The 57671-nt window shown below is 46.4% G+C and carries 43 protein-coding genes (1 of these 43 running past the window's edge); 13 read left to right on the forward strand and 30 right to left on the reverse strand.

Annotated features, from left to right (window positions below; translation table 11 throughout):
• Window positions 1-210 precede the first annotated feature (210 nt).
• The gene (locus QUB30_RS22925; protein WP_333337957.1) at window positions 211-447 is read right to left on the reverse strand and encodes a hypothetical protein; all 237 of its coding nucleotides are present in this window, start codon (window positions 445-447) and stop codon (window positions 211-213) included.
• 679 nt (window positions 448-1126) lie between these two features.
• On the opposite strand from QUB30_RS22925, the gene QUB30_RS22930 reads away from it, so the two are divergent.
• Complete coding sequence (locus QUB30_RS22930; protein WP_333337960.1) at window positions 1127-1963, forward strand: metallophosphoesterase; 837 nt, start codon at window positions 1127-1129, stop codon at window positions 1961-1963.
• An 82-nt stretch (window positions 1964-2045) separates the two neighbouring features.
• Here QUB30_RS22930 and rppA read toward each other — a convergent pair whose 3' ends face one another.
• The 3 genes from rppA to QUB30_RS22945 all read right to left on the reverse strand — a co-directional run bounded on the left by rppA (window position 2046) and on the right by QUB30_RS22945 (window position 3861).
• Window positions 2046-2732: a two-component system response regulator RppA gene (gene rppA, locus QUB30_RS22935; protein WP_333337963.1), complete on the reverse strand. Its 687-nt coding sequence runs from the start codon at window positions 2730-2732 to the stop codon at window positions 2046-2048.
• 52 nt (window positions 2733-2784) lie between these two features.
• A complete protein-coding gene (locus tag QUB30_RS22940) occupies window positions 2785-3435 on the reverse strand; it encodes a glutathione S-transferase family protein (RefSeq protein ID WP_333337966.1) in 651 nt (216 codons plus the stop codon).
• A 156-nt stretch (window positions 3436-3591) separates the two neighbouring features.
• The gene (locus QUB30_RS22945) at window positions 3592-3861 is read right to left on the reverse strand and encodes a hypothetical protein (RefSeq protein WP_333337968.1); all 270 of its coding nucleotides are present in this window, start codon (window positions 3859-3861) and stop codon (window positions 3592-3594) included.
• A gap of 198 nt (window positions 3862-4059) precedes the next feature.
• Here QUB30_RS22945 and hisG point away from each other — a divergent pair, with 198 nt between their 5' ends.
• The gene (hisG, locus tag QUB30_RS22950) at window positions 4060-4704 is read left to right on the forward strand and encodes an ATP phosphoribosyltransferase (RefSeq protein WP_333076539.1); all 645 of its coding nucleotides are present in this window, start codon (window positions 4060-4062) and stop codon (window positions 4702-4704) included.
• Between the two features lie 283 nt (window positions 4705-4987).
• On the opposite strand, the gene QUB30_RS22955 is transcribed toward hisG, so the two are convergent.
• The 3 genes from QUB30_RS22955 to QUB30_RS22965 form a co-directional block, all read right to left on the reverse strand.
• On the reverse strand, window positions 4988-6460 hold the full coding sequence (locus tag QUB30_RS22955) for a response regulator (protein ID WP_333337971.1): 1473 nt from the start codon (window positions 6458-6460) through the stop codon (window positions 4988-4990).
• A 220-nt stretch (window positions 6461-6680) separates the two neighbouring features.
• The gene (locus QUB30_RS22960) at window positions 6681-8894 is read right to left on the reverse strand and encodes an ATP-binding protein (RefSeq protein WP_333337974.1); all 2214 of its coding nucleotides are present in this window, start codon (window positions 8892-8894) and stop codon (window positions 6681-6683) included.
• A 674-nt stretch (window positions 8895-9568) separates the two neighbouring features.
• Window positions 9569-10282 (reverse strand): DUF1997 domain-containing protein, encoded by a 714-nt coding sequence (locus QUB30_RS22965; protein WP_333337976.1) that lies wholly within the window; start codon window positions 10280-10282, stop codon window positions 9569-9571.
• 118 nt (window positions 10283-10400) lie between these two features.
• Here QUB30_RS22965 and QUB30_RS22970 point away from each other — a divergent pair, with 118 nt between their 5' ends.
• Entirely contained in the window at window positions 10401-11060 is a 660-nt protein-coding gene (locus QUB30_RS22970; RefSeq protein ID WP_333053110.1) for an NAD(P)H-binding protein, read from the forward strand.
• Between the two features lie 325 nt (window positions 11061-11385).
• Window positions 11386-12672: a glycoside hydrolase family protein gene (locus tag QUB30_RS22975; protein WP_333337979.1), complete on the forward strand. Its 1287-nt coding sequence runs from the start codon at window positions 11386-11388 to the stop codon at window positions 12670-12672.
• A 101-nt stretch (window positions 12673-12773) separates the two neighbouring features.
• On the opposite strand, the gene QUB30_RS22980 is transcribed toward QUB30_RS22975, so the two are convergent.
• Window positions 12774-13238: a hypothetical protein gene (locus tag QUB30_RS22980; protein ID WP_333337982.1), complete on the reverse strand. Its 465-nt coding sequence runs from the start codon at window positions 13236-13238 to the stop codon at window positions 12774-12776.
• Window positions 13239-13382: 144 nt separating this feature from the next.
• On the opposite strand from QUB30_RS22980, the gene QUB30_RS22985 reads away from it, so the two are divergent.
• The gene (locus QUB30_RS22985; RefSeq protein WP_333337984.1) at window positions 13383-14597 is read left to right on the forward strand and encodes a hypothetical protein; all 1215 of its coding nucleotides are present in this window, start codon (window positions 13383-13385) and stop codon (window positions 14595-14597) included.
• 599 nt (window positions 14598-15196) lie between these two features.
• On the opposite strand, the gene QUB30_RS22990 is transcribed toward QUB30_RS22985, so the two are convergent.
• Window positions 15197-15445, reverse strand: coding sequence for a hypothetical protein (locus QUB30_RS22990; RefSeq protein WP_333337987.1), 249 nt, complete (start codon window positions 15443-15445; stop codon window positions 15197-15199).
• Between the two features lie 161 nt (window positions 15446-15606).
• Window positions 15607-15951 carry a Dethiobiotin synthetase gene (locus QUB30_RS22995; RefSeq protein WP_333277670.1) on the reverse strand — a complete coding sequence of 115 codons (345 nt, stop codon included), beginning with the start codon at window positions 15949-15951 and terminating at the stop codon, window positions 15607-15609.
• A gap of 353 nt (window positions 15952-16304) precedes the next feature.
• Here QUB30_RS22995 and QUB30_RS23000 point away from each other — a divergent pair, with 353 nt between their 5' ends.
• On the forward strand, window positions 16305-17816 hold the full coding sequence (locus tag QUB30_RS23000) for an SGNH/GDSL hydrolase family protein (RefSeq protein ID WP_333337988.1): 1512 nt from the start codon (window positions 16305-16307) through the stop codon (window positions 17814-17816).
• Window positions 17817-17978: 162 nt separating this feature from the next.
• Here the strand turns inward: QUB30_RS23000 and QUB30_RS23005 are convergent, their stop codons facing one another.
• The 5 genes from QUB30_RS23005 to QUB30_RS23025 form a co-directional block, all read right to left on the reverse strand.
• Window positions 17979-18788 (reverse strand): MlaE family lipid ABC transporter permease subunit, encoded by an 810-nt coding sequence (locus QUB30_RS23005; RefSeq protein ID WP_333337991.1) that lies wholly within the window; start codon window positions 18786-18788, stop codon window positions 17979-17981.
• Window positions 18789-19013: 225 nt separating this feature from the next.
• Complete coding sequence (locus QUB30_RS23010; protein ID WP_333337993.1) at window positions 19014-20048, reverse strand: patatin-like phospholipase family protein; 1035 nt, start codon at window positions 20046-20048, stop codon at window positions 19014-19016.
• A 72-nt stretch (window positions 20049-20120) separates the two neighbouring features.
• Window positions 20121-20762: a methylthioribulose 1-phosphate dehydratase gene (gene mtnB / locus QUB30_RS23015; RefSeq protein WP_333337996.1), complete on the reverse strand. Its 642-nt coding sequence runs from the start codon at window positions 20760-20762 to the stop codon at window positions 20121-20123.
• A gap of 248 nt (window positions 20763-21010) precedes the next feature.
• Window positions 21011-21679 (reverse strand): HAD-IB family phosphatase, encoded by a 669-nt coding sequence (locus QUB30_RS23020; RefSeq protein ID WP_333338086.1) that lies wholly within the window; start codon window positions 21677-21679, stop codon window positions 21011-21013.
• A gap of 124 nt (window positions 21680-21803) precedes the next feature.
• On the reverse strand, window positions 21804-22637 hold the full coding sequence (locus QUB30_RS23025) for a Crp/Fnr family transcriptional regulator (protein ID WP_445300534.1): 834 nt from the start codon (window positions 22635-22637) through the stop codon (window positions 21804-21806).
• Window positions 22638-22994: 357 nt separating this feature from the next.
• Here QUB30_RS23025 and QUB30_RS23030 point away from each other — a divergent pair, with 357 nt between their 5' ends.
• Window positions 22995-23975, forward strand: a complete 981-nt coding sequence (locus tag QUB30_RS23030; RefSeq protein WP_333337999.1) for a DALR anticodon-binding domain-containing protein — start codon at window positions 22995-22997, stop codon at window positions 23973-23975.
• Window positions 23976-24087: 112 nt separating this feature from the next.
• Here QUB30_RS23030 and QUB30_RS23035 read toward each other — a convergent pair whose 3' ends face one another.
• The 6 genes from QUB30_RS23035 to QUB30_RS23060 all read right to left on the reverse strand — a co-directional run bounded on the left by QUB30_RS23035 (window position 24088) and on the right by QUB30_RS23060 (window position 28101).
• The gene (locus tag QUB30_RS23035; protein WP_333338002.1) at window positions 24088-24294 is read right to left on the reverse strand and encodes a DUF4079 family protein; all 207 of its coding nucleotides are present in this window, start codon (window positions 24292-24294) and stop codon (window positions 24088-24090) included.
• Window positions 24249-24452, reverse strand: coding sequence for a hypothetical protein (locus QUB30_RS23040; protein ID WP_333338004.1), 204 nt, complete (start codon window positions 24450-24452; stop codon window positions 24249-24251). The genes QUB30_RS23035 and QUB30_RS23040 overlap by 46 nt, the downstream gene beginning before the upstream one ends.
• Before the next feature lie 81 nt (window positions 24453-24533).
• Complete coding sequence (locus QUB30_RS23045) at window positions 24534-24719, reverse strand: DUF4079 domain-containing protein (RefSeq protein ID WP_333338007.1); 186 nt, start codon at window positions 24717-24719, stop codon at window positions 24534-24536.
• A gap of 51 nt (window positions 24720-24770) precedes the next feature.
• Entirely contained in the window at window positions 24771-25931 is a 1161-nt protein-coding gene (locus QUB30_RS23050; RefSeq protein WP_333338009.1) for an ATP-binding protein, read from the reverse strand.
• On the reverse strand, window positions 25928-26299 hold the full coding sequence (locus QUB30_RS23055; protein WP_333338011.1) for a response regulator: 372 nt from the start codon (window positions 26297-26299) through the stop codon (window positions 25928-25930). Before QUB30_RS23055 ends, QUB30_RS23050 begins: the two co-directional genes overlap by 4 nt.
• A 341-nt stretch (window positions 26300-26640) precedes the next feature.
• A complete protein-coding gene (locus QUB30_RS23060; protein ID WP_333338014.1) occupies window positions 26641-28101 on the reverse strand; it encodes an ATPase domain-containing protein in 1461 nt (486 codons plus the stop codon).
• Window positions 28102-28198: 97 nt separating this feature from the next.
• Between QUB30_RS23060 and QUB30_RS23065 the strand changes: the two genes are divergently transcribed.
• From QUB30_RS23065 to QUB30_RS23075, 3 genes are all read left to right on the forward strand, one after another.
• Window positions 28199-29587: an FAD-binding oxidoreductase gene (locus QUB30_RS23065; RefSeq protein ID WP_333338017.1), complete on the forward strand. Its 1389-nt coding sequence runs from the start codon at window positions 28199-28201 to the stop codon at window positions 29585-29587.
• A gap of 279 nt (window positions 29588-29866) precedes the next feature.
• Window positions 29867-31276 carry a (Fe-S)-binding protein gene (locus QUB30_RS23070; protein ID WP_333338020.1) on the forward strand — a complete coding sequence of 470 codons (1410 nt, stop codon included), beginning with the start codon at window positions 29867-29869 and terminating at the stop codon, window positions 31274-31276.
• A gap of 240 nt (window positions 31277-31516) precedes the next feature.
• Entirely contained in the window at window positions 31517-32212 is a 696-nt protein-coding gene (locus tag QUB30_RS23075; RefSeq protein ID WP_333338024.1) for a Uma2 family endonuclease, read from the forward strand.
• Between the two features lie 138 nt (window positions 32213-32350).
• On the opposite strand, the gene QUB30_RS23080 is transcribed toward QUB30_RS23075, so the two are convergent.
• Window positions 32351-34585 (reverse strand): hypothetical protein, encoded by a 2235-nt coding sequence (locus QUB30_RS23080; RefSeq protein ID WP_333338026.1) that lies wholly within the window; start codon window positions 34583-34585, stop codon window positions 32351-32353.
• A 705-nt stretch (window positions 34586-35290) separates the two neighbouring features.
• Between QUB30_RS23080 and QUB30_RS23085 the strand changes: the two genes are divergently transcribed.
• On the forward strand, window positions 35291-35809 hold the full coding sequence (locus QUB30_RS23085; RefSeq protein ID WP_333338028.1) for a phycobiliprotein lyase: 519 nt from the start codon (window positions 35291-35293) through the stop codon (window positions 35807-35809).
• Between the two features lie 25 nt (window positions 35810-35834).
• Here the strand turns inward: QUB30_RS23085 and QUB30_RS23090 are convergent, their stop codons facing one another.
• From QUB30_RS23090 to QUB30_RS23115, 6 genes are all read right to left on the reverse strand, one after another.
• Window positions 35835-36503: a hypothetical protein gene (locus tag QUB30_RS23090; RefSeq protein ID WP_333338030.1), complete on the reverse strand. Its 669-nt coding sequence runs from the start codon at window positions 36501-36503 to the stop codon at window positions 35835-35837.
• Window positions 36500-36754 (reverse strand): hypothetical protein, encoded by a 255-nt coding sequence (locus QUB30_RS23095; RefSeq protein ID WP_333238475.1) that lies wholly within the window; start codon window positions 36752-36754, stop codon window positions 36500-36502. The genes QUB30_RS23090 and QUB30_RS23095 overlap by 4 nt, the downstream gene beginning before the upstream one ends.
• Complete coding sequence (gene iscB, locus QUB30_RS23100) at window positions 36738-38021, reverse strand: RNA-guided endonuclease IscB (RefSeq protein WP_333338033.1); 1284 nt, start codon at window positions 38019-38021, stop codon at window positions 36738-36740. Before iscB ends, QUB30_RS23095 begins: the two co-directional genes overlap by 17 nt.
• A 249-nt stretch (window positions 38022-38270) precedes the next feature.
• Window positions 38271-40799 carry a DUF3769 domain-containing protein gene (locus QUB30_RS23105; protein ID WP_333338035.1) on the reverse strand — a complete coding sequence of 843 codons (2529 nt, stop codon included), beginning with the start codon at window positions 40797-40799 and terminating at the stop codon, window positions 38271-38273.
• A gap of 445 nt (window positions 40800-41244) precedes the next feature.
• Complete coding sequence (locus QUB30_RS23110; protein WP_039887172.1) at window positions 41245-41361, reverse strand: photosystem II reaction center protein I; 117 nt, start codon at window positions 41359-41361, stop codon at window positions 41245-41247.
• Window positions 41362-41439: 78 nt separating this feature from the next.
• On the reverse strand, window positions 41440-43401 hold the full coding sequence (locus tag QUB30_RS23115) for a hypothetical protein (protein ID WP_333338038.1): 1962 nt from the start codon (window positions 43399-43401) through the stop codon (window positions 41440-41442).
• A gap of 182 nt (window positions 43402-43583) precedes the next feature.
• Here QUB30_RS23115 and QUB30_RS23120 point away from each other — a divergent pair, with 182 nt between their 5' ends.
• On the forward strand, window positions 43584-47528 hold the full coding sequence (locus QUB30_RS23120; protein WP_333338040.1) for an alpha-mannosidase: 3945 nt from the start codon (window positions 43584-43586) through the stop codon (window positions 47526-47528).
• 62 nt (window positions 47529-47590) lie between these two features.
• On the opposite strand, the gene QUB30_RS23125 is transcribed toward QUB30_RS23120, so the two are convergent.
• The gene (locus QUB30_RS23125; RefSeq protein ID WP_333338043.1) at window positions 47591-48802 is read right to left on the reverse strand and encodes an anion transporter; all 1212 of its coding nucleotides are present in this window, start codon (window positions 48800-48802) and stop codon (window positions 47591-47593) included.
• Between the two features lie 296 nt (window positions 48803-49098).
• Here QUB30_RS23125 and QUB30_RS23130 point away from each other — a divergent pair, with 296 nt between their 5' ends.
• Window positions 49099-53049, forward strand: a complete 3951-nt coding sequence (locus QUB30_RS23130) for a PAS domain S-box protein (RefSeq protein WP_333338046.1) — start codon at window positions 49099-49101, stop codon at window positions 53047-53049.
• A gap of 393 nt (window positions 53050-53442) precedes the next feature.
• Here the strand turns inward: QUB30_RS23130 and QUB30_RS23135 are convergent, their stop codons facing one another.
• Window positions 53443-57671 carry the 3' portion of a tetratricopeptide repeat protein gene (locus QUB30_RS23135; protein ID WP_333338048.1) on the reverse strand. Its footprint extends 214 nt past the window's final position, so only the last 4229 of its 4443 coding nucleotides appear in the window; the start codon falls outside the window, past its right edge — the gene reads right to left on this strand; its stop codon occupies window positions 53443-53445.

Below are 57671 nucleotides of genomic sequence, written 5' to 3' on the forward strand. Positions count from 1 at the left end.
TATTAACTGTGTTGTTAAGGTTTGTAAAGGGGTGTAGCGACAGTTAAACTGATGACTGCGATTAGGAAAGCTGATGACAGGGGAGAGATGGCGATCGCCGGCGTGAATTGATGGTTTGAAGATGAACTCTGATATTGCACTTGTCGCAACAGTCTTAATCCGGGCGGGCCTCTAACCCGCGCCACAAGAGTTTATTTCTTGTGGCGCGGGTTAGAGGCCTTTGCTGACATTCGTGCAAGATGCGAGATTAACGCAGTAAAGACAATCCCTCGAAGTTGCCGCTATATACTGTTTGGTAGCGGCCATCTTCCCGTGGTAGCCCGATTCTCTGGGGATGTGGCGCAAGTCTGAGCTTTGAACAATTGCCAAAAGAATATAGATGCGGGGCGGGGAATGCCAGTCTGAAGAGGAGCGATCGCGTTTTAAACCGATTGTTACGCAAGTCATAATATTATAAAAATGCTGTAGTAGTTGGGCGCGTAATGTCAAAACAATACGGGTGGCATTCGATCGACAATTTAGCTAGCTAGTGCGATCGTAACTTTAGCGCACTCAACGTTAGTTAGTAGTTATCAAACCATCGGAGAAAATCCGGTCTAAATTCTATTGAATAGAGGATTAAAGTCAGTTAAATAATCATCATAAGAGACAACTATCGCTACTTAATAAACTCACCCAAAGATTGTTTATTAAGTAGTTTTTCCTAAAAATAGATCGAGCTAATTTATTGGGCCTTTAAATTACGCTCCACGTTACAAGTATTTGTAATTATTTATATATTTAATATTTTTAAAAAAATCAAAATAATATGCAATAAATCGTCTCAGTTTTAAATTGAGTTAAACAGTCGCTTAGCAATCTATTTTTTTGTTGAATGCCCTAGTAATTAAATAAAATTCTAGTCCGAAGCTCTATTTGGCGAGGAAGCCTAAATGAAGATTGGGCATTTCTGTTGCAATTTTTTTGAGTTAATCCCACTTTTTGCGTCCAAGGCTGTAGTTATTAGTCTGCCGTCAACACTCATTAGTCCTATGGCAGAAGAAAGAGGGGAAAATAGCTAGTTTTGCAGTCTTGCCTGTTTATTTGCTAAGCTAGAGGTTTCGCTCTGTCAATAAACCTTAGATTTATGCACAGGTTATTAACTGGGAAATTGCGGGTAGAGAATTTAACAATACCGATCGCCAATCTTGCAGTAAATCTATCCGATACTAAAATTGTACAGCTTACTGACTTTCACTATGATGGGGTGCGGCTGTCGGAATGGTTGCTAGAAGAGGCGATTGCAGCAGCTAATGAAGCAGAACCCGACCTGATTTTTTTAACGGGTGACTTTATTACCTACGATCCGGCACCTATTTACGGCTTAGTGCAGCGATTGAAAAACTTGCAAAGTCGGGTGGGAATTTACGCGGTTTTGGGCAATCACGACCACTATTGGCCGGGGGCAAAAATAGAGGTTGCTAATGCTTTAAATAGCGTCGGGATTCGGGTTTTGTACAACGAAGCAATCTATCCTTTGGGGTCAGAATTGGCTTTAGTTGGGTTGGCAGATTTTTGGTCGGGAGATTTTGCGCCTGAACCTGTAATGGCATCAATAAATTCCGCGATTCCTCGGATTGTATTGTCTCACAATCCTGATACTGCTGAAAAGCTGCAAAATTGGCGGATTGATTTGCAGTTGTCTGGACACACTCACGGCGGTCAAATCGTTATTCCCGGTATCGGCCCTTTGTACGCTTGGGTCAGAAAAATTGGCTATTGGATTCCTCAACCAGTGCGAAAGTGGATTCCTTATCTGTCGGTTTGGGATCGAGTAGTTACTCACTGGGAATGGGCTAGCGGTTTGCATCAGGTTGGGAATAATTTGCTGTACGTGAATCGCGGTTTGGGAACTTATGCGCCCGGGAGGCTATTTTGTCCGCCGGAGGTGACAGTAATTACTTTGGTTTGTCAACATCGGTAAGGGCGGGTTTAGGGTGCACACTTTCCCGATCGCAGATAATATAGCAGAAGGAAAAAGGAATTTTGTACGATTTCTATTATTTTTAATTTGCTTCTCCAAAGCGATAGCCTCTGCCGTAGACTGTGTGAATTAGTACAGATTCGCCCGGGGCTTCTATTTTGCGCCGCAGCAGGCGAATTTGAGCTGCTAATACATTGCTGCTGGGTTTTTCTGCTTCACTCCACAAATACTGGTGGATTTGTTCGTGTGTTAGCAATTGACCGGGATGGCGCATTAAGTATTCTAACAACTGACATTCTTTTTCTGATAAATCAATTGTGCGATCGCCCCGATAAGCTAATTGATTGTCGTAGTCTAGCTGTAAATCTGCAACTTGCAGCCGCCCGACAGCAACCTCGGCATCAAAAGTAGGAGGCCGCCGCAGCAATGCGCGGACTCTGGCTAGCAGTTCTCGCAGTTCAAAAGGTTTGACTAAATAGTCGTCTGCACCGGCGTCGAGTCCTTGTACGCGATCGTCTACGGTATCTTTGGCGGTGAGAAATAGCACTGGCGTATTCCGTCCTTGCGATCGCAACTTCTGGCAAATTGCCAGTCCAGTTTGTCTCGGCAGCATCCAATCCAAAATTAGCAAATCGTAATTGCCCTGCATTGCTAAATTGCTGCCACTTGCTCCGTCAAATGCCACATCAACTGTATAACCTTCGCGCGTTAAGACTCGACTCAAAGGGTCAGTTAACTCAACTTCATCATCAACTAAAAGAATCCGCATCCTGATTTCAAATTTGAGATTTGAGATTTTAGGTTAAGTAAACTGATTTGTACTAGATTTTAATGTGTGGAATACTTTCCGTTTCGCTGCAAGCTGCTGCTACCCATTCCTGGATGGCAGGCAATGCCAAAATCGCATCCGCATAGGCTTTTGTTACTGAATCTAATTTGACTCCGTAGGTGACAAAACGCATGACAACGGGGGCAAACATCGCGTCAACAATTGTGAATTTTCCGAATAGCATATTACCGCCTGTCCCGAATTCTTGGCGGCATTCGCGCCAAATGGAACAGATGCGATCGATCTCTGCTTCGACACCGGCAGTCATCCCTTCTCCCGGATAGCGGTTGCGGCAGTCCATCGGCATATTTTCGCGCAAGTTTTGGAACCCCGCGTGCATTTCGGCGCAGATGGAACGGGCGATCGCCCGTTCCGCTACATCGGCCGGCCACAAATCATTTGCAAAGCGATCGGCAACGTATTCGCAAATTGCTAAAGATTCCCACACTTTCAAGTCGCCGTCGATTAAAACTGGTACTTTTCCCGAGGGAGAATAGCGCCGAATTTCTTCAGGCGTTGTAGGCCAGTCTAAAGGGATTCTGACCTCGGCAAATTCCAGTCCAGCTTGTTTCATCCCCAGCCAAGCGCGCAGCGACCAAGAGGAATAATTTTTATTACCAATAACAAGTGTCAATTCGGTCATAGTTTAGCTGTCAGCTATTGGCGATCGTCGCCGATTAAATTTTAAGTTTTAGAGTTGAATACACAAAGGTGCAACACACAATGGCGATCCTCTTCGAGGGCTTCGCTAACGGGCGATCGTCCCGTTTTATGCACCAGCCTCTGCAAGCATTTTACATTAACAGCTTCCCAGCGTTCCGCGTTTTTCTGCAAACTGCGATCGGGGGGCGCGATCGAACACGCTTGATTTCACATAAGATGAGAAGCCTGTGACCCTGGGGATGCTGGCGTGGTTAGCGGTAGGTACGGCTACTGTATAATCCATTTCCTCGGCCTCTATACCGCCGCCTGAGAGGATTTCATCTACTGTAATTTTCAGGGAATCCGGGTCTAGACTGTGAAATTCTCCGTCAATTTCTTGACTGTCAAACTCTCGATCGTTTTCCATACTGACCGCCATTTAAAAAAGTGAGTCTCTAAAAAGTTACTAAATATAATATATACCCAAACAAAGGAGCGAGCAATACCCGAAATTTATATTTAGCTGTGAACTCTATGTGTTATTCTGAGTTTGGTAAAAGCTGTTTCTGCTTGTACCGCGATCGCCCCCTTCCCAAATTGAGCAATTTACACTCTAAAAATTGACATGATTACTGTTGCACTTCCCAAAGGCGGACTGTTAGGAGATAGCATTCGGCTGTTTAAATCGGTTGGATTAGACTTCAGTGCTTTTCTCGATTCCTCTAACCGACAACTTCAAATTTATGACCCGACCGGCACAGCAAAAGCTTTGCTAGTAAGGACTCACGACGTGCCAGTTTATGTGGAATACGGTCAAGCGGATTTGGGGATTGCTGGCTATGATGTTTTGCGGGAAAAAAAGCCGAAAGTTGCCAATTTAATTGATTTAAAATTTGGCAAATGTCGGCTGTCTGTGGCGGTGAAGGAATCCAGTTCTTACCGGCGAACGGTGGATTTACCTCCTCACGGTAGAGTTGCTTCTAAGTTCGTACACTGTGCGAGGGAATATTTTCACAATTTGAATTTGCCGGTGGAAATTGTGCCGCTTTACGGTTCTGTGGAGTTGGGGCCGATAACGGGTATGTCGGAAGCAATTGTAGATTTGGTTTCGACTGGCAAAACTTTGCGAGAAAATGGTTTGGTGGAAATTGATGTTTTGTTTGAAAGTTCGGCTTATTTAATCGGTCATCCTTTGAGTTATCGTTTGAATGCAGGGGGGGTTAATGAGTTAATTGGAAAGTTGAGAGAGCAAGTTTTGACGACTGTTTGATGCGAACTCCAATTAGAGTAGACTTATTTCATAAATCTTTCATATTGTTTCCCCATGCACGAGCGACATGATATAGAGGACACGGCAGTGCTCTTGGACTACCGCGATTAATTGTAGTCCAAGAGCACTGCCGTCTCGAAAGCGGTGGTTAATCTTAATTCCGATGCTACCGCATTTGATATCATTGATAGGGAAATCACAGACGCAACGCAGAGGCAAAGCAGGATAATTAGCGACTTTTGCAATAGGTCTAAACTATTGTGGGGTGGGCTTCTAGCCCGCCCTAAAAGTTAAATCTTTCTGAACTGCTAGTTGCAGGTATCAAACCTAGTTTTTCCTGGCACCGATTTATATAAAAACTGACGACTGTATCAGCAGGGTTTTGTTCGATTAGTTGTTGAAAATATCCCAAGGCGGCGACAAATCTTTCGGATTGCCATCCTTGAATTCCTTTGTCAAATAAAACTTGGGTAAGCCGCTTTGCCTCCGAGTCGGGACTGGATGCGATCCAAATTTCGTAGATTTCAATAGCTTGCTGCTTGCCGCGCGGGGTTACTCGATCGATCCAGCGATAATAATAATTGTTGCTTGGCAAATCGCTGTCTGTAGCAGTCGCCCCAGAAGTAGAAATAATACTCTCCTGTGTTTCCACTTCCAAGTCGCACTTCAATAATAGACTTTCTTTTGATTTTGAGTTGGGACTTATGCGATTTAGAAATTCTCTCGCATGAACGATCGCATTTTCGCTAACAATAATTTGGCAGCCGTATATTTTAGTTAAATTTTCTAACCGAGAAGCTGTATTTACTACATCGCCGATGACTGTAGAGTCCATGCGGCGATCGGAACCCAAAGTGCCGATCATGCCGATACCTGTATGAATTCCGGTACCGATATTGACTGGAGATTCTAAATTGTATTTGTCGCGGCTGGCATTAAATTCCTGCAATCTTTCTTGCATTGCTACTGCGGCTTCGATCGCATCCATAGCGTGAGAGTTCGGCTTGTCAAATACTGCCATGATTGCATCGCCTAGGTATTTGTCAATAAACCCGCCGTGGGACGTTATGCAATCGTTCATTTGAGTAAAAAAAGCGTTCAACCATTCAAAAGTCTCGCGAGCTTCTTGAGATTCTGCGATCGCAGTAAACCCGCGAATGTCGCAAAATAAAATAGTCAGCTCTTCTTCTGTGACATTGCCCAACTGAATAGATTCTATTCCTTGCGGCGCAATTCGTCCGAGAAGCTGCTCCGGCACAAATAGCTGAAATTTTTCAGAAAGATATTCGTTTGCCTCCCAAGCTGCGGCGATTTGGCGCTTGCTTTGCTCTTTCACTTGCTGGTTGAATTGGGAAGATACAGCTTGCGATCGCATTTGACTCAACTGCAAAACATTTTCCACTTTTGCCAGCAACAAACGACTGTTAAAAGGCTTTGTCAAATAATCGTCTGCCATCATTTCTAACCCTCGGAGGCGAGAGGTATCGTCGTCGAGAGCCGTCAAAAAAATCACCGGTACAGTTTGCAATGCCGTATCCTTCCGCAGGCGATCGCACACATCAAAACCGTCCATCTCCGGCATCATAATATCCAGTAAAATTAAATCGGGTCGAGATGCGCGGGCGAGGGAGAGCGCTTCATCGCCAGATAGTGCTGATACTGTGGCGTATCCTTTCAGATGCAATAACTCTTCCAGTAAAGTCAGATTAGCTGGCTCGTCATCAACCAACATGATGCAGGGCGACTTGTTTGACATGGAATATATATATTGAATTTAGCTCGGGACTTGCGTGTGGGGAAGCTCGAAAACTGGTTGATTCGTATATTTATCGTTACTACACTCGATATTTTTCGTAGGAACCGGGTTTTTGAGGCAAGTGTGCGCAAGTCCTATAGATATTTATCTACTATTGAGTTTAACCTTTCTGGTTATCAATTATTATAAATGGCAGTGCTGGAACTGCAAATAATTATTGTTAGCTGAGAAAAGAACGGACAGTCGCGATCGTCAAATTCAGATCCAGCGGCTTGCTCAAATAACCAGAAGCGCCAGCTTCCAAACACCGATCGCGGTCACCAGGCATCGCCATCGCCGTCACAGCAATCATCGGTACCGACTCCCAGACAGGATCTGCTTTAACTCGACGCATCAACTCAAAGCCGTCAACATCCGGCAACTGAATGTCCATCAAAATCAAATCCGGCAGCAACTGCGGGGCTTTAGAAGCAGCGAGAATACGATCGACCATTGCCTTCCCGTTCGTGAGTATCTCTACCCCGTACCCTTCCAATTCCATCACCTCAGAAATTAACATTTGGTTAAAAGGCTGGTCTTCGACAACCAAAATCCGTTTGCTGCCAATTGGTAAAGCAATCGCAGAAGCAGGGACTAACTTGGAATTCAAAGCACAAGAAGCAAAGTTTCCCAACTGTTGACGCATCTCCGTCAAAGGCAGCCAAACACGGAAGAGACTTCCCCGATCGCAAACCGATTGAAAAGAAACAGTTCCCCCGTGCAATTCTGCCAGACGTTTAGTCAAAGCCAAACCCAAACCTGTACCTTCGTGCCGCCTAGTCAGGGAAGAATCGACCTGTTGAAAAGGTCGAAATAGCAAGTGCCAGCGGTCTTGAGGAATGCCGATGCCGGAGTCTTTCACCTCAAAACAAAAATAAGGAGTGCTGGCATTTACAGGAGAACAATCCGGCCGGTAGTCGCCCTTTATTTCACTGCCGTAGACCAGACGCCCGCTGAGTTTAACTTGTCCTTGTTCTGGGGTAAATTTGATGGCATTGGAAAGTAAATTAATCACAATTTGTCGCACTCGCCGTTCGTCGAGCAAAACTTTAGTAATGCGGTAGTCGAGTTCTAAAGACAAACCGATTCGCTTTTTGTCGGCCCGCGGCTGCATCATTTTTAGACAGTCTGTCGCGAGTTCGTGAACGCGAACCGGTTGTAAATTGAGTTCTACTTTCCCCGCTTCAATTTTAGAAAGGTCGAGAATATCGTTAATTAGCTGCAACAAGTGCTGGCCGCTTTTTTCGATCAGTTCTAAATAGTTGATTTGTCGATCGCTCAACTGTCCGGCCGTTTGCCGCAGCAGCAAGTCAGAAAAGCCGAGAATGCTGTTGAGAGGCGTCCGCAATTCGTGGGACATCGAGGCTAAAAACTCGGATTTCAACTGAGAAGAATACTCTAATTCTTCGTTAACTTGGCGCAGGTTCTCTTGTGTCTGAGCCCGCTCGATCGCCGCCCCCAGAGTCCGGCAAGCAGCTTCCAGTACGTCTTGGTGGACGGCGGCTTGCAGTTTTTTGATGTTGCGGGACTCCAGCGTCAGCACTCCGATGATTGTGCCGTTGGTAGCTGCGATCGGAAAAATACCCAGTTGTCCGATTCCCGGATGCCGAAATTCCGGCACGGCATTGGGATGTTGGGCATAATCCTCGACAAACACAGGTTTACCAGTTTTCACTACTTCCCACAGCAAACCGATGCCGTAGGGAATGCCTTGGTCTAGCAATTCTTGCATTCCTGCGACTACGGGTTCCCCGTAAGTAGCCAAAAATTGACTAGAAACTTGGTTGCAAATCCCCGACGCTTGCCGGTCATTTCCCTTGCCGCTAATCACCTTGACATCTCCGAAAGCTGCATTCATTGCCCCTACCAGATAGGTGAGGGCAAACTGACCTATTTCTTGCAAACTGTGAGAGTTTTGCAGGCGTTCGGTTAAACCTAAAAGAAAGCTCAGCCGCCTGACTTCTGCGTTCAAGCTAGCTTGGGAGTTTTGGTATACCGTAACATCTCTAAAGGTAAACAGCCGTCCGCCGCTGTTGGTAATCGTGGCGCAAACCTCCAAACAAACCGCATTAGATTGCTCGAAATAATATGATAAACTTCCATCCTGAGATTTTTCGAGTGCTTGCTGAAAGTCTTGCCACTGCTCAACAGACAAGTAACCCCGATCGACAATTTCTGCAAACAGCAAGTGGCACTTCGGCTTTGTTGCCAGCCATTCTGGGGACAGTCCCCAGATTCCTGCCAATTTTTTGTTAAACAAAACTAAGCAGTCAGACGAGTCGAACAGAGCGATCGCATTGTCTACTTGATCGAGAATTAGTTCTTGGTTTGCCCTCAACTGCTGCCAGTCTATCTCCATTTTTTTTGTGTCTGTAGCTCTTAGTTTTGTTGTCATAACTTTCTACGGATATGGCAAAAGCGATCGATCCCCTTTACTTAATTTGACATAATTTTAGGTTTTTTGGCAGTGAGGGCGATCGATCGCTTTTGTGATCTGAGACACTTGCTGCTTTGGGAGGGCGATCGGAGCCAGCTTTGAACTGCATCGGCTACACTGCTTAATCATGAGGGAATAAGGAGGGAAAGCATGATGACAGAAGAAGAATCTTTTAATAACAATGCTCCCAAGTTGATGACCTCTGACTTCAAACTATGGTGTCCAACCCTGTGCTAAATTTACCCATAATAAAAACTAATTATGGTGATAATAAAAGAGGATATGTCAAAAGACAATCACGACCTTACCCTTAAATTGTATTAACAATAATTTGGTTATTGGGATTAACTGGTAAAGCAAGTGTTCCGTGCAATAAAGTAGGGGTAAGGTACGCCCTAAGCACGCGAAGGAAGTGATATCAGTTTCAAATGATATCACTTTCAAAAAAGCAACTGTAGACCCGCGCTCCCAAGCCATACAGAAGCAATTATTCCCAATTGTTTAATCTAAAATCGTTCCATAGAGCGCTCACGCCAAAGTCTCAAATAAAAAATGATATGAGTTATTGCGATCGCACTTAAGGGTAAGGTGCGCCATTAGCGCCCTACAAATGTGATTAAGTGCGATCGCACTTAATGCTTCTTAGGATTTTTCGGAAAAGGAATGCCCAAACTTTCGTGAAAAACAAGCTGAGTTTTATAAGTCAAGCGCCGGTTAACTTGTTTGATAATTTTTTCCAAAAGCGCATCGCCGGTTTTTTCTATCAAAGGCTGAGACATCGATCGAATAAACTTGGGAAAGGAAACTCCCACAGCCAAATCCAGCTTCCACGCAGCACTGGTAATCGCAGGCGGCAGCTTAGCACGTTCCGAACTCGGCCAATCGGCGGCAAACTCCTGAGACGGTATTTCCACTAACTTCATCGCCGATCGAAAATCCACTTCATACCCAGGCGAGGTATAATTCGGAACCGGAATAGTCTTAATCAAATAGCAGCCTTCAGCGTCAGGCGGCAGCAACTCTAAACCAATTCTCGCTTCAACGCGGTAGCCGAAAGCCCCAAAACGCCCGATTAATAAATCGTAGCCGTTATCGCCGATCGCTTGGGCCTTCATCGGCCAAGCGCACTGGCAAAACCAACTCTTGTGGTTGTTCAAATGCTTCGCCACCGTCTCAGCATCCGCGTACATCTCCATGCTGTCTTCAAAATGTGCGTGAAACCAAATCGGCTCAACTTCCTCTGCTGCATCCGCACTTGCACTTTCGGGCTGTCGGAAACTCACATCTGGGTAGTAATTTTCGTCAGAAGCTTCAAAAGTTTGATATTCAGCGGAATCCTGCTTCATCGTATACTCTCCTGTAATACGCACCGGTCGGGTTGGGGATGTGTTCAGGAAGTTTTCTCCCTACAATTGAGAAATTGATAGTAACAAAACTTACCCCTAGTTCAGCATAACTCGACTTATGAAAGCATTTGTAGCAGGAGCCACAGGTCAGACTGGCCGCCGCATCGTCGCAGAATTAGTCAAGCGAGGTATTCCCGTGCGCGCTTTAGTCCGAAATCTAGACACAGCTAGACAAATTTTACCGCCGGAGGCTGAGTTAGTGACCGGGGATGTATTAAATGCGACTTCCCTGGGCGATGCCATCGGCGATAGTACGGTATTGCTGTGCGCGACAGGGGCGGCCCCTGGTTTTGACCCGACAGCGCCTTACAAGGTGGATTTTGAAGGTACTAAAAATTTGGTGGATGCAGCTAAGGCTAAGGGCATTGAGCATTTTGTGCTTGTGACTTCTCTGTGCGTCTCTCAGTTTTTTCACCCGCTAAATTTGTTTTGGCTGATTCTGGTTTGGAAGAAGCAAGCCGAGGAGTATTTGCAAAAAAGCGGCTTGACTTATACGATCGTCCGTCCGGGCGGTCTCAAAAATGAGGATAATTCAGATGCGATCGTCATGACTGGTGCGGACAAAATGTTTGAGAGCAGCATTCCCCGCACCAAGGTAGCCCAAGTGTGCGTGGAGGCGCTGTTTCAGCCGACTTCTCGCAACAAGGTTGTGGAAATTGTGGCGAAGTCGGAGGCTCCGCAAAAAAGTTTTGAGGAGTTGTTTGCCAGTGTGATTTGATTGAATTAGCCTCGCTTGGGTTCGGTGCGTCAGACAAAAAACACTTGGATTTGAGTCAAAGATTGGGGCTGACGCACCCTAAGCTGTTGGGCATCTAAATTGTATTTTTGGGCGGGCGGGACGCCCACCCCACGGCCCACCCCACAAGAATTCCGGGTTCTCCCGCCCGCAGAGAGCCTGTAAGTCTTGTGGAACAGGCATCTTGCCTGTTACTGACATTGGTGTCTGATGTAAGCTCGATCGCACTTGCAAAATTTTCCGATCGCCAAATCTGGCAAAATCTTAATAGTTTTACGATTCGCCGTTGAAATTTCCTTCTCTCAGCATGAAAACTCTCAAGTGGCCAGCTTGGTTCCCCTATCCGATTTCGTGGTTAAGGGCATTTGCTCTCGCTCAGAGTTTTAGTTTTGTCCTTCGCAGGGGCATTCCTTTTGTCAGCGACGATATCGGCTTTCTGACTCTACTGCTGGCGGCTTGGCTGATTCAGTTGCCTTTGTTTTTTGTTTTTCATTTGTTAGCCGTCAAAATCTTAAATCCCTTACTAATTATGCTGCCGGGGCGCTTTCGCGTTGCGCGCAAGTTCAAGCGCAGGCACACTGGTATTCGATCGCACTTGCGAGAAGGGTTGAATGCGGTTGTAGTGATTTTTTTTGCCTTTAATCTGTCGCTGTTGGTGCAGCTTGCGATTTTTTATTGGCCAGCGCGATCGATCGATCCGGCTCAATTACTAACAGGAATATCTACTCTGACAAATGTTGCGGTAGCCAGTGAATTCGATTTCTGGCTGAGCAAATTGGCGGGGGCTTTATCGAGTTTAACGCTGTTAGCCGCGCCGCTATATCAATACGATTTTCGGGTGCGACAGATGCGGGTGGCTCGAAAATTAGCCGAAATTGCGGAAATGGAAATGACTTTGCTCGAAGCTGAGAAATTGAGCCGTCGAAAAAGGGGTTTGCTGAGGCGATCGGAAATTCAAATCCTCGGATTTATACTTTTAATCGGCGCTGTGATTGGCGGCGGTGTTTTTGTGGTTGACAGTTTGCGGGGAAATCAGCAGTTGTCGCAGTCGGCAAGCGGGGTGGGAAAATTGCCGCCGCTGGCTATGAAAACCGGCGATCCTTACATTCGGGCGCTGATGCGAACTATTTCTGCTAGCGAGTCGAATGTTGCTCGACCTTATCACGTTGTTTACGGTGGCAAATATATATTAGATTTGAGCCGGCATCCTGACTGGTGCGTGAAGATTGTTAATGGCCCGAATCGAGGCAAGTGTACTACCGCTGCGGGCAGGTATCAATTTCTGACTACGACTTGGAAGGAGAAGGCTAAGCGCTATCAGGCGCGTCGTGCTAATTTTTTATTCTGGGAAGATTACAGTTTTGAACCAGAAGATCAGGATGCTGTGGTTTATGCTTGGTTGAGCGATCGCAAGTTTTGGAAAGCTGATATTCCTGAGATGTTGCGGCAGGAAAGATTAACTGACGTATTGCGGATGCTTTCGGGAACTTGGACGAGTTTGGGATATGGAATTGAGAACAATTCTATGAGTTCTAGTTTGCCGAAAGTCTACCGGGAAATGCTGCGGGAAGAATTGGAAAATGCTGGTTCTTAGGGAGTTAAATCTTCGCTGTTAACAGTTAACAGTTAACGAATGTTATTGGTTATTAAAAAGCCAAAGCGCTGAAGAAATAACCACTAAAAAGTAACGAGTAACTAATCCCTCAATTTTGGTAAAAATGCTGTCAGGCATTTGTACAATTCTAATCCAGGCCCAGCTTGCAGCGGATAAAGCTTGTCGAAATTAATCGGGTTTCCCGGTGCTAATTTCCACTCAGTTTGCTGTGCTGTTTTCGGGGAAATTTCGATCGCTACCGTGATGTTAATAATGTTGTTCTGCTGGGGGATTCCCCGGAAGCAGTAACTTTTTCCCGTGCGTTGGTCGGAATCGCTGCCGGTGATGTATCTGTCTTGTTTGCGAAATTGAATTTCTCGAAAAGGTCGATCGATCCCAAAGGAGTCTCGGTAGCGGTAGTCTCCATCGGATAAGTTTTCGACAGTCGGTCTAATTTGAGCTATAACTGTTGGTGCTACAAGGAGATGCGGTACAAAAAACATAGCTAAAGAATGATAACTGGTAGAGACGGGTTTTACCAACCATCCGTGCCTAAGACCAATCATCTCATAAACCCGCCCCCGCGCAACGATCGATCGCCATTTACCTGTTTCAAAATAGAATGTTCGGGTTTCACCAGATATATTTTAGGTAGCTAACAGTATAGATAAAGCCTCCCCTTGCAGATATCATAAAATATTGTCAAAAACATGAAAAAATCTCAATCTCAGTCTTTAATTTTGTGGCGTCAAGTGGGAGGCGTGGCAGCTTTGCAGGGAGCAATTACTCTGACTTGGATGCTTTACCGACTGTATTTGCCTCAACTTTTAGCGGGATTTGGTTTTGCGGGATTCGACAGGGGTATCAGACTTTTAGAGGATTCTTTGGCAATTGCGATCGAACCTTTTGCTGGCTGGCTTTCTGACAAGCAGCGTCGCTGGATGGGAACTCGTTTTCCGCTAATTGTTGTCGGCACTATTCTGTCGTCGGTGCTATTTATTGCGATTCCGGCTATTTTTATTTTCGGCAATCCAGTCTCGCCCCTGCGCTGGATTTTGCCTGCGGTAATAGTAGCTTGGTCGATCGCAATGGCGATGTTTCGATCGCCCGCAGTGTCGCTGTTGGGCCAATATGCAACTCAAAGCCAGTTGCCCCAAGCCATGAGTTTGTTGGTGCTTGTAGGGGGATTGGTTGGGGCGGCAAGGCCTGTTGCGGGAGATTTTATTCTGAGTTTGGGGCCGGCTTTTGCTTTTGCTGTTGGTTCGTTTGTATTGTTGGGTGCGGTGGCTTTTTTGCGATCGGTTAATCCTGATGTTGCGCTGTCGGAATTGCCACCGGATACTCAAATTTCCGAGAGAGTTTCTATCACAGCGGTGGGGTTAATTGCGGTGACGGGAATGGCTGTGGCTTGGGGCACTCGGGCGATGGGGGAACGGATTTTGCCCCATGTTTTCCAAACTCAAATCGCCGGTGTTGATAGTAAGTTTTTAATGGCGGGATTTACTTTGGCTTTAGCTGTTGCTTCTTTGCTGGCTGGGGTGATTGCGGTGCGCTTGGGAAACCAGCGGATGCTGTTGGGTGGATTGGTAGCAACGGCTATTTTGCTGTTAGCAATGGTTTTTAGTCAGGGGTTGGTGATGGTGGCTGCGACTGTTTTGGCTGTGATTTTTACCAACAGTTTGATTACTACTGGTACAGTTCCTTTTGCTTTGTCTCTGGTTCCTCCGCGCAGAGGAGGATTCGGCGTAGGGTTGTATTTTGGCGGTTTTTCCCTGGGGATGAGTTTATACTCTGTGGTGTTTGTGGCACCAAAGGCGATTCCTGCTGTTACAACGGCGATTGTGGGGGCGATCGCCTTTTTGATTGCTGGTGTCTGTGTCGTCGCGGGCGATCGGCTTAAACAGGAGGGGCCTGTAACAAATTAATAAGACTTGTTATGCAGTTTTACTCGATCCCTGTCTATCGTAAATAATTATTTCATGGTTTTATCTGTGTTACCTATCTGAGTAACAATAAAAATATTGAGCCAAGCCCTGAGAAACTTTACGGGCATATCTAGGGATAAACTGAGGATACTGCTATGTTTTGTGTGACGCGAGAAACAAAAAATTTAGGGCGGGTTGAAACCGGAAATTCGGAACGGCGAGACTCTATAATCTCTGCGTCCAAAAGTATCCGTATAGTCCGATCGCGAGTTTACAAAGATGAGGCTTTGGTGTCTGCTACCCTGGCGGGACTGCCAAGTCTTTTGGCATCCCTCGAAAGCTTTCGCGAGCAGTAGAACTTGGCATTTTCTCTTGCTATATATGGCACGTTGAGGTTGGTGATAGCGGCTGCCAACCAAGCACGGGCTGTTTTGATTGCACCTGAAATCCGCCTCGATTTGAGTATAGTTTTGCTGTGCTGAACTATTGCAGGACGCAGAAACCTGGTTGTTTACACAAAAACATTTTTACAGCCGTTTTTTCTGGTATAAAAACCAGGTTTCTTGGTTTTTTGTCCGTAAGTCTTGTGTTAACAAAAATTATTTGTCAGTGTCATCGGGTGCGATCGATGCCTCTACCTCTTGGGAGGAACGGCTTAACATAGAGTCGTGCAGGTGTTCGCTGTGCTGCCTTTCTTGAGCCATTAATTCTCTGGCTTTTTCTTCAGCAATTCCCTCCCGAGGTGTTTCTAGCTCGTGGGAGGAACGGTTGAGCATAGATTCTTGCAAGTGTTCGCTATGCTGCCTTTCTCGTGCAATTAGTTGTCTAGCCTGTTCTTCTGGGTTCATGAGTAGTTTCTCCAATTGCTGGTTAGAACCGATTCTTATATTAAAATGCCACAATTTGAGGGTAAATGTAGCAAGATTAACATAAAATTTTACAAAAATTTGTAGGATAAAATTTTGAGTTTGCTGGCGGTGGGTATCGGGATCGATGGTTGCCGAGCTAATTATTGCCAGACGCCGGAAAAGATATTTTTGACTGCGATCGCAATTCGATTTAAGTCTTCTTTCAGCAGCGGCGGCCAAGAAACTCCTCTGCGCAGTCCAGCTTCAAATTGCAGTAAACTTTCTACTGACAGTAAATGCAGTGCCGAGATTAATTGTCGGTCGAGCATTGGAGATTCTTGCAGGCCCTCAAACAATATTTTTAAAGCTAATAAAATCGATGTCACTTGTCCCGGTACGGGCGGCTGACCTTGTTTGAGACGCATCAGGAAGGCGTCGGGATTTTTCTTGGTTTCGAGGGCGGTTCCTTGGTCGATCAGAAAACTGCGGGCTGTTTTGTAATCCATTTGACGTGCGATCGATCTCTTGCAATTAATTAGCTGGCATTATATCACTTTTTGTCTCGCTCAATTTGGTAATATATTTCGATACAGGCTAAACTACAGCTACTCGTGAGGTGCGCCAGCCCTGTACCCGAAAGTTAATCGTAACGTCGCATTGTCCTGTACCGTACAGCTCTCGTAAGGTGCGCCGAAGACCACCCTACAGCTACTCTTGGTAAAGCCAAGCGTATCTAAATTTTACAGTCAAGTTTGATGAATTTTTTGTGGGATAGGTTCTCATAACCCGCCCAAAAATATAACTTAGATGCCCAACAGCTTAGTTATGAATAGGTTTTACAAAACGGAAAAATAAAACAATGGAAAAACGGCATGGAAAGAGCATAAAATCAAAAATTTACCGCTACTTGTGGCTGCTTTTTTTGTGTGTGAGCTTTCTGTTAGTTCCGCTCATCAAAAAAATCGCTGCCGATACGCCATTTCCCCCACCCGCTCCTATTGAAAATAATGCTACTTTTGGAGCAAGGATTCAAAGGACAATGGGGCTACTTGCGGCTAGCACTCCAACAGAACGCCGCCAAGTGCGTATCCTATTTTACGGTCAATCCATCACTCAGCAAGATTGGTGGCAAGATGTAGCGAAGGATTTGAAAGAGCGTTTTCCCAATGCAGATTTGATTGTGGAAAATCGGGCTATAGGAGGATTGTCAGCCCCGATTTTAATCCGTCCCAGCGAACATGATTTGTATCCTTTTTATCCTGATTTGCTAATTTTTCACGTCTACGGAGGCGGTGAAGATTACGAAGCCATAATTGCCAATGTCCGCAGCCGCACTGCTAGCGAAATACTCTTGCATTCAGACCACATCGACTGGATGCCGACAGGCAGCAGCGACGACCCAGAACAAGTAAACAGATACGAATGGCACAACACTCATTCTACTCAATGGCTGCCTGAGTTAGCCGATAAATACGGCTGCGAAATGGCAGAAATTCGCGAACCTTGGCGCAGGTATTTGAAAGATAATCGCTTGCAGCCCAAACAGCTATTGAGGGATGAAATTCACCTCAACGATTGGGGGAATTTTCTGCTAGCTGCTTTCATAAAACCGCACCTGCGATACAACCCAAATTCTCCTCCAGTGCCGCAGCAGGATTTAGTGAAAACCTATACCGTGGGCAGCGATGTTAAATGGCAAGATGGGAAGTTGATTTTAGAATTTGAAGGAAATAGAATAGATGCGATCGCCGATAAAACCTTCAACGGCAACGCAATTTCTGCTAGAATTGCGATCGACGGCAAAAAACCCTCAGAATTTCCTGAACTTTACAGCATCACCAGACCTAGCGTTAGTCTTGGCGTCGCTTGGCCGGCTATTCTCCAAGTATCCAGCCAAAAACCGCTAATCGTCGAAGATTGGAAAGCCGTAATTACTGAGATTAACAGCGACGCCAGCAAGTTTAAATTTGACGTTGTAGGTTCTAAAACAGGTTATGACGGCAGCGGTACAAACGACGAACTTTTTATCTCAAACTCTGGCCGCGTCGTGATTGAAGCGAGAAACTGGTGGCTGAAAAATGCCTATGAATACTCTAAAAAACAGACGCCTCCAGGCTTTGAGATTTCCTGGCAGGTGCGGCCGATGTTTGTTGATTCATACGTTCCGCCAAAGATTGCAGATTCAAGCCGCGAATACCCTACAACATTAGCTCAGAATTTGAGCAACTCCAAACACACCCTCGAAATCGTCCCCGAAACAGATGGGAAATTTCCAATTAAAGCAATTCGAGTGTATCGCCCTCCTTTCTCCAATCTAAAGTCTCAAGTTGAAAGTTTTAAACCGCAGATATCAGCGGATGAAGACGGATGAACGCTGATGCAATTTTATCAGCGTTCATCCGCGTTCATCTGCGGTTTAAAAAATATTCATGTTATTTTATAGCAATCCTGGTGGCACTCGGGTTGATGATTGTTCAAACCCTTAATATTTAAAAATATTGACTCCTGACTCCTGCTATAATCGCCAAGATTATCAACTTCTCGGAATCCCAAACTCGTGAAACATCAACAGCGATAAAAACAAATCCGCGACAAAAATAAACACCCAAGAAGTCACCACCGCCGCCGTTGCAGCTTGGCCTACTCCTTTACCTCCGCCCGTCGTCGTCAACCCCCAACCGCAACCGACAAGGGCAATTATTAACCCAAAAATAAAACTCTTAATCGCCACATTTACTAAATCCCAAGGCCCCAAAAAAGTCCGCACCGATTCCAAAAATACCGACGGTTCCAACTCATAAAAATTAACCGCCACAAACAGCCCCCCCAAAATGCCCACTGCTACCGCAAAAATTGTTAAAATAGGCAGCATGATGCAGCAAGCTATCACCCTCGGCACTACTAAATAATCAACCGGATTTGTTCTCAACATATACAGGGCGTCTATTTGTTCTGTCACCTGCATTTCTCCTATCTCCGCCGCAAAGGCCGAACCTACTTGTCCCGCCACCACGCCGGCCGTTAAAAGTGGTGCTAATTCGCCGCAAAATGCCATAGCAAAAGCACCTCCCACCGCCCCAACTGCCCCAAAGCGAATCAATTCTCTGGCCGATTGAAAGGTAAAAATCATGCCGCCAAAAAAGGCTATTAGCAGTACGGAACGCAAAGAATCCAGGCCTACTGTTACTAAATGTTCCATGATTTTGCTGCGGTCAATTTTGCCTTGGAGTATGCGCAGCAGCACTTGGCCGCCCAGGAACAGCGTCACTAAAAACCGCTGAAACCACCTGTTATTAAAGGTTTCATCTAAAGGTCGATCGTATTCTCGGTATTTTTTAACCAATGACTGAGGGCTCGCGATTAATTGCAAACAGGGCGAATCACTGCCACCTACTGATGTTCGGCAATCCTACAGCAATTATTGCACGATTTGTCAACATATATTTTCAGTCTGCTTGCCCTGCGCTTGGTGCGCTATACCTTTTTAGATTTTAGATTGGCACTAATTGATTCTGTGGTAATCATCACTCATTTCCAAATCGAAAATCTAAAATCTAAAATATTATGACTACTCGGCAAGCAACAAGTCGATCAACTTATCCAACTCTTCATTATATTTTTCGGCTTGATCCTTGCCAATTCTCAGCAGTTCCGATATCTTCTCTTCCGAGGCATCATCAATCGGCAGGGGTTGTTCGCGGTTCAAATCTGGACTAATTCTCAAATATTGATTCGGTCTTTCAACCGCATCATAAATTTGGATTATTTGATAATTTACAGTTTCAGCAACTCCCGTCATCATGATATTAATTAAAGGCTCAACCCACTCAACTTGACCCCAATTTTTTACTTCTTCATAGGGGAATTTTTTCTGAGCTTCTCCCGTCCCCAGCGATAAAATTACCATATCTTTTGCTGTCGGGCCTTTGTCGGGGCGATCGTCGGGAATTCGGAATTTATTTCTAACTTCTGCATAGGCACAAAGTGCCGGATTGTTTGCGAATACTCCCCCGTCAATTAAAGCGTAGCGTTCGTTAGTCAAAGAGTAGATTTTTGGAACTTCAAAATAAGAGGGAGCGGCAGATGTGGCTCTGGCTATATCTCTGATAAAATAGTCTTCGGCTGGATATTGTTGAGCATCTATTTGATCGAAAAAGTGAGCTTTTCTTCTTTCGATGTCGTAACTGGAAATTAAACAAGGTTTTAGCAGTTCGCTGAGTTTGCAATCTCTAAAGTTTTCCAAAAATAATTTTTCTAAGCGATCGCTCGCATATTTCTCATCTATCAAACCGTCTATAGATCTGAGTTTTTGCCAAAATGAACTCTTAAAAACGTCGCGGCCGCTCTTAATCGAAAAATTAACAGCGTCTTGGGCAGACCACCGAGGTCTGGTGGGATTTTCAGGATCGGGACACAAATAGATGCAAGTTAAAATTCCTCCCGCACTCGTGCCGGCGATTAAATCAAAATAGTCAGCTATTCTCGCATCTGGGTTGCCACTTTTCTGTTGCAGCTTTGACTCAATGCTAACTCCAACTTGCGCGGGGATAATTCCTCTAATTCCGCCTCCATCTATGGATAAAATCCTGGTATATTTAGCCATAATTGTTGTCTATTCTGGATGTTTGCTCGTTTCCTGATTTCAAATCCCTAAGCCTCGGAATTCATGCACCGCTCAATCTCTACTCTCAAATCTCAAATCTAAATTTAATTGGCGGGCTGCGATCGTATACCGAAAAATGTATTCTACAATTTCTACGTAATTGTAGGCGGCGGCTGGCGAGTCTCCCCAGACTGTGATGCCGTGATCGCGAATTAACAAAGCGGGTACAGAGGGCGCACAAATGGCAAATAATTTGCAAATTTCCTTGGCTATCTTAGGGACTTCTAAATAATTTGTAAAGAGGGGTATCGACACCTGCGGGTTTTCCTCCCATACCCCCAAACCTTTGAGCATTTCGATCGCCGGTAAAGGCACTGCATCTCCTGCTGTTAGCCGAGAAACTAAATTTGCCTCGATGGAGTGCACGTGATAGCAAGCTTTAGCGTCTGGAAAACAATTGTAAACGGCTAAATGAATGCTGGTTTCTGCCGAAGGGCGGCTGTCGGCAACAGGTTGCTCGACAATTGCGCCGTCTGAGCTCATTCTGATAAAATCTGCTTCAGTTAACTGCCCTTTCGCGCGGCCGCTAGCAGTAATCCAAAAACTGCCATCTGGTAAGCGGGCTGAAAGATTGCCAGCAGTACCAACCATCCAACCGCGATCGTAAAAATGTTTGGCTGCTGCAATTAAATCCGATCTCAAATCGCCACTCATTCTTTACAAATCCTCAGCTTTTAATCTACTTTTTACGTTAATAGGAATTGCGCTGGCCTATCTAAACGTAGGGTAATCCGTGCACACCTTATATCAAATTCGGTCGCATCGGACTTATCTGCACGGGGGCGGGTTTATTATATTGTTTATTATGGGCAATTATTGTTGGTGAACCCGCCCCTACAAAATTTAACATCATACAATACCGATGCAAACGGAATTTATATTACCTGAGAAAGGCGATAGTTTCAATTCCATTTTTGGGACAAATTTTCCAACACATCAAAAAAATTATCCCATTTAGTATAAGGCTTTTGCTGTTCGTCTAGATACTGGGCAAGCCGATCGCGCGCAAACACCGACGAAGCCTGCAAAGCCATATTAAAATCCGTCAGCGAATCTCCGATTGCCACCTGTTCCTCGGCCGGGTGCTGCCCCATCACCCGCACCTTAGACACCAATTCCTCATCTCCTTCAAACTTAGAATTGACTTGCAAGCGAGGGCCGCTAGCGTCCACATCCACAGCGTAAATAACGCTCGCCCGGTGTACCAAATCGCCCATTACCGTCTCTACCATGACCCGAAGACCGCCGGAAACGATCGCAAAATCTACCTTTTTCTCGTCCAAAAAATCCAGCAATTCCAACAATCCCGGCCGCATCAGCCTTCCCCTAGAAAATTCCACAATTTCCCCGTAACGTTTTGAGGGAATAGACTCTAGTAACTGCCGCACTCCCGATCGCAAACTCAGCCTTCTAGCGTATATTTCAGGCATCAGTTGAGACGACAGTTCCGGTGCGAAATGCTTGAGCATTGCCACAAAAGTTTCTTCAACAGTTATCGTCCCGTCAAAGTCGCAGAATACCACCCGTTGCTGATTGTTCGGGATTGAAGATTTTTGCTTGTCATCGGTCATTGTCAGTCGCACCTTTCGAGAACGGGAAAAGTTTACACAATTCATCGTACACTGTCGAGCGACTGAGCGCGACGGCCAACAACTAATAGCGACGCGCTGTTTGTTGGCAATTGCCCGCAGGATTTTATGCAGATTCTTCGAGAGAATCGTCGTCGAGAGAATCGTCGTCGAGAGAATCGTCGTCGAGAGAATCGTCGTCGAGAGAATCTTCGAGGAATGCTTCTACATCCTGCTTTTGGTTTTTTGTCTTTTGAGGGTTAGACTTAGCCGGCAAACAGATTAAATTATCATCCTCAGTATTAATCAAACCTTTCGAGCGCAACTTACCCATCAGCCGCGTCACCGTCACCCGCGTTGAGCCGATTGCGCTGCCAATTTGAGCGTGAGTCAATGTCCAAGGCAGCCGGTAGCCCCGAACCACCTCCGGTTCGTCCTCACCTACGTAAGGTTCGCCGAACTCTTCGATCAACAAAGTGAGAAATCCCAGCAGTCGGTCGATCGTCCGGCGCTGCCCCAAAGTGCTCAGCCAGAGAAGTTTCCGCTGGTGCTGGTAGCGAAACGCATCTAAAATTTCCCTGCGAAAGTGAGGCCAATTATCCAAGTCGTGCCAGTACATCCACACTACGTGAGTTTGATCGGCATGGGCGTAAGCTTGGAGAGTAAACGGAGACTGAGCGACCAGTTCAAAGGGCTGACCAGCGCCGACGAAGCCCAAAAAAGCTTCTTCTGTAGTTTTGTCAGCGGATTTTGACTTCGCCGCTGCGGCGCTAACTTGAGCGCTGCCTACGAGCCGCACAGAACCTTTCTGGACTAAATACAGGAGTCCGGGTCTGGCGGGAATCCGCTCGTCTTTGCTAAAAGTCCGGCAGCGGTAGTGTTCCTGGGCCCAGTCGATAATTCGCTGCCAAGTGATAAACGGTCGATCGATAGTCTCTACAGGTGTGGAAGTTGATTGCATAAGTGAGGCTCTGGGATATATTTAAGAGTGAGAAAAACAGCTTCTGCCAGCAGTGCGATACAAAGTGAGACAACCAACCCCCGATCGAGCTTGCACGCTTCTTAACTGTGCTGATTTTTCTTAGTTTTACCGAAACATTCAATGTAGCAAAAAATACATCAAAATGGTATAGATCGGCAAAAAATTTGTCGTAAATTTATTGTAAAATTTAGCCCAAAAATCGCTATAAAGCAGATTCATTCGATGTAGCCCCGCCCGAGGGAGTCGATCGACTATCTCTGACATCAGCAGTTTAACGTACAACAACAGTGCAAGCGGTAACAGTCAACAGTCCCTGTTGCCACAGGATCGGCCGATATGGATACAGCAAATATCTCGCAGTGCCCAGAACTTACAGTGAAGTGTTTCTTGCTTTCAAGGTTCCAAAGCGCGATCGCCCAGCAAGAGACACTAGGGAAAATTCCGTTAAATCTCATAGGTGGCACCATTCTCAAGAACAGGCAAGATGCCCGTGAAGCGAGAGATGAATTTTCTTGTGGAACAGGCAAGATGCCTGTTCCTAAACAAGTAATTGAGAATGGTGCAATATTTCCGTTAAATCGGAGTAAAGATAGCGCGCGGGTGCTGTACGTGTCTGCGATCGCCCTGAAATTGGCTAAAACTTGGCAGCAGACACCGCAGACAATCGCGGCACAGTTGGCCGAAACTCTCAAACCGCTGTGCTACCCAGATTTCGCCGTTAAAGTCGCGCCGGCGGGAATTATTGAGTTGGAGTTGACTGATGCAGGTTTAGCCGTCTGGTTGCAGCGTTTAGCTCAAACGAACCTCCCAGTTCCAGAATCTAGAATATTATCTCCTGTTGTGTCAGCCGATCGGCTGTTTCCCATTCAGTACAGCCACGCGCGCTGCTGTTCCCTGCTGCGAATGGCCCACCGCGATCGGATAATTGCGATCGCCCAGCCCGATGTCACTAGAGCACCGCAAATTTGGTCGCTGGCGAGTCCAAATCCTATCCCTTGGATTGATGAGGGCGATCGACTGCGGTTACTGCATCCAGCAGAACGCAGTTTAATATCGCAACTGTTAACAGTGTTAGATAATTTATCTCCTAATTTTGAGGTAAAAAAACTCGAAAAACCTGTCAATTATTTTAAATTAGCCAATGATTTGAGCGAAGCCTTTCAGATTTTTTACAGCCAGTGCCGAATTTGGGGAGAAGTTAAAATAGAACAGCCAAAACTCGCCCAAGCCCGATTGGGTTTAATCTTAGCAACTCAATCTTTGTTGCGCTCGCTGCTCGAAAATTTCTTTAACGCTATTGCTCCTTTAGAGCTTTGAATTAGTCAGAATAAAAAAACACTAGGCAATCGGGAAGAGAGGATCTGACTGTATTTTGGGCGCTGGTTTCGGACAATTTTAATTTTTGAAATCGCACTGCTCAATGTGTTCTTTATTGCCAGTTTAAAGGAATTTCCCACAAATCTCGATAACCCGTAACTCTTTGACCGAGCAATAGCAGCAGGGCGATGCAGTTTAAAACTGTGTGAAGTTTTCGCCAGCGGTGCGATCTATGCCGATCAATTTCCGGCGTAATTGCCCAGAAAAAACCATTTACAGTGCCGCCGTAATGCCACAATAAAAATGAGAAACCAGCCATTCATCATCCCTGCGAAAAATCGCCTCTTGAAATCCCAAAACTACCAAACCGACACCAGTCAAAGCGGGAAATACTCCCCGCCAAAGTTTCTCTCTTGCTTGAGACAAAAATCCTAAACAAGCAATTGTCTCGGCAAACATTAGTATAATGAAAGCCACTTGCAGCGGCGATTTGCTCCACAACTCCTTCTCCACAATACTGTTAAAATAAATAGAGTAGGCAAGGGCAATTAAGGTAATTTATACGATCGCACCAGTGAGCAATCTGCCCAATTTTAGGTGTTCCGGGCCGACAACCGGGGGAATTTTGCTTTTGCTACCGTCAGCGGTTTGCAGCCGCTGGCGAGTCTGCCACGCGCCATTCACAACAGTGCCAATAATTGGGAACACTACTGCTACTGCGAGGGCTGAATGGACGAGTGCCATTACATCTTCAAGTTCCAGATTGAATTGCTTTTTTATAATGCCTACTATAGTTTAATGCGTTGCAGGGGAAACTCGATCGCTGCTAACTTCTGCGATCGGCAATGTTACTGTAAATTTGCTACCGACTCCTTCGGTACTGGTAAATGTAATATCGCCACCATGCAAATCAACGCATTTTTTGACAATGCTCAGCCCTAGTCCAGTACCGGGAATTCTAGTGACATTTTTAGCCCGGTAAAAAAACTCAAATAGCCGTTTTTGGTCTTCAGCAGGAATACCAATGCCTGCGTCTTCTACCGAGAAAACTACCTCGGTTTCGGTGACTTTTAGTTCAAGAGTTACTTGAGTATTTGGGAGGGAATACTTAATAGCATTAGACACCAAATTTATCAAAATCCGCCGGAGCAAGCTTGCCTCCAAACACGCAGTCGCAGAGGGGCTGTGATTGACAAAAATCAGCGCCACCTGAGAATTTTCAGGTTTCAATTTCTGGCTGTTCTGAAACTCTTCTACTATCTGATTGCAAAAGCTTCCTAAGTCTAGCGGGATTATGCAAAACGCCACTTTCCCTGACTCAACTCGGTTGATGAGCAGAACATCGTCTAATAACAAATCTATGCCTTTGGCTGCTGCTTGAGTTTTATCTATAAGTTCTTGTTTTTTATCCTCTGTTAATTTTAATTTGTACTTACTAAGAAGTTGTGTAGTACCAATGATGAAGTTCAAAGGATTGCGAACGTCATGGGATATCATGTACAATAAAGATGTTTTGCTCTCGTTAAGTTCTTGGGCTGTTTGCAGGGAGCGATCGAGTTGGTCGTGAGACAATTTTAGGGTTAAAGACAACTGCCGCGATCGCAACAAAATTTCCACCCGCGCTTGCAATTCTATCTTCTCAATCGGAGCTAGAATTAAATCATCTACTGTCTGCCAGAGAAATTGCGTTGCCATCCCCACATCCGACCGCGATGTAATTAAAAGAAAAGGCAGAGTGACCGGATGTTCGGCTTGTTTTTTTTCGGCCACCCACTGCCAGTGGCGTTTGAGGGCAAGACCGTCAATAATACCCATGCCAAAGGGTTGATTGAATTGCGACAAATCGTCAATTTCATTAGTTGAAGTGGGCAGCAATACCACGTAGTTAACTGCTAACCATTCTAACAAGAGGCGGCGATTTTCTTTTTGTTCGACAAGCAATAAAATTTGACTCACGGAGGTTCTCCTAGCAAGCTGTGAACAAGGCTCAGTAACTGTCTAACGGCCAAAGGTTTTATTAGTATACTGCGAGCACCGTGGCATAAGCTTTCCTGCTGAATCACAGCGCTTTGTTTGGGCGAAAGTATTAAAAAAGGGATTTGGTAACTGCGCAGTTGTTCGCAGCAATCCCAAATCCGGCGGTCGAAACCAGAAATATCTACTAAAGCTATCCCAATTTTATGAGGCTGGTCGATCGCCAGTGCAAACTCCTCAAAGCTGGAAGCCATCATCGTCTGGTATCCTTCTTTGTGCAGAAATTGCGACAGCAGTTCCAAATTGCGCTGGTTGCGGTCTACCGTCAGAATTGTTGAATTGCTAATCATTCATCGATTTTAGATTTTAGATTTTAGATTTTAGATTTTAGATTTTAGATTTTAGATAGAAGTATGGTGCTTGTGGGCGCACCATTCGCGTCAACTTAAGGTTAAACGTAGTATCTTCTGTTTGAATCACAATCACTTCGCTCCCCCCTACCCCCCTTAAAAATAGGGGGACAAGAGATATCAAAGCCCCCTTTTTAAGGGGGATGCGAGGGGGAGCGAGACTACGATACAAATGAGAAAAACAGATTGTACTAATAAATTAACATTAAATTCTTCAATAAACTAACTATTTCAAAATTAGCCGGGATTAGCAGCCCCAAAAAAGCAGAAATAGCCCCGCATCAATCTTCAGTTTCTACATCCATCCACAGCGGCGCAGCGCTCAAAATGCCGCGCAGTCCCCGTATTGGTTTGCTGACTTTGATACCGTAGCGAGTAATATCGAGTTCTCGCAAAGTTTTCTCGAAATTGCTGACTCGTTTTTTAATGACTCCGATCGCCTTGCAGATTTCTGTTCGAGTCGGCAACTGATGTTCCAGGTAGCGTATAAACACAAGATTATCCGCCAAATAGCTAATCCCGATCTCGGTCATGCGGAAATCTCCAGCAAGAGTTTCTATTTCATTAATGAGAATTACCGTAACTCCCATATTCTTCAAATATTTGCACAAAGCGTGCAAATTGCTAACCAAATCTTGCCCCCGCATCGAAAGCTGATAGCCAGAAATACTGTCAATCATCACAATCCGCGTCTGATGAGCCTCCACCTCTGTGCGTACCATATTGGCAAACTCATCAGGCGAGTACAGCAAAGGTTCGACAGGTATCACCGAAAGACTTTTTTGGTCGATCATCTGCTGAACCGGTATGTTAACTGATTCGCAGCGGTGCAGCAGAGTAGAAGTTGACTCCTCAAAAATGTAAACTACCGATCGCTCCCCCCTTGCGGCTGCTTCCTTCATAAACTGAATGCCCACCGTGGTTTTTCCCACACCGCTAGGCCCGCTAATCACCGACACAGTACCCCGTTCCAATCCACCGTGCAGCAGTTCGTCCATTTCTGGAATCCCCGAAGAAATCGCCTCGGCGATAAAATCCTGCTGATAACTGTCCGGCAGCAGTCGCGGAAATACCTGCATTCCAGTCTCAGTCAAACGCAGCGAATGGCGGCCATCCCGGAAATTGGAACCCCGAAGCTTGGTGACAGACAGGGTGCGCCCTTCAGGCAGCAGTTCTAAATAAATTACTCCGTCGCTGATGAATTGTAAATCATCATCGGGAGCACTTAATGTGCCTTCGGAGGTGAACACTACCGTCGCCCCCCCTTCTACTAAAAAGCGCAGAAAAGAGAGAACTTGTTTGCGGAATTGGAACTCGTCTGTGGCTAAGTAGCGGAATTGAGTAATCGCATCCAAAAACACCCGCTGCGGTTTGACAGCTTGTACCTGTTCGATAATCTTTTGCGTAGTCGGTTCTCGTTCTACCTCGGAGGCGGAAAAAATGTCGTAGGTTTGAACTTTGGTAAAAAATTCTGAGGACGGGCTCAAATCGAGGAACGGCATCGCTTCGATGTCAAAACCGAGCCATTGGGCATTGGCGCGCAATTGCGCTTCCGGTTCTCCTAAAGTAATGAACAGCACCTTTTCTCCCAGAGCCACACCTGCGGCCAAAAAGTGAAAGCCCAGTGTAGTCTTGCCAGTACCCGGGCCGCCGCGCACCAGATAAGAGCGCTGAGGTATTAGGCCGCCGCCAATCACTTCGTTGAGACCGGTAATTCCTACTGATAATCGGTTTTCTGACATTTGTTTCTTCATGTTTACAATATCGCGCCCTTCTTAATATTTAATAGTTTTAGGCAGTCATTTGATTATTTGTTTTACCGGGCGTCTGATAACCTGAATGAAATTTTTTTCTACCGAAAATTACGTTAGCACACAAGAATTAGAAAGCATTGTCGGCACTTCTGGCATCTGCCTGTGGCAAGATACAGAGCCATTTTGGCAAGAACGGATACAAAAAGCTGTTGCCGCCGACAGGAAAGTAGATTGTACCCTTTATCCGAATACTCAGGAAGAACTGGCGGCTGTCATTGCTTGGGCTGCGCAAAATCGATGTGCCGTCTTGTCTTGTGGCAGCGGCAGCAAACTTGATTGGGGCGGTTTAGTTAAATTAGACTCCCCTAGGGAGAATTCACTCCAAGTGGGTCTTTTTAAGGGAGATTTAGGGGGTTCTCCTAATGCAGCGGGGCTTGTGGCTGTCAGCACTTCGCGCCTCAATCGACTTGTACAACACGCTGTGGGCGATTTAACGGTGACTGCGGAAGCCGGGATGAAGTTTGCCGACGTGCAGAAAATTTTAGCCGGAGCAAATCAATTTTTGGCAATCGACCCAGCATATCCACAAGAAGCAACCTTGGGCGGCATTGTCGCTGCTGCTGACGCGGGTTCCCTGCGCCACCGCTATCGGGGCGTTCGCGATATGCTGTTGGGAATTAGCTTTGTGCGATCGGACGGTAAAATTGCTGTAGCCGGAGGTCGAGTTGTTAAAAATGTGGCCGGCTACGATTTGATGAAACTGTTTACCGGTGCTTACGGCACATTGGGCGTCATCAGTCAAGTAACTTTCCGAGTTTATCCGCTGCCTGAAGCATCAGGAACCGTAGTGCTGGCAGGAGAAACTAACGCTTTAGCTCAAGCAACTCAAATCTTATTGTCTTCTGCTTTGGCTCCGACAGCCGTTGATTTGCTGTCACCTGAATTAGTCGCAAAATTAGGCTTAGGAAAGGGCACGGGATTAATCGTCAGATTTCAAAGTATCGCAGAAAGTGTTAAACAACAATCAGCCCGCTTACTGGAAGTTGCCGAAAAGTTGGGTTTGCAAGGCACTAGCTGCTGCGAAAATGATGAGCATCAGTTATGGCAAAGATTGCCAGAAACAATGTGGGATTCTGGCACAAAGTCGGCAATTATTTGCAAAATAGGAATCAGACCGTCGGAAGCTGTAACGGCAATTAACGAATTGCCGGTACAGGACGCTTTGATTCATGCAGGTAGCGGTTTGGGGGTTTTGCGGTTTGAGAATGCGACGGCCCAAACGCTGTTGCAGGTACGCAGGGGGTGCGAAGCGAAAGGCGGTTTTCTGACTGTTTTAGCAGCGCCGACCGACATCAAGCAGCAGTTAGATGTTTGGGGTTATACTGGAAGTGCGATCGCTTTAATGCAGCGGATTAAACAGCAGTTTGACCCGGAAAATCTTTTGAGTCCCCATCGTTTTATCAGCGGTATTTAGTTTAAAGTTTCTAGTAAGGAGTTCAGTTTTTATTGAATCCCGGTCTAATTCATTTGTCAACTAGATTTTTTTTACGAACCGCGAAGGCGCGAAGACCGCGAAGGAAGAGAAATGAAGGGAAGTGTTTGTTTGACGGATTTAGGCTTGCTATGAATAGCAACCGCGCCCGACGTTTAGGATGTTCTTAATTGCTGAAACATAGGCAGTCGATTGCTTCTAACTTCTCGACTGGATAACCAGGCTTTATTCCTTTTTCCTTGTTCTTTCTTTCTGTCATATATGCAAACTTCAGAAAAATCTCAAGTTCCCAGCGACGATTTAAGACCAGCCAAAGAAAGCAATTTTTTAGCACAAAATCCCCACTTAGAAACCCTTGAAATCCCAGGTTTCGACGCCAAAAATCCGCCAGAGCCGAAATTAATCGATACTTGCGTGCACTGCGGCTTTTGCTTGTCAACTTGTCCGAGTTATCGCGTACTCGGCAAAGAAATGGATTCCCCCAGAGGCCGCATTTATTTAATGGATGCAATTAACGAAGGCGACGCACCTTTAAACAAAGCAACCTCGCAGCATTTCGATACTTGTTTGGGCTGTTTAGCCTGCGTTACAGCTTGTCCGTCAGGAGTTCAATACGACAAATTAATTTCTGCAACTCGCCACCAAGTTGCCAGAAATCAGGAACGCACTTTTTCCGATAATGTAATTCGCACTCTGATTTTTAATCTCTTCCCTTATCCTCACAGATTGCGGCCTTTACTTGTACCCCTGTTTATTTATCAAAAATTAGGACTGCCAAAACTTGTCCGCAAAACAGGTTTGCTGAAAAAAGTATTTCCCCGCTTGGCGGCGATGGAATCAATTTTGCCGAAAGTTACTGTTGATTCTTTCCGGGATAATTTGCCTGAGGTAATTCCGGCACAAGGGGAGAAACGCTATCGAGTCGGCGTGATTTTAGGCTGCGTCCAGCGGCTGTTATTTTCGCCAGTTAATGAGGCTACGGTGCGAGTTTTGACGGCTAACGGTTGTGAGGTTGTGATTCCTAAAAGTCAGGGATGCTGTGCTGCATTGCCGGAACACCAAGGGCAAGCGGAACAGGCGAAATCTTTGGCGAGACAAATGATTGATAGCTTTGAAAATACTGGCGTTGATGTGGTGATAATCAACGCTGCTGGGTGCGGTCACACTTTGAAAGAATACGGTCACATTTTAGCAGATGACCCGGATTATCGGGAGAAAGCTGAGAAATTTGCTGCTAATGTGAAGGACGTGCAGGAGTTTTTGGCAAGTGCGGGAATTACGGCGAAACTCCATCCTTTGATTGAGGGAGATTTAACAATTGTTTATCAGGATGCGTGTCATTTGTTGCACGGGCAAAAGATTAGTTTGCAGCCGCGTCAGTTGCTGCAACAAATCCCTGGGGTGAAGTTAAAAGAACCGATTGATGCGGCTTTGTGCTGCGGCAGTGCGGGGGTTTACAATATGCTTCAGCCGGAGATTGCTGATGAATTGGGAGTGCAAAAGGTGGAGAATTTGCTGAATACTGGGGCGGAGTTGATTGCTTCTTCTAATCCGGGTTGTTCTTTGCAAATTAAGAAGCATTTGGAGTTGCAGGGAAAGGAAGTTACTTTAATGCACCCAATTGAGCTTTTGGATTATTCGATTCGCGGGGTGAAGTTGCTGAGGAAGTAGTTTTGTAGGGCGGGCGGTGTCCGCCCTATTTTCGATGCTGAGTGAGATGTTTTTTAAAGAACAGCAGAAATTCACAGGCGGGACGCCTGTTCCACAGAGGGGGCAGAAGAATGAGAAAGAGGAATAGGTTATTCTTTTGAGAAAGGTCGTGAAGCGTAGCTATCCCGCAGGGCATCGTACTTCTCACATTTCTCACAAGCTAAAATTAAATTCAACAGTTATTCACGCCGGACAACAGTTATGGTAACTCAAGTCAAGTCTCCTCAAAAACCTGATGTAATTTACCCCGACAGCGACGGCCAACCAATGTCTGACAATACCAAACAATTTCGCTGGATACTCATCATCCAACAAAATTTAGCGTGGCTTTTTGGCGATGACCCGAATGTATTTGTCGCGGGCGATTTGCTGTGGTATCCCGTCGAAGGAGATAACAAGATTCGCGTCGGCCCGGATGTGATGGTAGTCTTCGGCAGACCGAAAGGAGATAGGGGTTCTTACAAGCAGTGGGAAGAAGAAAATATCGCGCCGCAAGTAGTGTTTGAAATTCTTTCTCCCGGTAAAAGGCTAACAGAAATGAATAAAAAACAGGTATTTTACGATCGCCACGGGGTAGAGGAATATTACCTGTACGACCCGGAACGCAACGATTTTAGCGGTTGGATGCGTTCACAGGGGCGTTTGGACGTAATTGATGCGATCGAAAATTGGGTCAGCCCCCGACTGGGAATTCGCTTTGATTTGTCGGGTGAAGAGTTGCAAATTTATCGCCCTGACGGCGAACCGTTTGCAAGTTATGAGGAGGTTTCTCGCAGCTTGGAACAAGCCGAACAGCGCGCAGAACAAGCCGAACAGCGGGCAGAACAAGCCGAACAGCGGGCTGCTTTACTGGCAGAAAGACTGCGATCGATGGGAATTGACCCGGAACAATTGTAAACTAGACTGGGGAAAAGAGCGATCGGGCTACATTAAGCCGTAAGCCGCGGACCGCGCACCCTCATAATTAATATCAAACCCCGTTAATTTCACATTATATTTGTAAGGACGCGGCATTGCCGTGTCCCTACCCGTAGGTTATTTTTCCCCCTCTTCCAACCTCAAAAAATGCACTTGTCCTGAAGCTTCCGCCGCCACAATTGTCACTCCATCCGGTGCAATAGCACAAGATTTCAAAGCACTATCTCCCCTGAAACTAGCAATTACTTCTCGACTTAACAAATCCCAAACTTTTAGAGTATTGTCATCCGAAACAGAAATCACCTTATTTCCCACAGTCGCCACAGATGTTACGGCATCGTCATGACCTACCAAAGTAAAAATTTCTTTTCTACTTGACAAATTCCAAACTTTCAGATGGTTTTCCCGCCCGCCAGAAATCGCCCATTTGCCATCTGCCGTAACTGCCACAGCATTCACAAAACTCTCATGACCTTTGAGAGTGAAAAGTAGATTTTTGACGGCTAAATTCCAGAAATGTGCCAAAATATTCTTTTCTTTCCCCAAACTCCAAACTTTCAGAGTTTTGTCGCCGGAAGCCGAAATAATCCGCTTGCTGTCGGGAGTAACTGCCACAGCTTTTATCCCGTCCTCGTGACCTAAAAAAGTAAAAACTTCCTCTCCTGTTTCTAAACTCCAAACTTTAATAGTTTTGTCTCCAGAACCCGAAATTGCCATCGTTCCGTCGGCAGTCACTGCCACAGAATTCACCCAGTCTGTATGACCCGTGAAAGTAAATATTTCGTGTCCGGTTTCTAGATTCCAAACTTTCACAGTTTTGTCGCCGGAACCCGAAACTACTCGCTGGCTATCTGCTGTTATGGCGATCGCTTTTACCCAATCTTTATGACCGGGAATAGTAAAAATTTCCTGTCCGTTTTCAAGATTCCAGACTTTAATGCTGTTGTCTCCAGAACCGGAAATCGCTTTAGTACCGTCCGCCGTCACTGCTACAGCATTTACCCAGTCATCGTGACCTGCAAATGATAAATTTTGTTTTCCTATTTCTAAGTGCCAAACTTTGAGAGTTTTGTCCGAGGAACCAGAAACTATCCGCTGGCCGTCGGGGGTAACAGCTACAGCATTCACGGGGGCGATGTGATTGGTAAAAGTGAAAAGTTCTTCTTTTGTTTCCAAATTCCACACTTTCAGCGTTTTGTCGCCTGCTGCCGAAATTACTCGTTTGCCGTCTGGACTGACGGCTACAGCTTGAACGAAACTGCTGTGTTTTCCTAAAGTAAAAAGTTGCTTTTTTTCGGATATACTCCAGACTTTAACAGTTCCGTCATAACTCCCGGAAATTATTTTTTCGCCGTCGGGAGTAACTGCTACACTTTTTACCCAGTCTGCATGACCTGTGAGAGTAAAAAGTTCTTTTCCCGTTTCTAGGTTCCAGACTTTAATGCTATTGTCACCCGACCCAGAAATCAACCGTTTGCCATCAGGAGTTACTGTTACGGACTGCACAAAACTGCTGTGACTTTTGAAGTTAAAGATTACTTCTGTGGTTCTCAAGTCCCAAACTTTAATACTGCCATCCCAAGAACCAGAAATTACTCGATTGCCTTCGGGAGTAACCGCTACAGCTTCTACGGCAAAAGTATCGCCGGCAAAGGTAAATATTTCTTGTCCAGTTTCTAAATCCCAAACTTTAATAGTATTGTCCCAAGAACCGGAAATTACTTTAGTGCCGTCGGGGGTGACAGCTACAGCATTGACGTAGGTAAGATGACCTTTGAGGGTGGAAAGTTCTTCTCCTGTTTCTAAGTGCCAAATTTTGAGAGTGTGGTCGGAGGAGGCAGAAATTGCCCGCTTGCCGTCGGGGGTGATTGCTACAGCTTGTACCCAATCTGTATGTCCGGTGAGGGTGCGTAGCAATCTCCCGCCGGGGGGAGTAAAGCTGGGGGTTAGTGGCTGCAGCCAGGTTTTTTTTTGGTGTTTTGCTTGTGCTAGCAGTGCTTGAATTTCTGGACTTTCAAAGCCCATCAAGCGCGCAATTAGTTGAGTGGCTAGTTGGGTGTTGTCTTTAGCTAGAATATGGGCAGACAGCCGAATTGCTTCTTGGATTAATTTGAGTTGGTCGGCTTTTTGGTCTGAGGTTATAATATCGGGACTTGTTGCTAAATCGTAATCTTCTATTAGCGCCTGTACTCCCGATGCTGACAGCTTGGCTTCAATAAAATTGTAATCTGTTAGTAAGCTGTATAATTTTTCTGAGTCTGAACTCGCTGCTAGCTGATTTGGCAGGATTCCCAGGTAGTGCGTCTTTTCTGCGGGCTGCATTTGCTCCAGCCCTTGTGTAAACTCGCTCATAAATTTACGGATGTCTTTTTTAAATGTATGCGATCGCTAGCTGCACCCTGCTGGAAACCCGATCGAGAATCTTTTCTCTTGATTTAGTTCTTGACTTAGCATGACATATTTCAATGCTATTTGCTACTAGGGTGCTGCCCTCGGTTTGGTGATGGTTCGATGAATTGTTCGTTTTTTAGTCTGAGTCTGCTTTGATAATTTTTAAGGAGTGCGATTCAAGTAAACTGCAGCCAATATAATTCAACTCAACAGCGCAAAATTTACCGATCGACAAAAGCTGACATATATCGTTGTTTTTCTTAACATAGCCGATCTTTGGGCGATGATTGTCGATCGATACTGTCAAAGCTAAAAATTTTGATGTGTCGCAATCCTATTTGATGTAGAAGGCTTTTTTTAACGCACAGGATGCCGGATGCTCTAATTTTCTAGTCAATAGGGCTATATCAACGAGACAGATGTCGGCTGGTTGGGCTTCGTACCTCAACCCCACCTGCAATCTGCTTCGCCCAAAGCTCTCGGAAAGTTTTTCAGGCGCGCCCCATTCCTTTAAAATATAGAATACGACTTGCACTCTTAAACCGGGTTTATAGAAAAAATCATTGGTTTGACCGCTAGGTACGCAGGAAGAAACCGGGTTTCTGACTCGATAGGGCGCAAGTCGCGATCGAAAATAGAGCAGTATTGAGTTTAGAGACAAATTTCATGGATGTTATCGAGTTTTTCGAGTTAAGTGCAGGCAAATGGTTTTCCCAGCGCACCGTACACAATCTCAATTCTGGGGAATTGCAGGCGGGTAAATCCGACCTCAAAATAGAAATACTGACGGCTAGCGATGCAGCAGTCGTCAAACTTTGCCAACAACACTCGATTAACCCAGCCTCAACTGGGCTAACCAGTCTTCGGGTTTCTTGGGACGGTATTCCCGATCGCAACCAAGCTAAACAAATCGGTTCTACAATATTAGCGATCGTACCCAATCCCGACAATCCCAGCGAAGGCAAAGTGTTGCAAGACAAGGGTAACGGCCGCTACGTGATGGGCAGCGACGATGTGCTGACATTGATTACAGAATCAGACACTCTCCATGCCGAAGAAAGGTTGTGGTATCTCATGCCTAACCTGCGGCTTCGGACTAGCGTTGTCAAGCAAGCTAACGGTACTGAACAAGCATCTTTTTGTTCGGAAATTCGGATGGGAGTAAGTCCGCAAAGTGAAAAGTGACAAATAACTATCTAGTTGCCAAAGTTTACACCTTATTTCTGCTTTCTCCCTTCTTTCTGCGTCCTTCTCGGGCAATGGCTTTTAACTTAGTGTGAAAATCAGTGTGTTTGACAACTGGGAAGGATTTTGCCACAGGTTTGTCCGCTAATTGGCGATCGGCTTCGGCTCGATCTGCGAGGGCGGTAACATCCACATCTTCATATACTACAAATTCTGTATTTTCTTTTGTGCGATCGGCTGCGGGCAATTTTCCTGTTTCCTGGGCCTCTGTTGTCGGGACTTCTGCATCTGGCGCCAGATCGATTTCTGACTCGGACGGCCCAAGCAAATCTAACTCTGCGGCACCGATTTCCGATTCCTGGTTCGATAAAAGTATATCTTCATGTGGCAGTTGAGCATCAGTTTCAAGGGTTAAATTTTGAGGAAAATTGTTGCATACCAAGCGTTCAAACTCGTGATTGAAATGATAGAGAGGTTGGCCTATCCGGTGCCACATACTTAATAGCTGTCCGACAGAAACAGCCTTGTAGCGCCCTTGATAAAGCGCTTCAACCACTGCTAAACGCAGCCAATAGCCGGGATACTTAGTCAGCCATTCACCCGCCAATTTCTCTGCTTTTTTGCCACCTAGGTCAAAACCGTAGTGAACCAGCAGAGCCGCTGCTTGTGCAGATATTGCGGTCACTTCTGTCATGTGTTGTCTGTTGACTGTTGACTGTTGACTGTTATCTGTTGACTGTTGACTGTTGACTGTTGACTGTTGACTGTTGACTGTTGGTTCCAAATTCCCAATGACCAATTCCCAATGACCAATTCCCAATGACCAATTCCCAACTGAAATGCGGCAAGGGGTCGCCCGTACCGAAGGTTAACGGGTGGGGAATTGCCACCAACCAACAAACTGCCCGTTAGGGCATCCTTGTTTTTTTTAGATTCGGTACTCATAGCCATCAGCCCTTTGAATGGTTCTCAGGTATTTGGGGTGAACATCAAATCGTTGTTCTCTCAGCAATAACATGAAGTTCGGTCTAAATCTAATGGCGATTCTTCCTGTGTACTTACCTGCGTATTTACCCGACAGGATATCAGCTTTAACCATGTCTCCAGTGACAAATCCCATAAAGAATTTAGCCTTGGGAGCGTGACGTGCAGGAAAACCGTACTTGTCGGGGCGGCATCGCTGCCTAGTTCCGTGTCCCTTAGCTACGATTTTTAAAGGTTTTACGCCTTGTAGCAACAACTTTTCTGGGGTAGACGCGCCTACACAAGCAGCATCTGTCCAATGATGTTTCTCAATCCCTCTGGTCTTACGGTTAAACTTTGTGCGACCGCCAGTTCCTACCTCTACGGGTAAGCCTGTTGATTGAAGTCTTCTGTACAATTTCCCCCGAGTAGCGTTAACAGCCGTCGCATCTTTAAGAGATGCTTTTGTCTGCCTGAGAATCTTGCCCAGCAGGTCAGGTTTCTTCTTAAGGAACTGCTCAACAGGTAAGTTTCCCTTGGTTTCGTTACACTTTCGACAAGCCAGTGTTAGGTTAGTGACACGATTGCTACCTCCTTTTGACTTAGCAACAATATGTTCTATTTCTAATGGGAGATTCTCTGCACTACAGTAAGCACATTTTCTTCCCCATTTGGCGAGCAAATATTCCTTGACATCAAACCCGAATAACTCACCTCTTTGGTACTCTACTCCGTTAATCTCAGGGTTCTGAAGTTGTTGCAAATCGAACCTAACTAACTCCTGAGAGATTGCGGTAACTGGGCAAATCTTTCTAATTCGTCTAACCCAAGTTTCAATATTAGCGATTCGACTCTCAAGAGAAGGGGGTAGCCACTCAGCCTTACGGGATCTGTTTAAGAATCGAGGTTTGCGGTAACGGGTTTTACGGTTGCGGCGACCTCTTCTTAATGAAGAGCGAGACTCAAGGGAGTCTTTGATTTGTTGCCCTCGGTGGGAGATTTCTAAGGCATTGGTGACGCGCCCATTTTCTTCTTGAACAACAGCAATGCCCGTTGTTTGGCTGCCTGGGTCGATTTTGATTCGGTGCGGGTGAACTGTAGACTCCTCGACAGTTCTATCTTGCATGACGATGGTGAATGGATAGCGCTTAAATACTTTAGCCCTCCCTTTTTGAAGTAGCTCTCTTGCCCTTGCTGAATGACAGGGGTCAAGAGGATTGAGGTTTTTGTCTAGAACGAAAACTCGCATTACTTACGACTCTCAACTTGCGTTGGTAAAGTTTGCCTCGACAATGTTATTTGACCTTGATGGGTACAACTCACTGGTTTAACTCGTTACGCCTGTTTAAAATTGTACGAAAGAGCTACAAACTGGCACGCATTTGTAGGTTTCATGAGTCAAGTAACGTAGGTTACGAGAACCTGAGTCTGGTCAACTAGAGCAATTTCTGCGCTCCCGTCATACCCTTCGGGTATGACGGTGAGTTGTTGACTTGAATTAATCGGATAAACGCACGCCTCCTTCTACAGTTCGCGCGTCCCCGGAAAAAGGTTGGGGAGTCCCATTCCAGTTGAAGTCGCTAATTCTAAAAGTCAGGCTGCCGACTTGACGCTCAGGATTAAAACGCAAAATAATTGCGTAGCTGCGGCGGCTGTATTCTAAAGTGTAATTCGTACTGATTGTTTCCCCGCTTTCTAAATTAATAGCACTTTGAAATCCAACTCGAAAGCCTCCGTAAACTTGCTGGACAAGTCCAAAAGACAGGACTCTCAAATCTACTAAGCGATCGAATAAAAACGGCGATATACCGTCCCGTCCCACCTGGGTATAAGTCACGTTAAACCCAGTGTAATCGAGGAAAGGGCGGGAGAAATGACCGAACTGCCCTTGAATGCCGACACTGCCGGCGAGGGAATTTTGTCTGTCGCCGCTGCTGTAATAAGTGCCAACTCCCCGGAGTCCCAAGGCCAGTTGCAAGAAAGGAACCACCGGCGTCCGCGTATACCTCAAACCCTGGGTGGGAGTGCGAGGCAGCGGTTCGCCCTCCCACAGGTTGAAGCCGCGGCTTAAGGCGAAGCTGACTTGGGAACGGCCCAAATCGACGCGGTTGTTTTCCCGCACTGGTTCGAGCAAGTCTGCTCGATCGGTGTCAGCATTGATAAATTGATACCCGGCTTGGTAGCTGAGATTGATGCCCGTGCTTCCGAGTTGGATGACTGGGGAAGTGAGGACTGCCCCGAGACTGCTTTGCACGGTTTGATAGCCCAGAGAACCGTTAAACAGCCGATCGCGATAACTGTATTCTGCTGCCAGAGTGTGAGTGCCGATCGACTGCCGCAGGCGCAAATTTCCCCGAAAGCTGTCTTCCGGCAAATTCGGGAAATTCTCAAAACTCAGAAATATTGCCGATCCGTCGAGCCTGGTGCGCGGGCCCAGACTAGCGCCCAACCTCGCTTTCAGCCCGTAGCTGTCGGGAGAAAACGGATTACCGCCGTTCTCTGCCACGAGCCGCTGCAGGTAAATTTGGGGCGTCAGGGTCAGCCGCACCGGCCCGTTTTGCAAGACCTCAAAACCGCACTCGGCATACAAACCGCCTCTGTCTCCCCCGTCGTAACCAAAGGTCAAACACGGGCCGTTTTGCTGCCTGCTGTCAAACACTTGCCTGCGGGGATACACGGGTATTTTCACCCGGTTGTCGAACACCAAGCGGGGTTTAGTTGTGACCAATTCCTCTGCAGTGGGCGAAATCCTTCTAATCGTCGCCGTCCGGGCCCTGTATTCAAATTCCGGCGGGGAAAACGGATCGTTAGTAAGCCGAATGTTGGTTGCTACCCTCGCGCCGTCTGGCAGCAGTTCGATGCGTTCTGCTTCAAAGCGGACGCGGTTGACCGCGCCGACCACTTGGGGGGCTGCTAGCTGTCCGCCGCCGCCGAGAGTCACTGTAGCAGCGCCGGGGGATTTGACTCCGCGCAGGGGCTGCTGGCTGGTAATTCGATCGCTCAGCGGCTGTTCGAGAATCGTCCCGGCACTGATATCTGTCGGCAGTGTGGGCGTCAATTCGCTACCTGCTGCGGGCAGGAATATTTCGCCGCTGGCTTGTTCGACTGCGCCGCTGTTGAGGCCGAGATTGAACTCCATCCGCTGGCCGCGCACTACTTGTTGGCCGCGGGTATAGGCGACATTGCCGGATGCTACCACTTGGCGGGTGACTAAGTTGACGATCGCCCGATCGGCATCAATCACAGTTTGCCGGAACCGCACGACGACATTACCAACCGCCGTGACAATTTGCTGCTTGTCGTCGAATTCTTGGCTGTCAGCCTTAACTTCGATAGTATCGGCCGGACTCACCGGAAAAGGAACCGTCCGCCCAGAAGGCGCGGTGCGGACTCCCGGCGCGGCTGGTTTAGGTTTCGGTGTCGGCGCAGCGGGTGTTCTGGGTGCGGGGGCCGGGCCTGGTGCGGGAATGTCGAACTGCTGTTGCCCGCTGGGTGCTGGTTCTAGCGCGGGTTCGGGAACGGGAATTTCAGCAGGTTGGGGAGAGTTATCTTCTAACTGCCGGCCTTGGGCCTGATACCAACTTTCCTGCTTTCCGACAACATTCCTCTCCTGTTTTCTCTGCGCCTCTGCGGTTCGTTCCCGATTGCGAATCGCAATGGCATTTTCTACCGAACCCAATTGGTAAGCAGTAAACGAGGAATCTTTCGGAGTTTCCGCCGTTTCGGGTTCTCCCACAGGTGCCTGACGCTGAAATCCCAGAACTGCCTCGCCGCTTTCCACTGCTGCTAGGGGGTCGGCGATTTCTGGAGGCCGATCGGTGGCTGGCGTAGTGCCGAGGAGTGTGGCTGCGGGTTCTGCTGGGGCCGGTGTGGGTTCTGGCTGAACGATATCTGGGCTTGGTTCCGGTATTTCTGCGGGGTTGCGGAGGGTGTCTCCATCGCCGGCCGCGACAGTGAGGGCGACTTTTTTGGGCTTTGCGATGTAGATGATGCCAGGGGGTTCTGGCGGCGGTACCGGATAGGGCATAGTTACAACAGGTAAGTCATCCGATTTTAGATTTTAGATTTTAGATTTTAGATTTTATAGGGTGCAAATTATTGAAAATTTTTGCATCTAAAAGGCAACTGTTTAGACATTAATCTGACATCTAAAATTTGCAGTGGCTTTGGCGCGCCGAAAGATGGCTGATTTGAGAACTTGCTTTCGCCACAAGATCACCTCGCTGCTGGTGCGAGGTCAATCGATTTTAGATTTTAGATTTTAGATTAAAGAATTGAAGCATTGACCCCACGGATCAATTCGGGGGGCAAGTTTCATCGGATACAGGTTTTTTATTTCTGGACGGATGAATCCGGGGGCTTGTATCCTGGATGCTTTCGGTCAAGTTTTGTTCGACTAATTTTTGCGGGTTTGCGGGCTAGCTGGGGGGCTGCGGTGGCGTACCCCCCAGCCAGCGGGCGGGATAACTTGTTTATTCCATGTCTCTGCGGTTGGGGTTCCGGGCTGGGTCATTGGACAAAAATCCAAATATGAACAGGGAAACAAAAAATAAAACAACTACATTAACTACGATTTTGAGGGTTAGCACTGTGGGAGTCTCCAAAGATGGCATAATACTGAGCTGATTTGCTGCTGTTGCAGCAACTTTTTTATCATAAGCTAAAGATTAGTCAATTTTATCTTTGCTTTTGAGGATTTTTGGCAAGTTGATTTTTGCCCAATTCCATAGTTGCTCGGCGATGTTTTCTAGCCGCAGCATAACTCGATCGATCCATTCGAGCACTTGTTCTAGCGGGTGCTTAATGTATCCCATCGATTCTGCTTTTGTTTCTAAGTAGTCTCCATCGGGTGGGACGCCTGCGCTGGAATTTTTTGGTTCAGCAGCAGCGCGGGTTGCGGGGGTGTATCTGCTAGTTTGCGCGGTGATTGCTGCTGGGGATTGGTGGTTTTGTGCGGTGTTCGGGTTTGTGTTTTTTGGCACTTGGGTTTCCGGCGCGCGCCCTGGGGTTGATTCTGCTGCGAGTGCAGAGCTATTTTTTTGAGTAACTGCTAAATCAGATGCTGTTTGGGGTTGACTTTTTGGGCTTTTTGTCAGCAAGCTCTGTTTTAGCTGCCCCAGCAGGCGGTGAAGTGCTTCGGGGTAAGGGGAGATTGAGACTGCGGTCGATCGAGCTTCGGGCAATTCTCCTTCTTCTGCTATTTTATGCTTGACTTTGGCGCGGCTTTGTGCTGTTGCCTGGGGTTCGGAACTGTCGTCGATTAAATGCTGCGGTGCTGCTTCCCCGAATAAGTCTTGCCAGTTCAGCCACGGTCGATCGACCTCTGGGCTATTTTGTGTGTTTTCTTGTTCTTGTCGCTGTTTCAAATAATACTGAATTGCGACTGATTTCTCCGTATTATCGCTGGCTGCCGTTTCTTTGCCCAAAAGGTGGTCTACTGACGACCAAATCATTTGTTCGATGTTGCGAGCGTATTTTTCGATGATGTCGCGGGCGGACAAATCTAAATTGGTTTCGGTGCCGGATGTGTCAATTTTTACTCCGAGGTTTTCTGTGGGTGCGGCGATTGTTTTTGCCGAGGGCTGCAGGGTAAATTCTTCCAGGTTGACGGCGGCGCGATCGAGTAATGTAACAAAGGAGAGAGGACTAGGGGGTCGATCGAACTTGCTGTTAAAATTAGTTTCTAGTTTTGGGGTATTGCGGTCGATCGAATTCGATGCCGCAATTGACTGCAGTGCGGTTTTTGCTTCGATCTGCGCGCGGGCTTTTTGGACTAGGATGGCATTGCGGTCGATCGATTTTTTAACTGCGAGGATTGATTCTCCAAACTGATTTCTTTTCAGAGCAACCGGGCTCGTCTGAAGCCATGCCATCAATTCCCAAAAACGACGCATCGGCGGCAACTGCGCTTTTTTTGCGGCCGACTCCAAACCGAGATTAAATTTTAATTCTTTTTGGGTAATTTCCCGCCGTTCGGGCTCGCAGTTTGCTACTTCCCAAGTTATGCGACCTTCAAGCAGTTCCTGCTGTTCGGGTGTCAAAATATCTAATATCTGATTTTCTCTTCCGACCAATACTAAAGTGCGGGCTGGGATAAAACTGGCGATTCCCTCAACTTTCGGTTGCGGTTTTAATTCAGTTTTAGCCAGCGGGTGTTCTAAGACGGAAGTTGTTTGATGCTTTGTGATTTGTCCGCTAAAATTGATTGCCGGAGGTAAATCGCTAGCAGCATTTCCCTGATTAATTAACAGCGGGAAGCTGGCTAAAGTTTTCGCGGTTTGCGACGAGTTTAGCAAATTTTCGGCGAGGTGTAAAATTTCCGCGATCGAACTTTCGTCGGAAGTTTCCCCCTGATACCAATTTTGTGGCAAATCGGGGTTGTCGTCGCCACCAAATTCTTGCAATTCCGGTAAATCTACTTTTTGACTTGATTCCCGCAACTGTCGGCCTAGCAGTCGGGAACTTTGCACCAGCAAATAAGCTGGATAAAGCAGAATTTGGGTAGCCGTGAGAGTTGCTTCTTTAATTTGACGCCAAGTTCGATCGCAATTGTCAGCGACTTGGCGGGACTGTTTCGATATAAAATTTAATAGCCGGCTTTGGTATGGGCCGTAGTAACCGTTGGACATAAGTTTAATTATTGAATTCAGATTTTTGATTCGCGCCGGAACTGCTGAATATTGCTGTAAAATCAAAGCGAGATCGTAATCGCAGCTTCAAACCCTCTGAAACCTTTATTTCTTCGCGTCCTTCACGTCTTCGCGGTTCAATCCGATCTTTGATTAATACACAATTCCTATTTTAGCGAAATATGAGCGCTTCTGTGTCGCCTGCTAGCAACAATATTTCTGCCACTGTCGAAAAGTTGCGTCGCCTCAGTCAAGTGGAGGTTCAGTCTGGTTGGAGGTTCTGCGATTCTGACTCTGCTGTCTCTTCAGTAAATATTTGTAACAAGCCGATTGCCGAACTTAACGCCAAAGGACATATTGCTTGGCCGTCTGGGAAGCAAGTTTTGTATTTGGGCCAGCAATTTGTAATTCCTGACAATTTGCACGGCTATCCTGTGGTTGGTTTGCGGTTGCTGCTGGGTTTGACTTGGTGGGCAGAAGATGCTCAAATTTTTGTCAACGGCGAGTTAGTCGGACAGGGAGATTTATTTGATTTTGCCGATCGAGTTTTGTTGAGTTCGTCGGCCAATCCCGGAGATGAATTTTTAGTTATTTTGCGGTTGGTAAGTCCGGGTCACGATAACGGTGCTTTAGTGCGCTCGATTTGTTTGTACGAAGCTGCTGACTCTTCTTGTTTCGATCCGGGTTTTGTGGCTGCCGAATTAGAGATTTTGCAAAATTCGCTAAGTCGAAATTTAGAAAATGTAAATTTCCAATACCTCTCCAATGAAATAATAGCAAATCGCCCCATGTTTGTCAAGGGGGAAACGCTGAAATCTGAGATTGATTTGGCGCTTGGTTTGATTGATTGGTCGGTCGTGGGCGATCGCGAAAAGTTCGATCGCTCGCTGTCTGTTTTGCGGCACAATTTACTGGGGTATCTGCGGGCTTTTTGTGGGGATTTAGATGAGGGAACCGCAGAAATTCACAGGCGGGACGCCTGTTCCACAGAGGGCCCAGAGGGAGGAACAAGACAGGAGGTTCTTGAGGTTGGACAAAATAGCAACGCTACATCTATATATATAGGAGAAAGTGGTGATCTGACATCTTTTCCTGGGGATTTAGATGAGGGAACCGCAGAGGCCGCAGAGGCCGCAGAGGGAAGAATAAGGGATGAGGTTTCTCAAGGAGAAAATAGCAATCCGACATCTATATATATAGGAGAAAGCGACGAGCAGACCTCTATATATACAGGTAAAATCTATTTGGTCGGTCACGCTCATTTAGACTTAGCTTGGCTGTGGCCTGTCCCGGAAACTTGGGAAGCGGCAAAGCGAACCTTTGAGTCGGTATTGAAATTGCAATCGGAGTTTCCCGATTTGATTTTCTGCCATTCCACTCCGGCCCTTTATGCTTGGATGGAAGAACATCGGCCGGACTTATTTGCTGCGATTAAAAAACAGGTGGGGGCGGGTTGTTGGGAAGTTGTCGGCGGGATGTGGGTAGAACCGGATTTAAACTTGATTTCCGCTGAATCAATGCTGCGGCAAGTTTTTTACGGACAGCGTTATGCAAAAGAAAAATTTGGGGAATTGATGCGGGTAGCTTGGCTACCGGATACTTTCGGTTTTGGGTGGCAATTACCTCAGATTTTGCGGCAAGGTGGAGTTGATTATTTTGTGACGCAAAAGTTGCGGTGGAATGATACAACGGAATTTCCCCACGGTGCGTTTTGGTGGGAAGGGTTGGACGGTACTAAAATATTTAGCATGATGTCTGCTCCAATTGGGGAAAGTATAGAATCGGTGAAAATGGCAAGTTATGCTTTTGATTGGGAAGCTAAAACTGGTTTGCAAGATGCTCTTTGGTTGCCTGGGGTTGGCGACCACGGCGGCGGCCCGACTCGTGATATGTTGGAGGTGGCGAAACGCTGGAAAATGTCGCCTTTTTTTCCAAGGTTGGAGTTTGGGAAAGCGGTTGATTATTTGTCTTTGATTGAGAGTCAGTTTTTGCCGGAAGTTGCGGATGTCGAGTCTCAATCTAATGTATCGCAGCCGCAAAGTCGGGAAAATTTGAAACTTCCTCAAATTGCCGAAACTTTGTCGGATGTCGCATCTCCTAACTTGGTCGAAAATTTGCCGGAAACTCAAACGAAACAGCCGCCAAGCTTGGAAAATTTAAAACTTCGGAAAACAGCAGAGAATTTGTCGGGGTTCGGCGGTAACTTTTCCGGCAAAATGTCAAAATCAGAGCATGAATACCTTGATTTTCCCACTGAGATTGACAAGGAGAAATCCGAAGTAAAAAATTCCCCCACTCGCCCACTCGCCCACTCGCCCACTCTCCCCGTTTGGAAAGACGAACTTTATTTAGAATTCCACCGGGGTTGCTACACGACTCGTGCCGACCAAAAACGCCAAAACCGTCGCTGCGAAGAATTGCTCTACCAAGCGGAGTTGCTGTCTTCGCTGGCCACGATTTGTACTGGTGCGGTTTATCCGAAATCCGAGTTAGAATCTGCTTGGAAACAAATTTTGTTTAACCAGTTTCACGATATTTTGCCCGGTTCTGCGATCTCCCAAGTCTACGCCGATGCTAATCTAGCCTTTGCCGAGGTCGATCGCACTTGTCGCGACATCCTGCTAAAATCTTTGGATGCCATCTCGGCTCAAATTTCTCTGCCGAATCCTCCGCAGCCCGACGCTCAACCGATTTTGATTTTCAATACTCTCAATTGGTCGCGCTCTGAGGTTGTCGCCGTACCGCTTCCCGATTCTGTTGATTCAGCTTGGCAAATTTACGACTTGTCCCGACGGCGACTGGCTTCACAGATTGTCAAGGGCGATCGACTCGAATCGCAATCTAAACTATTATTCTGGGCAAATAATCTCCCCGCCGTTGGCTACCAGGTATTTTGGCTGTGTCGCGAAGACGCTCAAACTGTGGATAATGCGTCCGCGAGTCCAGAAACTGAAAAAAAGACAGAGTTATCAAAACTTACATACGGTATAGCACAAAAAAACCCAGTTAGTCAAGAAACGCATTTTGCAGCCGCAGAAATGGTTGTAGAAAATGAATTTATTCGGGCAACAGTAGACGGCAAAACTGGGAATTTATCCAGTATTTGGGATAAAGTAAATAACCGAGAAGTCCTGAATGCAGCAGGCGGCAATCAACTGCAAGCATTTCAAGACAGCGGCCAATATTGGGATGCTTGGAACATTGACCCAAATTATGAAAAACATCCACTACCAGCGCCGATACTGAAAGATATTTCCTGGATAGCACAGGGAGAAATACGGCAGAGTTTGCGCGTAGTCCGACAAATTGGTAAATCGGAGTTTTGCCAACATTATATAGTAGAAATAGGTTCGCCGCTGCTGAAAATCAAGACAGTTGCAGATTGGCAAGAAAAGCACGTTTTAGTAAAAGCAGCCTTTGGGTTAAATGTAGAAGCAGATTTTGCAACTTGCGAAATTCCCGGCGGTGCGATCGCACGCACAACCAAGCCGCAAACACCCGCCGAAAAAGCCAAATGGGAAGTGCCGATTTTGCGCTGGACTGATATCAGCAATGACGGTTTTGGAGTGAGTTTGCTCAATGATTGCAAATACGGTTGCGACCTTCAACCAAATCAAATTCGGCTGACTTTGCTTCGGGGCTCGACTTGGCCGGATGCACAAGCAGATGTAGGAGTTTCCGAATTTACTTGTGCAGTGTATCCGCATAGCGGAAATTGGCAGGATGCAGGCACAGTTCGGCGCGGGTACGAGTTGAATTTGCCGCTGCTAGTAAAGGTGTTGCCGGAGTTGGGAGAAAATCGAAACAACAGTTTACCCGCAGTTGGCAAGTTCTTGGATTTGTGGGCGGACAATTTAGTTTTGATGGCTTTCAAACAATCGGAAGACGATTCTAATGTGTGGATTTTGCGGTGTTGCGAATCCGAGGGAAAGGAGGCTGTGTTAAAATTCAATAGTGATTTGGGATTAGAGATTGTAGAGCCAGTAGATTTGTTAGAACGAGCGGCTAATTTGTCGGAAAAGCTGCCCGAAGGGCGAGGATTTAAGATAGAGCCTTGGAAAATCGCGAGTTTTGGAGTTGTAACGAACCGCGAAGGCGCGTTCGGCGAAGCCGTTCCCGAAGGGTAGGACGCGAAGGAAGAAGGGGAAGGGAAGAGATGAGGGGATTATTGGCTGGTTAAATGGTAAATTTAGGGTACTGTCGATCGCTCTAGGAATTCAAGCCAAAAATAAGCTATTCCCAAAGTAACTAAAGTCAGCGGCAGCCCGAACCGCAAATGCTCCTTAAAAGTCAGCCGATCGCCTGATTTCCCTGCAACTTCAGCTACAATTAAATTAGCCACAGAACCCAACAAAGTTAAATTCCCCGCTAGAGTAGAACCCGCCGCCAACAACAGCCAAGCTGACGTATCTGTTTTGACAATCACCGATTGCAGAACTAACACCGCCGGTACGTTAGAAATTAAGTTAGAAAGAATTACGGTAACTCCCAACAAACTCAGTGGTGTACCAGTCAAATGAGTTAAATTGTCCAACAAACCCAGTTGTTGAGTTGCTTTAGTCACCACAAACAATCCCGCAAACATCACGAGCAAATTCCAGTCAACGCCTTGCAAAATGCGATCGGACTTGACGCGCCTAGTAATTAACAATATACTGGCAGCTATCCAGGCAGATTCTGCTAAAGGTGCACCCGCTAAAAAAGCTACTAAAAGTCCTGCTGTCACCCACAAACTTTTTGCTAGTAAAGGTTTGAACAATCGATACCTGACTTGAGTAACCTCCGGCAAAGATTTGCAAGAACGCACTTCTGGATAAAGCAACCACAGCCAAGCTACTTGAACCAGCAAACAAATTAAAGCTACTGGTGCCAGAGACCGGGCAAATTCCAAATAACTAATTCCCGAAAAAGAACCGACGAGAATATTTTGCGGGTTGCCACTCACAGTCGCCACCGAACCTAAATTAGTTCCTCCGGCTAAAGCTAAAAGATAAGGGATAGGATTGAGAGACAAAGAGCGAGTCAGACTCAGCGTTAAAGGGGCCAGCAAAATAGCAGTAGTGTCGTTGAGAAAAAATGCCGATAGAATGCCGCTGCCAAAAGTAACTGCCACCATAATGCCGAAAGGAGAACGAGTAAAGCGAGTTAAAAACTCCAAAGCGAGTTGAAAAAAACCCGATGCTCCCAAAGCCGAATTAACGACCATCATTCCCAGCAAAAAAACGATCGTATTTGGGTCGATCGCCTCCCAAGCAGTTTTGAGGTTAAGTATTCCCAAAGCCACCGCAAAACCTGACCCGACAATTGCAACCGCCGCCCGGTTCATCCGCAGCCCCGGCAAATATCCCAAGCCGAATCCCAAGTAGGTCAGTCCCAATACTAGGTATTTGAGTGTTATCATATATACTTAAAACCCTTGATTGCCGCTTTTTTCCATTGTCTGGGATGCTAAAAGTACACACCGGGTAATTGCAGCTAAACCTCCTGGCATTGCAATTAGCGCGAAATATCGCCTGCAGACGGTCTAACAACTACAAACAAACACAGTGGTTGCATTGGGAAGCGAAAACCAGCGCGCTCGACAAGTTGTAACTTTGTTACAATTTGTAACTTTTTTAAAATAACAGGTTTAATTTAGTTTCACAAGAAAGTTAAATTCCAGAAAGTTAAATTTATTACAGTCGAGTTAAGCCAAAAGTGTTTGCTAAAAAAATTCATTCAAGCAACCCAGAAACCAACAATTCTCGCTCGATAGGCACGGAGGGCGAGCTCGCGGCAGCAAAACTTTCGTGCAGCCAACAAGTCGAACAGGACTGGTATCGAACTCTCTACGACAATTTTCCGGGCATTTACTTTGTTCTAGACGCTGTGGGAAGAGTTTTTTCGCTCAATCAATTCGGCGCGTCTCGCCTCGCCTACAAATCGCAGGAATTAATTTGTCATTCAATTTTTAACATATTTTACTGCGAAGATCGAGGAAAAATGCAAGCTGAATTTGCCGGATTGGCACAGCCGGAAAACGGTAAACCAACTCCAAAAGTTACCTGTTGGGAAGGCGGCTTGACTTGCAAAGACGGCAGGATTATCTGGGTAAAAGCAACCGCCCGCGCCATGCCTGCGGTCAACTGGAAAATAGAGGAAAATACCGCTGGTAGCTCGCTTGCCAATTTCCAAGGGCCGACTGTACTGTTAGTGTGCGAAGAAATTAGGGCCGATGCGCGGCTATCTGCGCTGCCCCACCAGAGAGAAAAGTGGCGCAGTCCAACTTGGGCGATCGCAAAATTAGCCAAAAGTCAACTTAAAGAACGCCAAAATTTAGAAGAATTCATCCGCGAAGTAACAGAAACTGCTGTCAGTATTGTCAACTGCGATCGAGCCAGTATTTGGCTGTACGGCGAAGACCAAACGCAGCTTCACTGCATCGACCTTTACGAACAAAATACTAGACTCCACTCCGTACAAATAATCATTACAGCCGCCGACTGTCCGGCGTATTTTCAAGCTTTAAAATCCGCAAGTGCGATCGCAACGGTGGCTGCAGAAAATGACCCGAGAACGCGAGAACTTGCCAGTCTTTATTTTTCCGATCGCGGCACGACTTCCCTGTTAAACGTACCGATTGTGCTAGCCGGTCAAATGGCGGGAATAGTCAGCGCCGAACGCCAGGGTTCCGGCAGTGACTGGACGGAAGAAGAACACGAATTCACCCAAATATTAGCAGACTTTGTATCGTCTAGTTTGTCTGCTAGCGAAAGGTCTAAATTAGAAGCAATGCGGCGCGAACAGCAGCAAAACTTGGTGAGTCAATACTACAACCAACTAGAAGAAAGAGTAGAAAGACGCACTGCCGAACTTAAAAAAGCCAACAAGAAATTGCAAAAAGAAATAATTAAAAGAAAAAAAGTAGAAGCAGAAATGTGCCGGCAGCACCAAGAACAGCAAATTATTTTTGATTCCGTGCCGGCGATGATTTGGTACAAAGATACCGCAAGCCGCCTGCTGCGAATTAATAAAGCCGCCGCTGCATCAAGAGGTTTGCCTGCCTCTCAATTAGAAGGAAAATCTTTTTATGAAATCTATCCTGACGAAGCAGAGCAATATTATTTAGAAGATTTGGAAGTAATTAATTCCGGCGTTCCCAAACAGGGAAAAGTCGAACTGCTGCCAACTGTCTCGGGTCAAAAATGCTGGGTGCGGACAGATAAAATACCTTACCGCGACGAAACAGGTCAAGTCGCTGGCGTGATAGTTTTTGCAGTCGATATCACCGAGTTAATGCGAGTAGAAAAAGAATTGCGAGACTATCGCGATCGGCTTGAAGGAAGAGTCGAAAAACGCACCGCCATGTACAGGCAAGCCATGACCGCTTTGTACTCGGCAAATACGCAATTGAAACAGCTAATTAACAACAGCTATTCCGGTAAAAATGGCGGCTGCACAGCAGCACCGAGCTTGCTTGAATCCGAAGCTTATTTTGAAGCAGTTGCCGTGGCTGACCGCGACACAATTTTGAGCGTCAGCAGCACTTTTGCCAAGCTGTTCGGTTACGAACCTGCGGAAATGGCGGGAATGAGCTTGCTGGAACTGCTGTCGCCGAAATCATACAAACAGGCCCCGCAAATGATTTCTGCAGCCAGCAATACAGTCTGTGAAACAATTTTTCTGAGGCGAGACGGAACTGCTTTTCCCGCTGATGTTCGCAGCAAATTCGCAGTTGTGGAAGGTCGTTTAGTGCAGGTGAAAGCAGTGCGAGACCTCACGGAACGCAAGTTAATAGCGGCAGAATTAGAGCGATCGCGCTCTCTGCTGCACGCTACATTGGAAGCAACAGCCGACGGCATTCTTGCTGTTACTACCGCCGGAGAACTGATTAGTTTTAACGAAAAGTTAGTCCAAATGTGGGGAATTAATGAAGAAGTTAGAAACTCCATGGATAGAACGGTGCGGCTGACATTTCTCACCACGCAAGTTAAAGATCCGAGGGCTTTTTTGCAGAGAGTTAAAGAAATTTACAGCGATGCGGAGTCCGAAGGCTGCGATATTCTTGAATTTAAAGACGGCCGCACTTTTGAGCGCTACACGCAGCCGATTCGAGTCGGACAAAATATTATTGGCAGGGTGTGGCGCTTCCGCGATATTACCTCTCGCGAAAAGGTGACGGCAATGTTGGGAGATTCTCAAAGGCGCTTTCGGGCAATTTTTGATTCTTCGTTCCAATTTGTGAGCTTGTTGAAACCGGACGGCACTCTCCTGGAAGCTAACCAAACTTCTCTAGATTTCGCGGGAATTAAGCTGCAGGATGTGGCAAACCGACCGTTTTGGCTGTTGCCGTGGTGGGGAACTTCTGAGGAAGTTCGGGAACAGTTGCAAGAGGCGATTTCTCGATCGGCAAAAGGCGAATTTGTCCGCTATGAAGTGGAAATTCAAGGTGCCAATCGGACGGCAACTGTTGATTTTTCTCTCAAACCGGTCGCGGATGAAACTGGCAAAATAGTATTGCTGTTGCCGGAAGGTCGGGACATTACTCAAAGCAAGCGAGCCCAAGTCGCGCTGCGGCAACAAATAGAACGGGAACGCCTGATCGCGCAGATTCAATCGCGCATCCGTTCTTCTCTAGATATTAAAGATATTCTCAACACTACAGTAGCTGAAGTGCGGGAGTTTTTGGCAACCGATCGAGTGGTTGTTTTCCGCTTCCGGTCAGATTGGAACGGAGATGTGGTGGTGGAGTCGGTTGGAGAAGAATGGATGCCGCTGATGGGGAGGGCATTTGACGACTGCTGTTTTGCCAATACTTACATCGGACAGTATTTAAAGGGCCGCATTCGCGCCGTAGAGGATATTCATGCTTCTAATTTGACCCAGTGTCACATGAATTTTTTGGCGGCGTGTCAGGTGAAGGCAAATTTGGTAGTGCCGATTGTCCAGCAGGGAATAGAACCTCGCGAAGGTAACGGTTCTTGTCAAGTCCCGAAGTTGTGGGGTTTGCTGATTGCCCACCACTGTTCGGGACCCCGCCAGTGGCAGCAATTTGATATGGATTTGCTGAGTCAGTTGGGTACTCAAGTGGCGATCGCGATCGAACAATCTTTACTTTACCAGCAGTTAGCTGCGGCCAACCAGCAGTTGGACGGGTTGGCGAATTTGGACAGCCTGACTCAGCTAGCTAACCGCCGCCGATTTGACGAGGTGATCAACCGGGAATGGGAGCACTCGAGCAGTTTGGAACCCCTATCTTTGATTATGTGCGACATTGACTGTTTTAAACTTTACAACGATAATTACGGCCACCAAGCCGGAGATGCTTGTTTGCAGCAAGTGGGCCGGGCGATCGGGGATGCTTGCACTAATGCACCCGCAAAACAGCTCTATTTGGCTGCTAGGTACGGCGGCGAGGAATTTGGGGTAATTTTGCCAAATACGGATCTCGCGACTGCACAGGCTGTTGCTGAGGGAATCCGCCAGCGTGTCAAAGCTATGGCAATTCCCCACATCAATTCTGTTGTCAGCGATTGCGTGACTCTCAGCATGGGGGTGGCGACGATTTCTGAAAACCAAAATTCGCCGAAAATGTTGATTGAAGCTGCTGATAAGGCGCTTTATCGAGCTAAGTCTGGCGGGCGCGATCGAGTGGCTATTAGTGATTAGTCAGCAGTCATGTTATTTTAGATTTTAGATTTTAGATTTTAGATTTGGGAATGACTGATGAAGCTCGCGGTTTGGAGCTTGTCTGCAGTTGCATTTTTTTTTTAACTGGTGTTACTAAAAAAGCGATCGCCCTAACTGGCATAAAGTTAGTGCGATCGCGGTACTATGAATCAGCTATTTATCTATCAGACTAGGTGTGGCATTTTTACGCATTTTCGCGGTTTTTTTTACAAAACTTTACCGGGAGTAGCGTACAAATATCCAGAAACCGCGTTTCTCTACCGGATATCTCTTTTTTTATTGAACCGCAGAGAACGCAGAGGGCACAGAGGAAGAGCCGAGAGAAACAGAGGAGTTCACAACTGATGAGGGATTGCTATAGCAATTCGCCACCTATTTAGCTAACAGTTTTTGAAATACCTCATACATATCCTCAGCCAACTTTTTAGGATTCCACAAAGGTGCGAGATGTTCTGGCTGCTTAGATTTTACTAAATGCTCTTTCACCGCATTTCTGAAACCAGGATCGCGACCAAACTTAACTCCCAATTGCGTGTATTCCTCCCAACTCCACGCCGCACCAACATCAAGATTTGCACTTTTCAGAAAAGCGTAACCCATCCGCGAAAGATATTGGTCGCCGGAGCGAGTTACCACTGGCAAATTCGCCCACAAAGCCTCTAAATTGTGAGTCCCCCCGTTGTAAGGATAGGAATCTAAAAGCACGTCTGCTACATAATAAATAGCCCGGTGTTCTTCTTCACTTTTGGTTTGCCCTATAAACTTAATCCGAGCAAAATCTACTCCCTGAATTTCGCATTCTTCGCGGTAAGTGCTGTGAATAACATCGGGGTCGCCTTGACCTTTGCGGATTAACAAACTATCTGGTACTTCCTTAAGGATTTTAACTTGAGCTCGTACCATTTCGGGATTGGTTTTTCTCCCAGGCGCAACGCACAGATAAGTCATTTGCTCTAAGCCAATTCCGAGAGCGTTTCTAATCGCCTCTCGATTCACAGGAATGCTTTGCAGTTGCCCAATTGCTACAGAACAAACTGGCAATCTTACTAACTGTTCTAAGTAATTTTTTTCAACACCCGGGGGGTGAGTGTGTTCGTCACAAAGGAAGTAGTGATTGTCTGAAATGTATGGTGCGTCGAATCCCAGCCAAGAAACGCAAATTCCCGCAGGATATTGAGACAGCACTTCGACATTTGTTGGCACTGTCATCGAGTCTAAGTCTATTAAAACATCCAAATCGTCTTGCACTACTTCCGCGAAGATTTCGCCGCCGTCAGCAAAGCCGTTTGGATATTTTTGAGGCCAGTAAAACTTCCCCGCCATTTCTTCAAACCGCTGCGTAACTTCATCTCGGTGGAGTTTGCCGGTGACGTAAAGGTGAACGTGGGGGGTGATGCGGCTTAATTCGCGAATTAAAGCTTCGCTGCACCAGCCTACCGAGTGGCGGCGGAAGTGTTTGGATAGAAAGCCGATTTTTAAATGTTTTTGTCCCGGATTATTGGCGGCTTTAATTCTGTTCACCGGGCGCTGCGGGACGGCTTTTTTGTAGTATTCTTTGGCAATTAGGCGGTAAAAACTAGCATTTTTTTCGCGGTTGTCTCGCAGGTGAGAAACTGCAAACAGGAAGATTTCGTAGAGCAGTTTTAGTTCGATTACGCTAAAGGTTTCGACCTTTTCGTAGCAGAATTTTTCGATTTCTTCGAGTTTCTGAATTGCCTGTTTGCTGACACCTGATTGCAGGTAGGAAAAGACGTAGGCTGTAGCTGACATAACTGGGGCGACATCGCCGCAGTTTTCGCAGTATTTGTCGGCGACGTTGCGGGCTCCTGCGAGGTTGGTGGAATGGCTTAGCAAGTCGCACAGTTGTTGGTGGGCTTCGCTGAATTTGGGGTTGCATTGGATCGCTTTTTCAAAATTGGCGATCGCCTCCAACGGCTTATCTTGTTTCTGAATGTGTCCCATTCGACAGTAAACCTCTGCCCAATCCGGTTTTAATACCAAAGCTTGCTGATAGCTGGCTATAGCTTCTTCCAGCCTGCCCTGCATGGAAAAACAACTGCCGAGGTTAGCGTGAACTTCCGCCCAGTCGGGCTTGATTTTCAGAGTATTTTGATAATTAGCAATCGCTTCTTCGTACTTGTTTTGCTGTAAAAAAGAATTTGCTAAATTGAAGTGCAAAACTTCTAATTGCGGCTTTAAAGCTACAGCTTTCTGATAGTAAGCGATGGCGGCATCGAGATTGCCTCGCTGAGAATGCGCGCTGCCGATGTTACCGTAAGCTTCGGCCCAATCTGGTTTAATGGCGATCGCTTTTTCGTAGCTTTCGATGGCTTCGTCGCGCTTTCCTTGGCTGAAAAGTCGATTACCTAAGTTAAAGTGGAAGTCGGCACCGACTAGCTGCGGGTTGAGTTCGGATGTTCTTTTAAAACAGGCGATCGCAGCTTCGATGTTGCCGTGTTTGTGATATACTTTCCCTAAATTCCAGTGAGCTCCCGCTAAATCTGGACTCAGGGCAATGGCTTGCTGGTAATGGGCGATCGCTTCTTCCAAACGCCCCATTTTGAAATACATACTGCCGATATTGGCGCGCACTTCTGCAAAGTTTGGCTGCAATTCTAGGGCTTGAGAATACGATCGAATCGCAGCTTCATTTTTGCCTTCTGCTTGCAAAGCATTGCCTAAAGTGACGTAAGCGTGGATGAAATCAGGTCGAATTTTTAGCGCTTGCTGACACGCTGCGATCGCCTCTTTAATTTTGCCTTGAACTAAAAAATTTTCGGCGAGTTTTTTGTAGGGTTCTACTTCTTGATAATTGGCAACTTGTCCGCTATCTGGAACATTGAGCGAGGTAACTTGTTCGGAGACTGCGGCGGGGTTTGTAAACGGAGTATTTAAAGTCTCAGCGGTGGGCGCTGGCGGCAAATTGATACTCGAAGGCTGCAAGCCGTAGCCTTCATCTTTGTTGACAGATACTGGTTGCGCTTCGCCTGATTCTGTTTCTAATTCGATAAATTTGCTGTCGGTAGTTTCCCGCTCTTTTTGTGCGATCGAACTCGATAGTTTTTCCGCAGCGCTGGCATTTCCCGGTTGCATTTGCAGCACTTTTTGATAGCAAGCAATTGCTGCATCTAACTTTCCTTGCTGCTGCAAAACGCTGCCCAGCATCAAATTAACCGAGCACAATTCGGGATTAATGGCAAGAGCTTTTTGGTAAGAATTTGCAGCCTGTTCCAATTGCCCTAACTTGTAATACATACTGCCGAGGTTCGCGCTAGCTTCGGCAAATTTTGGCTGAATTTCTAAAGCTTGCAAGTAAGCTTGAATTGCCATTTCCAGCTTTTCTTGACTGTGCAGGGCATTGCCCATTGTCAAGTAAGCCGCAGCAAAATTAGGTTTGAATTTAAGAGCGAGATTGCAAGATGCGATCGCCTTTTCAAATTCTCCTTGCAAGACATAAACTTCCGCCAACTTTTTATGAACTTCTGCATCTCCGGGATTGAACTCTAAAGCTTTCTGATAGTTCTCGATTGCGCCACCGAGATTACCTCGATCTTTCAGCGAATTTCCCTTGTGAAAATAATCTCTCACTGCCTCTAAACCTACTAAAGAATTCCCGATCATTGGCTCTGCCACTCTTACAGGTTTTACACTAATAATATTCAACCATTCTACCCACTGTCGGGATCGCACAGACCAAGTACAGCATCGATTTATATATTCTACCTGCTGTCTCAGGTGATTTTCAGCAGTTGCGCCGCCCGCACCCGTGCCTTCATTTAAAACTCCGACTACTGCCTCTAAAAACTGCCTTGTATATCCCTCCCAATCTGGTTGGCCCGCACGCTGCCAATTAGTTATCGATGCAAAATTTTCCACCCCTGACACTGAAACTAGACGGGCAAATCCAGCAGTTGTTTCCGGCAAAGCTGCCAATTCACTCGTCACAATCCGGCAACCGCTGGCCATCGCCTCCATCACGGCAATAGATGACGTTTCCACATAGGTATTCGGGTAAGCTAAAACCGCGACTGAACGCAGTTGCCGGACGAGCTCGGGTTGCGGTACGGAACCGACGTACTCGACGCCTTCTGTTTCCTGACACTGCCGGTAAAGTTGACCGAAAAAAAGCTGGTTCTCATTGTCGTCTATTTGGTGTACTTTCATGCTTGAAAATACTTTTAATCTGGTTCCGGGGACAGCTTGACGAATTTCGGGAAAGACTTTTAACAAAATATCGAGTCCGCGAAATGGAGTGCTGGTGTAAGCTAGAATGGGCGGTCGAGATTTATGAGAGAGGATAGAAATATTATCGGCGAAAATGTTAGCAAAACAAGGTGCGATCGCATTTCTTAAAACACAACTGCGATTGGATTCAATCCCAAAGCGCTGGTGAAATTGCTCGCGCTGCCAGTCGCTGACAAATACAAAAGCATCGCAAGCATTGATTTCTCGCTGATTATTGAACTCTTGGAGGAATACAAAGCCCGGTTCGTTATGAATCCACAAAATTAACTTAGTTCGATGCCCCAAAAGCGGCTTAACTTCCAGCGCTTTGCCGACTATATTGACTATAACTAAAAAATCGAGCGATCGCAGCAATT

The sequence above is a fragment of the Microcoleus sp. BROC3 genome (assembly GCF_036702515.1).
Classification (GTDB): Bacteria; Cyanobacteriota; Cyanobacteriia; order Cyanobacteriales; family Microcoleaceae; genus Microcoleus.

What these genes read in the sequence shown, in the direction of transcription:
- QUB30_RS22925 (WP_333337957.1), bottom strand. Translation starts at nt 447, where the DNA reads ATGACTTGCGTAACAATCGGTTTAAAACGCGATCGCTCCTCTTCAGAC.
- QUB30_RS22930 (WP_333337960.1), top strand. Translation starts at nt 1,127, where the DNA reads ATGCACAGGTTATTAACTGGGAAATTGCGGGTAGAGAATTTAACAATA.
- rppA (WP_333337963.1), bottom strand. Translation starts at nt 2,732, where the DNA reads ATGCGGATTCTTTTAGTTGATGATGAAGTTGAGTTAACTGACCCTTTG.
- QUB30_RS22940 (WP_333337966.1), bottom strand. Translation starts at nt 3,435, where the DNA reads ATGACCGAATTGACACTTGTTATTGGTAATAAAAATTATTCCTCTTGG.
- QUB30_RS22945 (WP_333337968.1), bottom strand. Translation starts at nt 3,861, where the DNA reads ATGGAAAACGATCGAGAGTTTGACAGTCAAGAAATTGACGGAGAATTT.
- hisG (WP_333076539.1), top strand. Translation starts at nt 4,060, where the DNA reads ATGATTACTGTTGCACTTCCCAAAGGCGGACTGTTAGGAGATAGCATT.
- QUB30_RS22955 (WP_333337971.1), bottom strand. Translation starts at nt 6,460, where the DNA reads ATGTCAAACAAGTCGCCCTGCATCATGTTGGTTGATGACGAGCCAGCT.
- QUB30_RS22960 (WP_333337974.1), bottom strand. Translation starts at nt 8,894, where the DNA reads ATGACAACAAAACTAAGAGCTACAGACACAAAAAAAATGGAGATAGAC.
- QUB30_RS22965 (WP_333337976.1), bottom strand. Translation starts at nt 10,282, where the DNA reads ATGAAGCAGGATTCCGCTGAATATCAAACTTTTGAAGCTTCTGACGAA.
- QUB30_RS22970 (WP_333053110.1), top strand. Translation starts at nt 10,401, where the DNA reads ATGAAAGCATTTGTAGCAGGAGCCACAGGTCAGACTGGCCGCCGCATC.
- QUB30_RS22975 (WP_333337979.1), top strand. Translation starts at nt 11,386, where the DNA reads ATGAAAACTCTCAAGTGGCCAGCTTGGTTCCCCTATCCGATTTCGTGG.
- QUB30_RS22980 (WP_333337982.1), bottom strand. Translation starts at nt 13,238, where the DNA reads ATGATTGGTCTTAGGCACGGATGGTTGGTAAAACCCGTCTCTACCAGT.
- QUB30_RS22985 (WP_333337984.1), top strand. Translation starts at nt 13,383, where the DNA reads ATGAAAAAATCTCAATCTCAGTCTTTAATTTTGTGGCGTCAAGTGGGA.
- QUB30_RS22990 (WP_333337987.1), bottom strand. Translation starts at nt 15,445, where the DNA reads ATGAACCCAGAAGAACAGGCTAGACAACTAATTGCACGAGAAAGGCAG.
- QUB30_RS22995 (WP_333277670.1), bottom strand. Translation starts at nt 15,951, where the DNA reads ATGGATTACAAAACAGCCCGCAGTTTTCTGATCGACCAAGGAACCGCC.
- QUB30_RS23000 (WP_333337988.1), top strand. Translation starts at nt 16,305, where the DNA reads ATGGAAAAACGGCATGGAAAGAGCATAAAATCAAAAATTTACCGCTAC.
- QUB30_RS23010 (WP_333337993.1), bottom strand. Translation starts at nt 20,048, where the DNA reads ATGGCTAAATATACCAGGATTTTATCCATAGATGGAGGCGGAATTAGA.
- mtnB (WP_333337996.1), bottom strand. Translation starts at nt 20,762, where the DNA reads ATGAGTGGCGATTTGAGATCGGATTTAATTGCAGCAGCCAAACATTTT.
- QUB30_RS23020 (WP_333338086.1), bottom strand. Translation starts at nt 21,679, where the DNA reads ATGACCGATGACAAGCAAAAATCTTCAATCCCGAACAATCAGCAACGG.
- QUB30_RS23025 (WP_445300534.1), bottom strand. Translation starts at nt 22,637, where the DNA reads ATGCAATCAACTTCCACACCTGTAGAGACTATCGATCGACCGTTTATC.
- QUB30_RS23030 (WP_333337999.1), top strand. Translation starts at nt 22,995, where the DNA reads ATGGATACAGCAAATATCTCGCAGTGCCCAGAACTTACAGTGAAGTGT.
- QUB30_RS23035 (WP_333338002.1), bottom strand. Translation starts at nt 24,294, where the DNA reads ATGGCTGGTTTCTCATTTTTATTGTGGCATTACGGCGGCACTGTAAAT.
- QUB30_RS23045 (WP_333338007.1), bottom strand. Translation starts at nt 24,719, where the DNA reads ATGGCACTCGTCCATTCAGCCCTCGCAGTAGCAGTAGTGTTCCCAATT.
- QUB30_RS23055 (WP_333338011.1), bottom strand. Translation starts at nt 26,299, where the DNA reads ATGATTAGCAATTCAACAATTCTGACGGTAGACCGCAACCAGCGCAAT.
- QUB30_RS23060 (WP_333338014.1), bottom strand. Translation starts at nt 28,101, where the DNA reads ATGTCAGAAAACCGATTATCAGTAGGAATTACCGGTCTCAACGAAGTG.
- QUB30_RS23065 (WP_333338017.1), top strand. Translation starts at nt 28,199, where the DNA reads ATGAAATTTTTTTCTACCGAAAATTACGTTAGCACACAAGAATTAGAA.
- QUB30_RS23070 (WP_333338020.1), top strand. Translation starts at nt 29,867, where the DNA reads ATGCAAACTTCAGAAAAATCTCAAGTTCCCAGCGACGATTTAAGACCA.
- QUB30_RS23075 (WP_333338024.1), top strand. Translation starts at nt 31,517, where the DNA reads ATGGTAACTCAAGTCAAGTCTCCTCAAAAACCTGATGTAATTTACCCC.
- QUB30_RS23080 (WP_333338026.1), bottom strand. Translation starts at nt 34,585, where the DNA reads ATGAGCGAGTTTACACAAGGGCTGGAGCAAATGCAGCCCGCAGAAAAG.
- QUB30_RS23085 (WP_333338028.1), top strand. Translation starts at nt 35,291, where the DNA reads ATGGATGTTATCGAGTTTTTCGAGTTAAGTGCAGGCAAATGGTTTTCC.
- QUB30_RS23090 (WP_333338030.1), bottom strand. Translation starts at nt 36,503, where the DNA reads ATGACAGAAGTGACCGCAATATCTGCACAAGCAGCGGCTCTGCTGGTT.
- QUB30_RS23095 (WP_333238475.1), bottom strand. Translation starts at nt 36,754, where the DNA reads ATGAGTACCGAATCTAAAAAAAACAAGGATGCCCTAACGGGCAGTTTG.
- iscB (WP_333338033.1), bottom strand. Translation starts at nt 38,021, where the DNA reads ATGCGAGTTTTCGTTCTAGACAAAAACCTCAATCCTCTTGACCCCTGT.
- QUB30_RS23105 (WP_333338035.1), bottom strand. Translation starts at nt 40,799, where the DNA reads ATGCCCTATCCGGTACCGCCGCCAGAACCCCCTGGCATCATCTACATC.
- QUB30_RS23115 (WP_333338038.1), bottom strand. Translation starts at nt 43,401, where the DNA reads ATGTCCAACGGTTACTACGGCCCATACCAAAGCCGGCTATTAAATTTT.
- QUB30_RS23120 (WP_333338040.1), top strand. Translation starts at nt 43,584, where the DNA reads ATGAGCGCTTCTGTGTCGCCTGCTAGCAACAATATTTCTGCCACTGTC.
- QUB30_RS23125 (WP_333338043.1), bottom strand. Translation starts at nt 48,802, where the DNA reads ATGATAACACTCAAATACCTAGTATTGGGACTGACCTACTTGGGATTC.